Annotated in this window: 52 protein-coding genes, 2 tRNA genes, 1 rRNA gene and 1 pseudogene (1 of these 56 running past the window's edge); 14 read left to right on the top strand and 42 right to left on the bottom strand. The window is 35.5% G+C overall.

Going from position 1 to position 57671, the window contains the following annotated elements:
* A protein-coding gene (locus A3GU_RS0108445) for an undecaprenyl-diphosphate phosphatase (RefSeq protein WP_018367098.1) crosses the window boundary here: on the bottom strand, positions 1 to 225 show its 5' portion. Its footprint begins 615 nt before the window's first position; only the first 225 of its 840 coding nucleotides appear in the window; the start codon lies at positions 223 to 225; its stop codon lies beyond the left edge, outside the window.
* 97 nt (positions 226 to 322) lie between these two features.
* Positions 323 to 2155 (bottom strand): DUF2207 family protein, encoded by a 1833-nt coding sequence (locus A3GU_RS0108440; RefSeq protein ID WP_018367097.1) that lies wholly within the window; start codon positions 2153 to 2155, stop codon positions 323 to 325.
* A 188-nt stretch (positions 2156 to 2343) separates the two neighbouring features.
* Here A3GU_RS0108440 and A3GU_RS0108435 point away from each other — a divergent pair, with 188 nt between their 5' ends.
* The 3 genes from A3GU_RS0108435 (at position 2344) to A3GU_RS10270 (ending at position 4871) form a co-directional block, all read left to right on the top strand.
* Positions 2344 to 3915, top strand: coding sequence for an ABC transporter substrate-binding protein/permease (locus A3GU_RS0108435; RefSeq protein ID WP_018367096.1), 1572 nt, complete (start codon positions 2344 to 2346; stop codon positions 3913 to 3915).
* The gene (locus A3GU_RS0108430; RefSeq protein ID WP_018367095.1) at positions 3908 to 4648 is read left to right on the top strand and encodes an amino acid ABC transporter ATP-binding protein; all 741 of its coding nucleotides are present in this window, start codon (positions 3908 to 3910) and stop codon (positions 4646 to 4648) included. The genes A3GU_RS0108435 and A3GU_RS0108430 overlap by 8 nt, the downstream gene beginning before the upstream one ends.
* 106 nt (positions 4649 to 4754) lie before the next feature.
* Positions 4755 to 4871 (top strand): putative metal homeostasis protein, encoded by a 117-nt coding sequence (locus A3GU_RS10270; protein WP_018367094.1) that lies wholly within the window; start codon positions 4755 to 4757, stop codon positions 4869 to 4871.
* A 68-nt stretch (positions 4872 to 4939) separates the two neighbouring features.
* Here A3GU_RS10270 and A3GU_RS0108420 read toward each other — a convergent pair whose 3' ends face one another.
* The 6 genes from A3GU_RS0108420 to A3GU_RS0108395 all read right to left on the bottom strand — a co-directional run bounded on the left by A3GU_RS0108420 (position 4940) and on the right by A3GU_RS0108395 (position 10063).
* Entirely contained in the window at positions 4940 to 5827 is an 888-nt protein-coding gene (locus tag A3GU_RS0108420) for an SPFH domain-containing protein (RefSeq protein ID WP_018367093.1), read from the bottom strand.
* 240 nt (positions 5828 to 6067) lie between these two features.
* The gene (locus tag A3GU_RS0108415; protein ID WP_018367092.1) at positions 6068 to 7735 is read right to left on the bottom strand and encodes a DAK2 domain-containing protein; all 1668 of its coding nucleotides are present in this window, start codon (positions 7733 to 7735) and stop codon (positions 6068 to 6070) included.
* Entirely contained in the window at positions 7735 to 8100 is a 366-nt protein-coding gene (locus A3GU_RS0108410; RefSeq protein ID WP_018367091.1) for an Asp23/Gls24 family envelope stress response protein, read from the bottom strand. The genes A3GU_RS0108415 and A3GU_RS0108410 overlap by 1 nt, the downstream gene beginning before the upstream one ends.
* 263 nt (positions 8101 to 8363) lie before the next feature.
* Positions 8364 to 8552, bottom strand: coding sequence for a 50S ribosomal protein L28 (gene rpmB, locus A3GU_RS0108405; protein ID WP_018367090.1), 189 nt, complete (start codon positions 8550 to 8552; stop codon positions 8364 to 8366).
* Between the two features lie 154 nt (positions 8553 to 8706).
* Positions 8707 to 9003 (bottom strand): hypothetical protein, encoded by a 297-nt coding sequence (locus A3GU_RS0108400; RefSeq protein WP_018367089.1) that lies wholly within the window; start codon positions 9001 to 9003, stop codon positions 8707 to 8709.
* 13 nt (positions 9004 to 9016) lie between these two features.
* Entirely contained in the window at positions 9017 to 10063 is a 1047-nt protein-coding gene (locus A3GU_RS0108395; RefSeq protein WP_018367088.1) for a serine hydrolase domain-containing protein, read from the bottom strand.
* Between the two features lie 89 nt (positions 10064 to 10152).
* On the opposite strand from A3GU_RS0108395, the gene A3GU_RS0108390 reads away from it, so the two are divergent.
* Complete coding sequence (locus A3GU_RS0108390; RefSeq protein WP_018367087.1) at positions 10153 to 11037, top strand: LysR family transcriptional regulator; 885 nt, start codon at positions 10153 to 10155, stop codon at positions 11035 to 11037.
* Here A3GU_RS0108390 and buk read toward each other — a convergent pair.
* From buk to A3GU_RS0108320, 14 genes are all read right to left on the bottom strand, one after another.
* On the bottom strand, positions 11027 to 12103 hold the full coding sequence (gene buk, locus A3GU_RS0108385) for a butyrate kinase (protein ID WP_018367086.1): 1077 nt from the start codon (positions 12101 to 12103) through the stop codon (positions 11027 to 11029). The genes A3GU_RS0108390 and buk overlap by 11 nt on opposite strands.
* A gap of 12 nt (positions 12104 to 12115) precedes the next feature.
* Entirely contained in the window at positions 12116 to 13033 is a 918-nt protein-coding gene (locus A3GU_RS0108380) for a phosphate acyltransferase (RefSeq protein ID WP_018367085.1), read from the bottom strand.
* 74 nt (positions 13034 to 13107) lie between these two features.
* Positions 13108 to 14157, bottom strand: coding sequence for a PTS sugar transporter subunit IIC (locus A3GU_RS0108375; RefSeq protein WP_018367084.1), 1050 nt, complete (start codon positions 14155 to 14157; stop codon positions 13108 to 13110).
* 10 nt (positions 14158 to 14167) lie between these two features.
* The gene (gene lpdA, locus A3GU_RS0108370; RefSeq protein ID WP_018367083.1) at positions 14168 to 15580 is read right to left on the bottom strand and encodes a dihydrolipoyl dehydrogenase; all 1413 of its coding nucleotides are present in this window, start codon (positions 15578 to 15580) and stop codon (positions 14168 to 14170) included.
* Positions 15581 to 15585: 5 nt separating this feature from the next.
* A complete protein-coding gene (locus A3GU_RS0108365; protein ID WP_018367082.1) occupies positions 15586 to 16962 on the bottom strand; it encodes a dihydrolipoamide acetyltransferase family protein in 1377 nt (458 codons plus the stop codon).
* 12 nt (positions 16963 to 16974) lie between these two features.
* Complete coding sequence (locus A3GU_RS0108360) at positions 16975 to 17952, bottom strand: alpha-ketoacid dehydrogenase subunit beta (protein WP_018367081.1); 978 nt, start codon at positions 17950 to 17952, stop codon at positions 16975 to 16977.
* A gap of 1 nt (position 17953) precedes the next feature.
* Entirely contained in the window at positions 17954 to 19051 is a 1098-nt protein-coding gene (locus A3GU_RS0108355; RefSeq protein WP_018367080.1) for a thiamine pyrophosphate-dependent dehydrogenase E1 component subunit alpha, read from the bottom strand.
* Between the two features lie 191 nt (positions 19052 to 19242).
* Positions 19243 to 20478 (bottom strand): hypothetical protein, encoded by a 1236-nt coding sequence (locus A3GU_RS0108350; RefSeq protein ID WP_018367079.1) that lies wholly within the window; start codon positions 20476 to 20478, stop codon positions 19243 to 19245.
* Positions 20479 to 21080: 602 nt separating this feature from the next.
* Entirely contained in the window at positions 21081 to 21962 is an 882-nt protein-coding gene (locus tag A3GU_RS0108345) for a class II fructose-bisphosphate aldolase (RefSeq protein ID WP_018367078.1), read from the bottom strand.
* 203 nt (positions 21963 to 22165) lie between these two features.
* Entirely contained in the window at positions 22166 to 24901 is a 2736-nt protein-coding gene (locus A3GU_RS0108340) for a family 16 glycosylhydrolase (RefSeq protein WP_018367077.1), read from the bottom strand.
* A gap of 64 nt (positions 24902 to 24965) precedes the next feature.
* Positions 24966 to 27167: an alpha-galactosidase gene (locus A3GU_RS0108335; RefSeq protein WP_018367076.1), complete on the bottom strand. Its 2202-nt coding sequence runs from the start codon at positions 27165 to 27167 to the stop codon at positions 24966 to 24968.
* Between the two features lie 9 nt (positions 27168 to 27176).
* A complete protein-coding gene (locus tag A3GU_RS0108330; RefSeq protein WP_018367075.1) occupies positions 27177 to 28010 on the bottom strand; it encodes a carbohydrate ABC transporter permease in 834 nt (277 codons plus the stop codon).
* 13 nt (positions 28011 to 28023) lie between these two features.
* Positions 28024 to 28914: a carbohydrate ABC transporter permease gene (locus A3GU_RS0108325; protein ID WP_018367074.1), complete on the bottom strand. Its 891-nt coding sequence runs from the start codon at positions 28912 to 28914 to the stop codon at positions 28024 to 28026.
* A gap of 82 nt (positions 28915 to 28996) precedes the next feature.
* Positions 28997 to 30274, bottom strand: coding sequence for an ABC transporter substrate-binding protein (locus A3GU_RS0108320; RefSeq protein ID WP_018367073.1), 1278 nt, complete (start codon positions 30272 to 30274; stop codon positions 28997 to 28999).
* A 239-nt stretch (positions 30275 to 30513) separates the two neighbouring features.
* Between A3GU_RS0108320 and A3GU_RS0108315 the strand changes: the two genes are divergently transcribed.
* Positions 30514 to 31359: an AraC family transcriptional regulator gene (locus A3GU_RS0108315; protein ID WP_018367072.1), complete on the top strand. Its 846-nt coding sequence runs from the start codon at positions 30514 to 30516 to the stop codon at positions 31357 to 31359.
* Positions 31360 to 31519: 160 nt separating this feature from the next.
* Here A3GU_RS0108315 and A3GU_RS0108310 read toward each other — a convergent pair.
* From A3GU_RS0108310 to argF, 12 genes are all read right to left on the bottom strand, one after another.
* Positions 31520 to 31605: transfer RNA gene (locus tag A3GU_RS0108310), tRNA-Leu, on the bottom strand.
* A gap of 53 nt (positions 31606 to 31658) precedes the next feature.
* On the bottom strand, positions 31659 to 32585 hold the full coding sequence (locus A3GU_RS0108305) for an alpha/beta hydrolase (RefSeq protein ID WP_018367071.1): 927 nt from the start codon (positions 32583 to 32585) through the stop codon (positions 31659 to 31661).
* A 62-nt stretch (positions 32586 to 32647) separates the two neighbouring features.
* Complete coding sequence (lrgB, locus tag A3GU_RS0108300) at positions 32648 to 33355, bottom strand: antiholin-like protein LrgB (protein WP_018367070.1); 708 nt, start codon at positions 33353 to 33355, stop codon at positions 32648 to 32650.
* Between the two features lie 11 nt (positions 33356 to 33366).
* Positions 33367 to 33816, bottom strand: coding sequence for an antiholin-like murein hydrolase modulator LrgA (gene lrgA, locus A3GU_RS0108295; RefSeq protein WP_018367069.1), 450 nt, complete (start codon positions 33814 to 33816; stop codon positions 33367 to 33369).
* A 129-nt stretch (positions 33817 to 33945) separates the two neighbouring features.
* Complete coding sequence (locus A3GU_RS0108290; RefSeq protein WP_018367068.1) at positions 33946 to 34674, bottom strand: LytR/AlgR family response regulator transcription factor; 729 nt, start codon at positions 34672 to 34674, stop codon at positions 33946 to 33948.
* Complete coding sequence (locus A3GU_RS0108285) at positions 34655 to 36430, bottom strand: sensor histidine kinase (protein WP_018367067.1); 1776 nt, start codon at positions 36428 to 36430, stop codon at positions 34655 to 34657. The genes A3GU_RS0108290 and A3GU_RS0108285 overlap by 20 nt, the downstream gene beginning before the upstream one ends.
* An 80-nt stretch (positions 36431 to 36510) precedes the next feature.
* Positions 36511 to 38112: a CTP synthase gene (locus tag A3GU_RS0108280; RefSeq protein WP_018367066.1), complete on the bottom strand. Its 1602-nt coding sequence runs from the start codon at positions 38110 to 38112 to the stop codon at positions 36511 to 36513.
* Between the two features lie 272 nt (positions 38113 to 38384).
* Positions 38385 to 38951 carry a DNA-directed RNA polymerase subunit delta gene (gene rpoE, locus A3GU_RS0108275; protein ID WP_018367065.1) on the bottom strand — a complete coding sequence of 189 codons (567 nt, stop codon included), beginning with the start codon at positions 38949 to 38951 and terminating at the stop codon, positions 38385 to 38387.
* A 183-nt stretch (positions 38952 to 39134) separates the two neighbouring features.
* Complete coding sequence (locus tag A3GU_RS0108270) at positions 39135 to 40118, bottom strand: NAD(P)-dependent oxidoreductase (RefSeq protein WP_018367064.1); 984 nt, start codon at positions 40116 to 40118, stop codon at positions 39135 to 39137.
* A gap of 30 nt (positions 40119 to 40148) precedes the next feature.
* Positions 40149 to 41006: a dimethylarginine dimethylaminohydrolase family protein gene (locus A3GU_RS0108265; protein WP_018367063.1), complete on the bottom strand. Its 858-nt coding sequence runs from the start codon at positions 41004 to 41006 to the stop codon at positions 40149 to 40151.
* A gap of 12 nt (positions 41007 to 41018) precedes the next feature.
* On the bottom strand, positions 41019 to 42527 hold the full coding sequence (locus A3GU_RS0108260) for a YfcC family protein (protein ID WP_018367062.1): 1509 nt from the start codon (positions 42525 to 42527) through the stop codon (positions 41019 to 41021).
* Positions 42528 to 42604: 77 nt separating this feature from the next.
* On the bottom strand, positions 42605 to 43543 hold the full coding sequence (gene argF, locus A3GU_RS0108255; protein ID WP_018367061.1) for an ornithine carbamoyltransferase: 939 nt from the start codon (positions 43541 to 43543) through the stop codon (positions 42605 to 42607).
* 118 nt (positions 43544 to 43661) lie between these two features.
* On the opposite strand from argF, the gene A3GU_RS10365 reads away from it, so the two are divergent.
* The 4 genes from A3GU_RS10365 (at position 43662) to A3GU_RS0108230 (ending at position 48134) form a co-directional block, all read left to right on the top strand.
* On the top strand, positions 43662 to 45299 hold the full coding sequence (locus tag A3GU_RS10365; protein ID WP_018367060.1) for a helix-turn-helix domain-containing protein: 1638 nt from the start codon (positions 43662 to 43664) through the stop codon (positions 45297 to 45299).
* 163 nt (positions 45300 to 45462) lie between these two features.
* The gene (locus A3GU_RS0108240) at positions 45463 to 46248 is read left to right on the top strand and encodes a TrmB family transcriptional regulator (protein ID WP_018367059.1); all 786 of its coding nucleotides are present in this window, start codon (positions 45463 to 45465) and stop codon (positions 46246 to 46248) included.
* Positions 46249 to 46261: 13 nt separating this feature from the next.
* Complete coding sequence (locus tag A3GU_RS0108235; protein ID WP_018367058.1) at positions 46262 to 47119, top strand: sulfite exporter TauE/SafE family protein; 858 nt, start codon at positions 46262 to 46264, stop codon at positions 47117 to 47119.
* Positions 47120 to 47138: 19 nt separating this feature from the next.
* On the top strand, positions 47139 to 48134 hold the full coding sequence (locus tag A3GU_RS0108230; RefSeq protein WP_018367057.1) for an ornithine cyclodeaminase family protein: 996 nt from the start codon (positions 47139 to 47141) through the stop codon (positions 48132 to 48134).
* Between the two features lie 137 nt (positions 48135 to 48271).
* Here A3GU_RS0108230 and tig read toward each other — a convergent pair whose 3' ends face one another.
* Complete coding sequence (gene tig, locus A3GU_RS0108225) at positions 48272 to 49555, bottom strand: trigger factor (RefSeq protein WP_018367056.1); 1284 nt, start codon at positions 49553 to 49555, stop codon at positions 48272 to 48274.
* A gap of 104 nt (positions 49556 to 49659) precedes the next feature.
* A pseudogene (locus tag A3GU_RS10695) lies at positions 49660 to 50593 on the bottom strand (LysR family transcriptional regulator).
* Between the two features lie 323 nt (positions 50594 to 50916).
* Between A3GU_RS10695 and A3GU_RS0108215 the strand changes: the two are divergent.
* The 5 genes from A3GU_RS0108215 to A3GU_RS0108185 all read left to right on the top strand — a co-directional run bounded on the left by A3GU_RS0108215 (position 50917) and on the right by A3GU_RS0108185 (position 54496).
* Positions 50917 to 52134 carry an amidohydrolase gene (locus A3GU_RS0108215; protein ID WP_018367053.1) on the top strand — a complete coding sequence of 406 codons (1218 nt, stop codon included), beginning with the start codon at positions 50917 to 50919 and terminating at the stop codon, positions 52132 to 52134.
* 96 nt (positions 52135 to 52230) lie between these two features.
* Positions 52231 to 52566, top strand: coding sequence for a hypothetical protein (locus tag A3GU_RS0108210; protein ID WP_020548004.1), 336 nt, complete (start codon positions 52231 to 52233; stop codon positions 52564 to 52566).
* Between the two features lie 290 nt (positions 52567 to 52856).
* Positions 52857 to 53273 carry an MFS transporter gene (locus A3GU_RS0108195; protein ID WP_083906215.1) on the top strand — a complete coding sequence of 139 codons (417 nt, stop codon included), beginning with the start codon at positions 52857 to 52859 and terminating at the stop codon, positions 53271 to 53273.
* A gap of 2 nt (positions 53274 to 53275) precedes the next feature.
* Entirely contained in the window at positions 53276 to 53431 is a 156-nt protein-coding gene (locus tag A3GU_RS10265) for a hypothetical protein (RefSeq protein ID WP_018367051.1), read from the top strand.
* Positions 53432 to 53650: 219 nt separating this feature from the next.
* Complete coding sequence (locus tag A3GU_RS0108185) at positions 53651 to 54496, top strand: mechanosensitive ion channel family protein (protein ID WP_018367050.1); 846 nt, start codon at positions 53651 to 53653, stop codon at positions 54494 to 54496.
* Between the two features lie 16 nt (positions 54497 to 54512).
* Here the strand turns inward: A3GU_RS0108185 and A3GU_RS0108180 are convergent, their stop codons facing one another.
* From A3GU_RS0108180 to rrf, 6 genes are all read right to left on the bottom strand, one after another.
* The gene (locus A3GU_RS0108180) at positions 54513 to 55076 is read right to left on the bottom strand and encodes a TIGR01440 family protein (RefSeq protein WP_026216497.1); all 564 of its coding nucleotides are present in this window, start codon (positions 55074 to 55076) and stop codon (positions 54513 to 54515) included.
* Positions 55077 to 55101: 25 nt separating this feature from the next.
* Positions 55102 to 55566, bottom strand: coding sequence for an ECF transporter S component (locus tag A3GU_RS0108175; RefSeq protein ID WP_018367048.1), 465 nt, complete (start codon positions 55564 to 55566; stop codon positions 55102 to 55104).
* Positions 55559 to 56320 carry a bifunctional hydroxymethylpyrimidine kinase/phosphomethylpyrimidine kinase gene (locus A3GU_RS0108170; protein ID WP_018367047.1) on the bottom strand — a complete coding sequence of 254 codons (762 nt, stop codon included), beginning with the start codon at positions 56318 to 56320 and terminating at the stop codon, positions 55559 to 55561. The genes A3GU_RS0108175 and A3GU_RS0108170 overlap by 8 nt, the downstream gene beginning before the upstream one ends.
* Positions 56310 to 57059: a tRNA pseudouridine(38-40) synthase TruA gene (gene truA / locus A3GU_RS0108165; protein WP_018367046.1), complete on the bottom strand. Its 750-nt coding sequence runs from the start codon at positions 57057 to 57059 to the stop codon at positions 56310 to 56312. The genes A3GU_RS0108170 and truA overlap by 11 nt, the downstream gene beginning before the upstream one ends.
* 260 nt (positions 57060 to 57319) lie before the next feature.
* Positions 57320 to 57393: transfer RNA gene (locus A3GU_RS0108160), tRNA-Asn, on the bottom strand.
* Positions 57394 to 57403: 10 nt separating this feature from the next.
* Positions 57404 to 57519 (bottom strand): 5S ribosomal RNA (gene rrf / locus A3GU_RS0108155).
* Between the last annotated feature and the right edge of the window lie 152 nt (positions 57520 to 57671).

Here is a 57671-nt window from a genome sequence, read left to right as displayed (position 1 = left end):
ATTTGGCTGAAAAGGATTTAGTCGTTCAAAATAAATAATAATAACAGCAAAGATAGCACCTAGTTGAATAACAATATTAAACATATCCATAAAGGATTTTGTTTGATTTAATTTGATAAATTCTTGTACTAAAATTAAGTGACCAGTACTTGAGATGGGTAGCCATTCCGTTACACCTTCTATGATACCAAAGAAGATAGCCTTCAACATTTCAAAAAATAACATCTTTTCTCCTCATTAAGTGATAGATACATTGTATCAAATTATCCTGAGTTTTTCTTATATTAATTGTCTAAAAACCTAATAACATTTATGGGTAATTTTATTCTTTTACAACTGTATAACGACTTGCCCAAAAAGCTTTAACCTGAGAGTCCTTTAGTGCTTGTGTTTGCTGGTTGAGTAATTGACTAAATTCACTGTAAATAAGACCAAACTCTGATTTCTTTATATCTATCTGATTCTTAGATAGATAGTTTTTGGCTTCTGCTTCCATGCCAAAAAGGCTAGCATAAACTATGAGACGTCTCCAACGTCTATCTGCTGTAAGACTTGCTTTTTTAGATCCTTCTGATGTCTTCAACAGATAGCAAAAATCATGCCACTGGTCACAAGCTAGCTTGCCTTCTTCTGTTAATACTCCTAACAATTGGTATTCCATAACTTCCTTATTGTTCATAAAAATAAGAAGAAAAGTTATCAGTGCCAGAGATAAATTAATCATTGCCCTATCTGTTTTCCCTTTTGACATTAAAAATAAACCAAAGAAAATCAGACCTCCAATTGCTATGATTAGAAAAATCCGATTAAAAAGCCAATACTTCTTTTCTTGATTCGAAAGAGGACGAAAGAGTTTATTTTGGTTCTCTTTTTGATATTTTGTAAGTAATCGACTTATTTTTTTCAAGTGCTTTTCTAGTTTTTTAAGACAAATTAATCCTTCTGCATTAATTTGAATTTGTAAACTAATACCATGATCTGTTTCTTTAAGTTCTTCAATAAAATTATCATCAAAGATATAACTTGAAAAAACGTGTATCAGTAAGATTTTTTTCTGATTAGTGAAGATCATCTCTAACAAAGCTAACTCGAAATCAGCCAGATTATTAGTTTCATTTCGAATGAGATATACTTCTGCTTTTTCTCTTGAGAGCCTAATTTGCTTTCTCTCCAAGAGATCTAAGAGACTAGAATAGATTATACTGGTAAAATCAATTCCCTCTTTATTAGAATTGGTAGCCACAGGGTTTAGGTCTTCTAGCTGAATCCTATAGATAGAATGAGCTAAAGCTAGGGGTGAGAGCTCTTTGGGTAAACTTTCTAAACAATTTATCGATTTTAAACTATAGCTTTTAACTGATTTCTTAAATAAGAGCCAGGAATAAAAGGCTAACCCTATGGTACATATAATAATGCCATAGCTAAAATAATTAACAAATAGATAGGTCCATTTTTTTGTCACTCTTAGCTTTGCTTCTTCTTTCTTAAAAGCCGTGAGGGACTTCTTAGCTTCTGCTTTACCTGCTAGAATATGACTGTCCCAATAAGCACGAATGCGGTAAGTACCGTTAACATCTTTGGAAGTAAGTTTAAAAACTGTTCCCTTACTTATTTTATTAGACTCTTGGAAGAGCCCTCTATGAATCATCACATCCTTTAGATGACTTTCTTTTTCTGTACTAATTTCAAAATTAACCTTTTTTATTTCCTGATTCCAATAAGCAATAGGTGTCCAATCCAAAACAGCAATATCTTGATAATGACTCAGGATATTATGCACTTTCCAAGTGACAATTAGCTTGACCTTGTCATTTACCTGACCCTTGTTATAAATTTTTAAAATGTATTGATTATTAGCGTCTTTTATAGTTGATCTGATTGTTACTTTCTTACCATTTTTATAGGCTAATATTTTAGGGTTTTGCTCAATTATAAATCCTTTACTTTTAGATGTGTTCTTATTAAAGGTTAAGTATTGGCCATCAAAATCATTTTTGAAAATATAATTAATTTCTTGTCTGAAAAATCCTGTATTATCACTATTTATTTTTAAGTGACCTACATATAAAGGAACCTCACATTCTAAATTATTTGCTTTTATAGATTTACTACTTAGGCATAAAAATATAAATGCTGTTATCATTATTTTTTTCATGATATACCTCTATTTTCTGCTCATATTCTACCATAATTTAATTCTTAAATAAATATAATCCAGAGGTCAAGTTTATTTTTACTCATTTTTTTGTATAATTTTCCAATTTTTTAGTAATTAATAATTGAAATAGAGTAGCATTTACTGTAGAATAGAGACCAACAATATTTTAGAGTGAGGAATCTATTATGAAAAAGCTAATCATTAGCTGTTTCTTTGCCCTCTTATTGCTCTTTGGAGGAGTAAGCGGTGCTCAAGCAGACCAATATCTGCGTGTCGGAATGGAAGCTGCCTATGCACCATTTAACTGGACACAATCTGACAAGTCTAAAGGTGCTGTACCTATTGAGGGAACAAGACAGTATGCCAATGGCTATGATGTTCAAGTTGCTAAGAAAGTTGCTAAATCGCTAGGAAAAGAACTTCTAGTTGTTAAGACATCTTGGACTGGATTAATCCCAGCCCTAACCTCTGGCAAAATTGATATGATTGCAGCTGGCATGAGTCCAACTGACCAACGTCGAAAAGAAATTGCCTTCTCAGATCCCTATTACCTTAGCGAACCTGTCATAGTTGTTGACTCTCAAGGCAAATACGCTAACGCCAAATCCTTAGTCGACTTTTCTGGAGCGAAAATTACAGCCCAACAAGGTGTTTGGCATGTTAACTTAATAAGTCAGATTAAGGGAGTAAAGGCCCAAATACCTATGGGTGACTTCTCTCAAATGCGCCAAGCTCTTTCTTCAGGAGTCATTGATGGTTACATTTCTGAAAAACCAGAGGCTATGACTGCTGAAAATGCCAATCCTTCATTTAAAATGATAAAGCTAGTAAAAGGCTTTGACTTCTCTGAAGCTGATGCTGGAATTGCTGTTGGTATGAAAAAAAATGATTCTCGAATTGACCAAGTCAACCAAGTTTTAACTACTTTATCAGAAAATGATCGCACACAGTTAATGAAGAGAGCTGTTGACCAGCAACCCAAGGAAAAAAAGGATGCAAAGTCTGAAAAAGCTTCCTTTGTTGAACAAATGTGGCATATCTTGAAAGTAAACTGGAAACAATTTTTACGAGGAACAGGCTTGACCCTCTTGATTTCAACAATTGGTACCTTTGTTGGTCTCATTATCGGGCTTTTGATTGGTATCTATCGAACAGCCCCTAAATCCAAAAATAAGACCTTGGCTATTTTACAAAAATTATTCGGTTACTTCCTGAATATCTATATTGAAATTTTCCGTGGAACGCCTATGATTGTACAATCAATGGTTATCTATTACGGAACTGCCCAAGCCTTTGGTATTTCTGTAGATCGAACACTAGCAGCCATCCTTATTGTTTCTATTAATACAGGGGCATATATGACAGAGATTGTTCGTGGAGGTATCTTTGCTGTTGATAAGGGACAATTTGAAGCTGCAACAGCACTTGGTTTTTCACATGGACAAACCATGCGTAAGATTGTGCTGCCACAAGTTATTCGTAATATCCTACCTGCTACAGGAAATGAATTTGTGATTAATATCAAAGATACATCTGTCTTGAATGTCATTTCTGTTGTGGAACTTTATTTCTCTGGAAATACTGTTGCTACACAGAATTACCAATATTTCCAAACATTTTCAGTTATTGCTGTCATCTACTTCATTCTTACGTTTACTGTAACCCGTATTTTACGTTATGTAGAGCGTCGTTTAGATGATGACGCCTATACAAGTGCCTCTAATCAGGCAGCCCTAGAGGAGGTTACTAATGCCTAGCCCTATTATTGAAATTAAACATTTAAAAAAATCATATGGTAACAACCAGGTCTTAAAAGACATTTCGCTTTCTGTTAACAAAGGGGAAGTTATTTCAATTATTGGATCATCAGGATCTGGGAAGTCTACTCTACTAAGGTCTATTAACTTACTAGAAGAGCCTACAGCTGGTGAAATTCTTTTCCATGGAAAAAATGTTTTAGCTGAAAAATATAACCTTACTCACTATCGTGAGAAATTAGGAATGGTATTTCAATCCTTTAATCTCTTTGAGAATTTAAACGTCTTAGAAAATGCCATTATAGCACAAACTACTGTTTTAAAGCGAAGCCATTCTGAAGCAGAAAAAATTGCTAAAGAAAACTTAAATACTGTTGGTATGACTGAGCAGTACTGGAAGGCTAAGCCAAAACAGCTCTCTGGTGGTCAAAAACAAAGGGTGGCTATTGCTAGAGCTCTATCTGTAAATCCTGAAGCTATGCTTTTTGATGAGCCAACCTCAGCCCTTGACCCAGAAATGGTTGGTGAGGTTTTAAAAACTATGCAGGATTTAGCCAAGTCAGGACTTACTATGATTATTGTTACCCACGAAATGGATTTTGCACGTGATGTTTCTAACCGTGTAATCTTTATGGATAAGGGCGTCATAGCTGAACAAGGTCCTCCAGAACAACTATTTGAAAACCCTCAACAAGATCGTACTAAAGAATTTTTACAACGTTTCCTAAAATAAAAGAATCCTAGGTTCTTTTATTTTTTAGTTGAAAATACTTTACTGGTTAAGTATTTTGTGTTATACTAGCTTTGTTAACGTTAATAATTCTACATAGGAGGTTTGAATGGCCGAAAAAACAGATTTGGCGTCAGCTTATCGTAGACTGAAAAGTCCAAATATCAAAACAAAAAAACGTGCTCTAAAAATTATTCATGAGCATAAAAGAAATGGTAAAAAATAACCATTATCTTCCTATATAAGTCAGACAAAAAACCTAAGACAAATCCCTCCGTCTTAGGTTTTTTTGTTTTATTTTGTTTTTAAAGCAGATAATACTTGTGTTCTAATGTCATCAACACCACTTGGTGTATTAGGTAAAAAGAGGGTCTGGTTACCATTTAGGGCAAAGGTATTGAGGGTATCTAGATATTGGTTAGTAAGTAAAATCGACATAATCTGTTCTTCATTTAAACTAATATTTGCTTCTTTTAACTCTTGAATAGACTCTGCTAAACCATCAACAATCGCTTTACGTTGTTGGGCGATACCCACACCATGTAAGCGATCTTTTTCAGCTTCAGCTGATGCAGCTGTCACAATTTTAATCTTATCAGCTTCTGCAAGTTCCTGTGCTGCTACTCTTTTACGTTGAGCGGCGTTAATTTCATTCATTGATTGTTTAACTTCCGCATCAGGTTCAACTTTTGTAATCAGTGTCTTAACAATGATATAACCATAGGTTGACATCTCTTCAGCTACTTGATGTTGCACTTCCAAGGCAATTTCATCTTTTTTCTCAAAGAGCTCGTCCAGGGTTAACTTAGGAACTGATGATCTTAAGGCATCTTCAATATAAGATTTTATCTGAGATTCTGGTCTCATCAATTTGTAGTAAGCATCAGTAACATTTTGTTCATTAACCCGGTATTGAGTGGCAATATTTAAGGTTACAAAGACATTGTCCTTAGTTTTTGTTTCCACCACAATCTCTGTTTGTAGTAAGCGAAGTTGAACACGCGCAGCTATTTTATCAATACCAAATGGTAGACGGATATGAATACCGCTAGTTGCTGTCTTTTGATAGCGGCCAAATCGCTCTATAATAGCTACTGTTTGCTGTTTAACCACATATAAGCTACTAGCAATTACAGTTAAGATAAGGACAAGTCCAATGATAAAAATAAATAATGAAACCATATACTATTTCTCCTTTATAGTAAGAAAAACTTACTAGTCAAGCTTTACGTTTTAGAAAATTTCTTGACTTATTGTTATGATACAATTATAATCTTTTCCCCACTTTTGTCAATTCTTCTAAGGTAATTTTAAGTCAAAGCTATAGTAAAAATAATTGTAAGGATTTTAAGTAATTAACTCATTAAAAAAGATTGAGGAAAGTTTTTACCTTTCTTCAATCTAAAGCATTACTTTTATAATTTATTCAACACTCATGAGATAAGGGTAGACAGGTTGATCACCTTGGTGAACTTCAACTTCAATGTCTTCATATTTTTCTTCTAAATAGTCTACCATCTCTTGAGCAAGTTCTTGTTTTCCATCTTGGCCTACAAAAATACTTACAATTTCCTTATCTTCATCAATCATATGTTCAAAAGTAGCTTTTAAGGCTGCTTCAACATTTGAATCTGAAACTAGGATTTTGCCATCAACCATTCCTAGGTAGTCATTTTCATGAATTTCAAGTCCATCAATTGTGGTATCGCGAACAGCTAGAGTTAAACTACCGCTAGTAACATCTGATAAACTACCAGTCATAGCAGCTACATTATCTTCCAGACTCTTAGAAGAATCAAATGATAATAAGCTGGTGAAGCCTTGAGGAACTGTACGTGTTTCTACTACAGCTGCTGGAATATCAACAACCTCTGCTGCTGTTTGGGCAGCCATAAAAATATTTTTATTGTTTGGTAAAATAATAACATTTTTAGCATTAACAGCGTGAATAGCTTTAACAATATCTTCTGTTGATGGATTCATTGTTTGTCCACCAGAGATAATGTAGTCTACACCCTGGGTTTTAAAGATATCAGCTAGGCCTTCTCCAGCAACCACAGCAATTAAACCAAAGTCTTTAGCTTCAGCTCTAGGAGTAGTTTGGTGATTTGTTCTTTCAACCTGTGCATCATGCTGATTACGCATATTATCTACTTTAATCTTAATTAAAGAACCGTATTTAAGGCCTTCTTGCATGACTAAACCAGGATCTTCTGTATGAACATGCACTTTAACAATTTCATCATCATTAACTACAAGTAAGGAATCCCCTAAGTTACTTAGGTAACCCTGGAACTCTTCATAGTTGAATTCTTTTACATAGGTTGGACCTTGTCTTAGTGCTACCATGATTTCTGTACAGTAACCATAGGTAATATCTTCAGTAGCTACATGGCCTACAACCGCCTTGTGGTGCTCTGCATTAATCATTTCAGACATATTAGCAGGAGTTGCTTTAAAGTCCTCAGAAGCTACATAATCACCATTTAAAGCTGATAAGAAACCTTCATAAATAAAGACTAGACCTTGACCACCAGAGTCAACTACGCCAACTTCTTTTAGAACAGGTAATAAGTCTGGGGTCTTAGCTAAAGCTTTTTTAGCACCTTTCAAAGCTGCTTCCATAACTTCTATGGCATCATTACTTGATTCAGCTTTTTTCAAAGCTGCACTAGCAGCTCCACGAGAAACTGTTAGAATAGTCCCTTCAACGGGTTTCATTACTGCTTTATAGGCTACTTCAACACCAGATTGGAAGGCTTGAGCCAAATCTTTTCCATCAAGCTCAACTTTGTCCTTAATACTTTGACCAAAACCACGGAAAATCTGCGATGTAATGACACCAGAGTTACCACGTGCTCCCATCAAAAGACCTTTAGATAAAATTTGTCCAACTTCACCTACTGTTTTTGCTGGCTTGTCAGCAACTTCTTTGGCACCATTATCCATTGTCATTCCCATGTTTGTCCCTGTATCTCCATCTGGAACAGGAAAGACATTTAAAGAATTGACATATTCTGCTTGTTTACCAAGTCGAGTCGCTGCTGCTTGGACCATTTCTTGTAATAAGCTTGTTGTAATATTTGACACTAGTTTTCTCCCACAACCTTAATATTTTGTACGTAGACGTTAACCATATCTGCTGTAATTCCTAGCTGACTTTCTAAGTTAAATTTGACACGTTCTTGGATATTTTTAGAAACTTCACTGATTTTTACACCATAACTCATTACAGTATAAACGTCAACAGAAATACCCATATCTGTTGATCGAACAACTACGCCTTTAGAATAGTTCTCCTTGCGAAGTAGTGATTGAAAATTGTCCTTTAAAGCACTCTTACTAGCCATACCAACAACGCCAAATATTTCCGTTGCGGAACCACCGACAACAGTTGCAATCACGTCGTCAGATAGTTCGATTAGACCATCATTTGTATTCATTTTTACAGTCATATTTACTACCTCAAAAAGTTTTTATCAGTTTATTATACTATTTACACTATCTTTTGTCACGTATTCTTGCTAAACACTGGAAAATCCATATCTCAATAATTCTTAAATCTCCTAGTTTTATCTAGGGTTTACTAGTCTTTTCTTCTTTCAATAAATCATTATGTCGTTTTAATTATAAGGGATTAGACTTTGATAAAAAAGCACTTTTTGAAAAAATAGTAATCCTATAAAAGCAAGAAAAAAAGCCCTAGGGCTTTTTTTAATTATACGCGTTCTACTTTACCAGATTTAAGCGCACGAGCAGATGCCCAAACTTTTTTAGGTTTTCCATCAACTAAGATAGTAACTTTTTGAAGATTTGGTTTAACTGTACGTTTAGTTTGGTTCATTGCATGTGAACGGTTATTACCAGATACGGTTTTACGACCTGTAAAATAACATACTTTTGACATTTTTTGTCTTCCTCCTAGGTAGAATATGTTTACTGATGTGCTAGCACCACATACTAAAATATTCTATCATAATCCTAATTGTTGCGCAAGACTTTTTATATTTATTTTATTTTTCAATTCTTTGAATAGATTCATAACATTTTAGAAAAGTTACCTATAAGTTCTCTTTTAATGCCCTAAATAGGTCTTTTAGACTTCCATCATATAAAACTTCTTGAATACAGTCTTCGATGCTATTTCTAAATTCATAAGTATAGGCTACACCACTTGGATTAACAATTCCTACTTTATTTTGCTCACTCTGAGGATTCATCACAGTAAATGACATGACTCTTTGTACATCAATAGGAACAGTATATTTAAACATAATATCTCTTTGGTTTGTTTTGCCCACTAAGTAACCAGCTTCAAAGAATAGATCTTGCAAATCTTGGAATTCTTTTTCAGTCATGTCTTACTCCCATCTAGTTTCTCTGTTTATATTCTTTTTCCAATTCAAAAAGCAAAAGATAGATTAACTGAATACAGAGCTCTGATTTTCCAGCATTATCTGTAGTACCTGTTAAATAGATATCCAATTGGGGACAGTAAAAAGCAAAAGCTCCTGATATACCTGAGTGTCCAATGAAACTCAAGCGTTCAGACTCCTCAAATTGTCCCATTGCTATTTTCATGTGTCCTCCCCCATATTCAACTGGGGCGTAGTCACCTTGCAATGGTCTGTAGTCTTTCATCTCTTGCCAATGAACTGAATTAAAGAGTTTGCCTTCAATAAATGCCCTAATAAAAACCATTAAATCAGCAGCTGTTGATACACCACCTCCTGCTGCCTGGCCACTGGCAATAAGTTTGGGACGTTGAAGGTAGGATTTTCCTGTGTATAAGGGTGGAATCAAGGCAAACTCACTTCCTGGAACAAAGCTATGATTAAGTTTTAAAGGTTCCATGATGTATCTATCGACACAATCATCAAATGATTGCCTATATATTTTTTCAATAATTAATCCTAAGAGAATAAAGTTAATGTCTGCATAATAGGCTTGATCACTTCCTGGAACAAAGTGTGCATCAATTTTTTTAACCCATGCAAGCATTTCTTCAAGATCATAGGCAAAGTCTTCTTGTGCAATTCTTTTTCTAAGAGCAACTGGCTCTTCATAAAAGACATTGGGTAAGCCGCTTCTTTGAAAGAGTAAATCTTTTACTGTAATAAAGGCTGTTTGATCTTGACCAGAAATATGATGGAGTCCTAGGACCTTTTCTTTTTCGATGAAATCGGTTACAATATCATTATAACTTAGTTTCCTCTGATCAATTAGCTGAAAAATAAGCGTCGTTGTCCAAAGCTTGGTGACACTGGCAAGCAGAAAAGGGCTTTGGCTGTCTATCTCGCCATGCTGTAACTGAAGATTTTCTTCTTTGTCTCCACTTTGTATAGTAACAATAGCTCGTGGCAACTGATTTTTAGCAATAAAACTGGTAAATAGTTGAGATAATTTTTCCTTGTTCATCTCAGACTCCCTTCATTCCTGTATCCACTGACTATCTAGCTCTATGGATTTTATTTTTGGCTTTAAATAGCTCTAGAAAGACGTTTATTATGGATATTAGACAATTATCATATTTTTTAACCATAGCAAAAACCCAAAATTATTCCCATGCTTCAAAGAGCCTCTTTGTTTCTCAACCAGCACTTAAACAGTCCATCTCAAAAATGGAAGAGGAGCTAAACTGCCAGCTCTTTATCTATAGCAACCATAGACTTCATTTGACCCAAAGTGGTCAAACCTTGCTTGAAAGAGGGGAACCAATTGTCAAAGCCTTCAACCAACTTGTTTTTGATCTTCAAAATCAAAATGAAGAACTTAAACAAACCATTACAATAGGTGTAACTTTTCTGACTATGTTACAGTATATGGATCAAATTTCTCGATTTATTAGAAAATATCCTAAAGTTGAGTTACGAATTATTCAAGAGGGGTCTATGCAGCTACAACATCTTTTGGTGCAAGAAAAGATTGACATTGGCATTTTATCTTTTCCTCAAGTAGAGCACGATATTATTATTGATCCAGTTGCTATTAATCACTCTTCTTATTCGGCCTGCCTAGTGGTACCTAAAAATCATCCCTTAGCAGTAAAAGAAAGTGTGACCTTTAAAGACTTGAAAGGCTATAACATAGCAAGTCTCAGTGATCATTTTGCCTTGGGAGAATTTACCAAAAAACGTTGCCGAGAGCTAGGAATGTCCAATCAGGTTATTCTAACCCATAATGATTTTGAAATCTTACTGCACAGTTTGGAAAAGTTAGATGCTCTTACTATCTTGCCAAGGGAGCTTGAGGAAGTGAGTCCTGTTACTAATTTAACTTGGGTCCCCTTACATGATCTCAATAATTTATATAAACAAGGCTTAGCTTATCGAAAAAATATGGCACGTAATTCTCTTGTAGTTAATCAATTTATTGAGGCTATTAAGAATTAATGTCCATTGGAAAATCAAGTTCTTGATAACTTTCTTGACCTTTTATAACTCGCAAGCCTCCAAGGGCCAAGGCTTCTAGTTCAAATTCTCCTGGATAGGCTTTAAAAGGTCCAATAAAGCTGGTTCTTGCTGCGACTGCCTGACAAAGTTTTTCAGAGTAAGCCATACCACCTGTTAGACAGACCAAATCAACTGGTCCGTCAATGCTAACTGCTAAGGTAGCTATGGTTTTGGCAATCCCAAGGGCTAGAGCATCAAAAACCAGAGCTGCTTCTTGGTCTCCTTGGCTAATTCTTTTTTCAACATCTCGTAGATCAGCTGTCTGACAATGTGATTGTAGGCCAGCTTTTTTGCGTGCCAATTGATTAAAGTTATCGACTCCTATTTCTTTAATGACCTTAAGCATTGATTTTACAGGCATACCCCCTGATCTCTCAGCTGAAAACATAATCTCATCATCAGAGACAAAGTCTATTACTTGGCCATGTTCATGGGCACTAGCAGTAGATCCACCACCAACATGGACAATAACTAAGTTAATATCTTCATAGGCTTTTCCCAGATCCTGAGCAGCCTTTCGAGCAACAGCACGCATATTAAGATGATGACCTGTTGAGGTTCTTTCAATCCCTTTAATTCCTGTTAAGCGAGACACTGGTTTCATAGAATCAACTGTTACAGGGTCATAAATGTAGGCGGCTTGACCTTGACCAAATTTATCCATTAATGCCTTGGCTAATTTAGCTCCCAGATTTGAAGGGTGTTCAAGAATGGGGTGGTCTTGCAGATGTTTTATTAAGGCATCATTTACCAAAATAGCTCCCGGCTTAACAGGTCCAATTAGACCTCCGCGACCAACTGCAAGATCGATTTTTTCAACTTCATGTTTCTTTAGAAGATCTTGAATATCTTGAAGGCGTAGATCAAACTGGTCGAAAACTTTTGTAAATGGAGCTAATTGTTCTGGAGTGTAGGTAATTTCTTCCTTCCAAACCATTTTGTCATCTTGATATTGAGCTACTTTTGTTGATGTAGCTCCTGGATTAACAACGATAATAGTAGTCATTCTATCTCCTTTTTAGTTAGCTTTTTTTGTCATAATTATCTGAGAAAGAAGTATAGAAGCATACTTTTCTTCAAAGCTGGAACTTCTTGATGTGATAATTACAGGCACACTTGCTCCCATAATCAGCCCAGCCATTTCAGAACCCCCAAATAAGGTCAAGGATTTTGAAGCGACATTCCCAGTTACAATGTCAGGGGCAAAAAGAATATCTGCATCTCCTTGGATACGGCCTGAATATTCTTTTTCTCGGGCACTTTCAGGTGATAAAGACAGGTCTATAGACAAGGGACCTTCCACAACAAAATCATCTTGATCTTTATAGTCTGTCACCAAGTCTGCTTCCATTACTGATGAAGGGAGTTTTGGAATGAGGTTTTCTGCCGCAGATAGGAGGGAAACCTTAGGTTTTTCTATCTTTACTGCCTTCATAACCTCCACAGCATTTTCAATGACTACCTTTGCTGTGTCTTTATCTGGTTGCAATACTAAACCACCATCTGTAATAGCTATAAGTTTATCTAAGCTTGGCATTGTTAATAAAGCAACATGTGACAGGGTCTTAGCTTTAGGAATACCTGTTTCTTTATTGACAACTTCCTTTAAGACTTTGCCAGTGGAAATATGCCCTTTTAAAATGGCATCTCCTTTTTGCTGGCGTACTAATTCAACAGCCTTAAAAGCTGCTTCTTGATCATCTTTTATGTCTATAATGTGATAAGAGTTAGTATCAATAGTAAAATGTTTTAATTTTTCTTCTAATTTTGACCTATCATCAATTAAATAAGCAAAAAGTCCCTGCTCTGCAACTGCTTTTTCAACACAGGTCAGAACTTCCTCATCTGCTGCTTTAATAACAACTAGCTTCATTGCTTGTTTTAGGGATTTTATTTCTGGTTTAACTGCTAATAATTTATCGATTAATACTGACATTTTTTCTCCTAATTAAAAAGAGAGGTGTCATCTTATACCTATCGTAAAAGAAGTGAGCACCCCAAGACACTTACTTAAATATCTAATTTATAATCTTCAGGTGTGACTACATGAAGAATATTCATAAAGACATGTTTGAATAAAAAGCCAAAGGCTACTGGAGCAAGTACAAATATTAAGAGGGTTACTAAGATATTACCAATGCTCCATCCTCCACTAACAAGATTGAGGTGGTTAATAGGTCCTACCAGTCCACTAAAACCAAAGCCTGCACTCATTGGAGTTCCTTGAATATGAAAGATTTCAGCTAGGATTCCACAAAGAGCAGCTGATGATATTAAGGGTAGGAGGGTTTTAGGATTTTTTACCACGACTGGCATTGATATCTTTGGTGATCCTATAAAATGAGCCAGTGCAGTACCATGGGAGTTAACAGACCAGCCTAGAATTGCAAAGCCAAATCCTGTTGCACAAATACCTAGGTTAGCAGCTCCTGAACCTACACCTGAAAGGGAAATAGCCAGAGCAATTCCTACTGTGGTAATAGGAGAGACAATTAAGATACCAAATACCACTGCAAGTAAGATACACATAATGATAGGTTGTAAATACAATAACTGAGCAACTCCAACGCCAATAACCTTAGTAATCATTGAGACATAAGGTAAGGTAAAACGTCCAATTAATCCTGTTACTAACATCATTAAAGGTGGAATAACTAAAATGGTATAGGCCTTTAGACCATTCCCTACCCATAATATAATTAAAGCTCCAATGGCAGCTGTGAGCATCATATTAATGATGTCACCAGTTCCAGCCATTATAATGGCACCTCCCTTTGCAGAAATTGCTCCTGAGCCAAAGAGGGTAGCTAAACCAAGTGAGGCTGCCTGAATCGGATTAAATTTAAAATTCAAACCAACCATAAAGCCACAGACCAAGCCCATTACAGAGTTGGACATTCCTAACCCCCAGACTAAGGGAGCTAAAAAGGGCATGCTAGGGACTAAGGTTTTTACCAATTCAGAAAGCAGAGCTCCGGGGATTAGCACAACTACAGCTCCTGTGGCAATCCCATTTAAAACATTCATTGCAAATGCTTTTGCTGTCATTTTATTTTCCATATTTCAACCTCTATTGATGAATTCCTTGTCCTAGTAATATTTCACTTGCATCCATAATTGTCTCTGAAAGGCTTGGGTGATTGTGGATTGTCAAAGTGATATCCTCTGCTGTCATGACATTTTCAATGGCTAAAGTGATTTCTGCTATTAACTCACTAGCACCAGGGCCAACAAGTTGAGCTCCGATAAGACGATTATCTTTTTTATCTGCAACTAGACGCACGAAGCCTTCTGGACTATCCATAGAAAGGGCTCGTCCATTACTTGCAAACCTGAAGCTAGCAATCTTGCTATCAATACCTTTTTCTTTGGCAGCTTCTTTTGTTAAACCAACTGTTGCAATCTCAGGTTGAGTATAGGCAACTGTGGGAATAACTAAGTAATCAGCTGCTACTCCTTCAACTTGAGAAATAGCTTCCGCAGCAACCTTTGCTTCATAAGAGGCCTTATGAGCTAGAGCTGGACCTTTTGTAATATCACCAATAGCATAAATATGTTTTTGCTTGGTCTGCATTTTTTCGTTGACAGGAATCAAGCCTTTGTCATCTGTATCAATTCCAGAAAGTTCAATTGAGATATTGTCTGTGTTTGGACGACGGCCAACCAAAACTGCAATTTTATCAGCTACAATTTCTTCTTCCTTATCACCATTTTGATAGAAGAGATGAAGGCCATCTTCTGCTTTTTCATAATGAGAGGCTCTAGCATTTGTAAGGATTGTCATCTTTAGCTTATCAGCTTCAGCTAAAACTGGTTTAACCAAGTCCTTTTCAAAGCCACTTAGGACACGATCCATTCCTTCTAAAATGGTGACATGGCTACCTAAGTTGGCATAAGCCATGGCTAGTTCCATACCAATATAGCCACCTCCAATGATAGCTAATTCTTTGGGGACTTCTTTAAGGTTTAAAAGTCCTGTAGAATCAAGAATGTCTTCATTGAAGGCAAAAGCTTTTAATTCAATAGGGCGACTTCCAATAGCTAAAATAGCATTTTTAAAGCGGTAGCCTTCCCCCAAACCATCCTCAGGTGTTACATAAAGGGTATCTGATGATACAAAGTGGGCTTCTCCTTTGACAATGGTAACCTTATTTTTCTTAAGCAGGGCTTCAATGCCTGTGGTTAGTTTTGAGACAACTTCTTTTTCTTTCCAGGCTTGTGCTTGGGTGAAATCTAGCTGACTATCACCAAAAGTCAAGCCAAAGGCAGAACTTATTTTAGTCTTTGCATATTCATGTCCAATGTGGATCAGTGCTTTTGAAGGAATGCATCCTACATTTAAACACACACCTCCAATTGGACCTTTTTCAATAATTACGACTTTTTGTCCTAATTGAGCAGCTCGTATAGCAGCTACATAGCCACCAGGACCTGAACCTACTACAATAGTATCAACTTTATTTGTAAATCCACCAACAACCATCTATATCACCCCTCTGCTAATAATAAATCTGGATCACTGAGATAGGCCTTAAGAAGGTTGATTGCTTTTTGAACATAGACCCCATCAATGGCTCTGTGATCAAAGGCAAAGGAAATCTTCATCATATTTTTCAATACTGGGTTACCTTCTTGATCAGGTACAAATACTTTATCAATACGACCAACGTTTAGGATGGCAATTTCTGGTAAGTTAATAATTGGTGTTGACCATACTCCAGCTGTTGCTGCCGCTCCAACATTAGTTACTGAAATAGATCCTTTACCCATATCAGAAGCGGCTATTTTACCATCACGCGCTTTTTCTGCTATTTCTGAAATTTCTTTGGCGATATCAAATAGACTCTTACGTTCAGCATTTCGAATCATAGGAACCATCAAGCCTCTTGGTGTGTCTGTTGCAACCCCAATATTATAATATTGGTGATGGCTGATTTCATTTTTAGCCATATCAAGGGAAACATTTAATTCTGGGAAACGTTTCAAAACAGCTACAAGAGCCTTAACCAAATAGGGTGTGAAGGTTAACTTGATATCTCTTTCAGCAGCAATCACTTTCATCTTGTTCCGGTGATCAACCAAGGCATCTACTTCTGCCTGGTCAAAGACAGTAACTTGGGCCACTTCACTGCTACTTTTAGCCATGGCGTCTGCAATGGTTCGTCTAATTGCTGGAATTTTTTCAATGACTTCTGAGAATTCTTCTGAACTAGCAACTGCTGGTTTAGCTTTTTCTTGGTTTGAAGAAGCTTCAGCTTGTTCTGGTATGCTTTCTTTGCTTTGGGCTACTGTCGCATCCATTGGTTCTTCAATTGTTAGCTTAGTAGCTCCGCCATTTTTGAGGAAGGCATCAATGTCTTCTATTGTAATTTTGCCATGATTTCCACTTCCTTGGACCAAGTGCAGGTCAACTTCTTTTGAGCGTGCATAGCGCCGTACACGTGGTACTGCTAACTGGCGTACATCTACAGATTGATCATGGATTGCTTGACCAGAGCTTGCTATTGCCTGTGAGGGCTCTTCTTTATTTTCATCTTTAGGTTCATCCTTACTTTCTGCTTGTTTTTCTGAGTCAGCAAGAGATGATGCTTGAGGGCTATTGCCAGATTGGTAAGCCTGTAACTCTTCTTGTGTTTCCACAATATCAGCAATGGGTTCTCCAACAATTCCAGTGTCACCTGCTTCCACATAAATTTTAGCTAGATAACCTGTTATTGGACTAGGAAGTTCAACAACTGCCTTATCACTTTCAATTTCTAAAAGAGTTTCATCTTCAAGAACTTTTTCACCAACATTGGCTGCCCACGACATGATGACACTTTCATGGGTTCCTTCGCCGGAATCAGGTAAGATATATTGATACATTCTGTCTCCTCTCTAAAATTCTACAGCTTCTTTTGCTTTTGCAACAATATCATCAACACTTGGCATCCAGGCCTCTTCGGCCATTCCAAATGGGAAAATGGTATCTGGTGCTGTCACGCGCATAAGAGGGGCATCTAGGTCCATAAAATTACGCTCAGCAATTTCTGACATGATTTGTCCTGCTGTACCTGCTTGACGTTGAGCTTCTTGTAAAACAAGGGCTCTATGTGTTTTGGCTACAGAGGCTTCAATCGTTTCATAATCAACTGGTGAAATAGTGCGCAAATCAACAACTTCTGCACTGATTCCTTCTTTTTCTAAGATATCTGCTGCTTGCAAGGCCAATTGAACCATCAAACCATAACCTATCACAGTCACATCAGTACCTTCACGAACAATATTTGCCTTATCAAGAGGAACTGTATAGTAGCCTTCTGGAACCTCATCCTTAACCGTACGATAAAGGCGAAGATGTTCTAAGAAAAAGACAGGGTCTTCTGATTCAATGGCAGAAATCATCAAGCCTTTTGCATCGTAGGCAGATGAAGGAATAACTACCCTTAAACCAGGGATTTGGGCAAACATGCCTTCCAAACTGTCAGAATGCAGTTCCGGTGTGTGAACACCCCCACCATAAGGAGCACGAATAGTAATTTGAGCATTCCGAGTCCCACCTGAACGATAGCGTTGACGAGGAATTTGGACGATTAAAGCATCCATTGCTTCCACAATAAAACCTGAAAATTGAATTTCTGGAATTGGCAGAAAACCTTCTTGGGCTAAACCAACGGACATTTGGAGAATCCCTGATTCTGCTAGAGGAGTATCAAAAACGCGATTGTCACCAAACTCTTCTTGCATACCTGCTGTGATACGGAAAACTCCTCCATTTTTACCAACATCTTCACCAAATATCAAAGCATTGTTATGTTTTCTCATGGCTTCATTCAAGCCATCTGAAACAGCTTGAGCTAATGTAAGAACTGGCATATTAGTTTTCCTCCTTTTCATTGTAATAAACAGTCTGTTCCCTAATATTTTGAGGCTGATCTTTAAACATAAAGTTCAAGAATTCAGAAACCTTTTGTGGCTCTGCTTTTGCCATTTCTGCCAAAGCTTCCTTAGCCTGTGTTTTTACTTCTTCATAAATGGCATCTGCCTTTTCTTGATCCCATAAACCTTTTTCGCTTAAGTATTTACCAAGTCGAAGAAGGGGATCTTTTTTACGCCAGATATCTACTTCTTCATCATCACGATAACGTTTTGGATCATCTGACATGGTATGGGGACCAAAACGATAGGTCATATTTTCAATAAGTACTGGACCATTTTCAATTGCATATTCGCGAGCTTTTTTAACAGTGTAGTAGACAGCAACAGGATCCATACCATCAATACGGACAGCAGGAATTCCCGCAGCAACGGCTTTTTGTGCTAGGGTGCTAGCTTTTGTTTGACGAGCAGTTGGCACAGAGATACCGTAACCATTATTTTGGACAACTGCAATCAAATTAGCCTTAAAGACCCCCGCAAAATTCAAGGCCTCATAAAAATCACCCTGAGAAGTTGCTGAATCTCCACACAAGGACAAGGCTACCTGTTTCTCACCCTTCATGCGTTTAGCTATGCCATTCCCTAAAGCTTGGATGGTGGTTCCTCCCACAATAACGTTTGGAGAATACATACTTAAGTCATCACCATACTGATTAGCAATATAATGTCCTTTGTACCATAAAAACGCCTGTGATAATTTCATGCCAAATTTTACTCCAGCAAAAACATCCCGATAAGTTGGTGCAAAAACATCCTTTTTGTCAAGTGCTAGCACTGAACCATATTGACTGGCTTCTTGACCACCTCCGGGAGCATAGTTACTCAAGGCGCCTTGACGGTTAAGCAAGATAACTCGCTCATCAATTGCTCTTCCCCAAGTAATTACCTCCATTAATTCGACTAACTCCTCATCACTTAATTCGGAAATAGCAGCTTGGTCAACAACCTGACCTTCTTCATCTAGAATTTGATACATTGGGAAATTATCCCCATAAGTTGAAACAAGTTCAGTAAAATTTAATTCACTAATTTTCATCTGTCTATCCTTCCTTTCTAAAACATGATAGCGCTTTCTATGATAAGAGTAAACTTCTTCTTTCTTATAGTGCTATAAGTTACACTATGCTTTTTAAGAAGCCTTGCGATTTCTGATAAGCAATCGTAATAAGTCAATACAAAAACAACTTTTTCTAACGAAAAAGTTGTTTTTATCATATAATGATACCTTTAATTTTGCATAATTGCTGTAGATTCTAATTTCTCAATTTGATTTTTAGTCATAGTGTCGTACTTATCTTTTGAGATAACATTGGCATGAATTTTATCTGCTATAACAATGGAAGATATCACTTGATAAGTACTACCATCCTTAGCTTCAACTATACTACCTAATCCTTTATTCTTATCAAATTTATTTACAGCTACTAACTTATCCCCATCATAATAATAGATTGTCATATTAGTAGCTCGTGTATTATATAGATCATGTTGACTAGACAGCCATTTTTTATAATTACTCTGGCGAACTGCAACATATTTTTCATGAATTTCGTCCGTATTAGGTCTTTCAACCTCTTCTTTAATAGAATAATCATATTGAGCTTTAGCTTTCTGTCTTGGACTGATTACATGATTAAAGGTTTTCGAATCATTTTCTTCTGCCAAAAAAAGAATATCTTTTGTTGTTCTGGAAGTATTAAAAGCATCTCTAGTTACCTTAGTTTGCATTCTCTTAACAAGCACCCATGGATCATAACTATTATCTTGTTTCCCAGCCTCATTTAAAGTTGTATTGGCTAAAGCAAATAAGGTGTCTGAAGTTATGGTGTCGTTAATTGCAAAAGTTTTTACAAAACGACGATTACTTCCTTGGCTATTTGTAATTGCCTCAGAATTCCCTGAAGCATCTTGGTAATCAATCTCAGCTGAATAGATGACATTTACATAATTGGCAGGATCAGTAATCTCATATTTTTCTTGGTTGACACTAATAGTACCTGTTACAGTATATACTCTATCAGGTTCCGTAAGCTTATCCTGACTAAAATCCTGACCGATAGATATTTCCTGATCTCTAGAATAATCTTTTAAAGAAAAAGCCTTAGTGTGGTCCCTATTAGCTAATACTAAGCCATCTACATTAGTTACAATAAGTTTTTCATTTTCTCCATTACAAGTTTCATCTAATTTATTTTGGAGAGTATCCACTATCTCTGATTTCCTAAAAGTATCCTTATGCAGACTAAAGTGACTAAATGGAACTTCAAAAGTTTGATTTGTATCTATGATATTCGCTTTCACGTTAATAATTGCATATCGACCACTTGGCTCTTCAGAAAACATATTAATGGTTTCATTATTTTCTTCTGGGCCCATCACTATAGCCGATACTGTGTGCCCATTTAAGAAACAGAAACTTGCAAAAAAACAAAAAAGCAAGGAAAAATACCATTTTTTATTCATAAATATACCGCCTTAAAAATATTATTGCTCACGTGAATATTTATATTAACTTATGAATAATAAAAAGTCAATAAGTGTATTTAAAGAAATCCAAAAGAAATTAAATGAGATTAATATTAGGATGTGATATCTAAAAAGGAACAGAAACCTTATTAAATAGCTGTTTATATAAATTAGAATAAAAGAACTATTACTAAGTAGAGGTATTTTCTGATATTACCATTTTACCCCTTTAAAAGAATAAAAAAGCAAGCTATAAAAGCCTTCGCTGCGATTAGCAAGTTAATAAAATGTATTTTTATACTAATTAGTATGTTTTCATTAATATTATACATCCATTATTTTGTAAATAAATAATTTATTGGTTTGATCCTTAAAAGTAATACTTATTAGTAATAAATCCTTCGAACCAGATGAAATTATAAGTCCCAAATAAAGTAACGAAGACATTCATTTACTCATACTCGAAGATATTGAGCATTTGATGGGAAAATCCCCTTAATAATCACAGATTGTTTCGCAGAGACTTATAATTTATTTGAAAAGTTTAGAAAGCAAAAAAAGATCCGCCCAGGGCGAATCTAGTAAATAAATTTTGTTTATTATGCTTTATGCGCTGATCCGAAGACGTCGATACGTTCTTCAACAGCACCTTGAACAGCTTTGATACCTGGAGCTAAAAACTTACGTGGGTCAAATAATTTTTTACCATCGTATTCAGCTTCATTTGCATCATAGTTACGTGCAAATTCACGAGTTGCATTAGAGAAGGCAATTTGGCTTTCAGTGTTAACATTAACTTTAGCAACACCAAGTTTGATAGCTGCTTGAATTTGATCATCAGGAATACCTGATCCACCGTGCAACACGATTGGGAATCCTGGTACAGCTTCAGCTAATTTTTCTAAGTGAGCAAGGTCAAGCCCTTCCCAGTTTGCTGGGTATGGACCGTGGATGTTACCGATACCAGCTGCTAAGAAATCAATTCCAGTAGCAACCATTGCTTTCGCATCTTCGATTGGTGCAAGTTCACCTTTACCAACGATACCATCTTCTTCACCACCGATTGTACCAACTTCAGCTTCAACAGAAACACCCTTAGCATGAGCTAATTTAACAACTTCAGCTGTTTTTGCAAGGTTTTCTTCAACTGGTAAGTGTGATCCATCAAACATGATTGAAGTATAGCCAACTTCGATACATTCTAAAGCATCTTCATAATGACCGTGGTCAAGGTGAATAGCTACAGGAACTGTAATACCCATTGATTCTACAAGGTTAGAAATTAGTGATTGACATACTTTATAACCACCCATGTATTTTGCAGCACCCATTGATGTTTGGATTAGAACTGGAGCTTTCTTAGCTTCTGCTGCACGCAAAATTGCTTGTGTCCATTCTAAGTTGTTAGTGTTAAATCCACCAACTGCATATCCATTTTCACGAGCTGCTTGTACAAATTTTTCTGCTGAAACGATTGCCATTTGTTAGGCCTCCTCTAATTTTTCAGGGTTAATCCCTCTTTACATTGTTCATTTTAGCACAATTTAATAAATAATTCTAGTGCTTGGTCAGGATAAAGCGTTTTCTAAAAATGATTATTTTTATTGACCGTTGCCTTTAAAATTACTTATGACTACCCAGATTTTTCTTCTAGAGTTGACCAAAGTCTTACAAATCCTAATATTTAACGGGTAAAAGTTACCTTAGCTAACTGAACATCCCAATTGTCAATAGGTTTTATTTGGCCTTTGAGATTTTTGTAAGTTTTATCCTTAAGATTAGGAAAGACTACTTTAACATAACGGCTATCATGACTCAATTGATTAACATCAAAACTAGTTCTTGCATAAGCTGGACTTGCTTCAACAAAATTATCAAGAACTTTTACATTTTCTTTACGCCAGTTTTCCCCATCTACAGAACTATAAACTTCAAAATCAATTGCTTGTCCTACAAGGTGAGCACGAATCGATTGCCCTTTATAGGCTGCTGCTGCATTTGAGTAGCTCTTAGCGTCTTCTAAGGTTTTATAATAAGTCGTAAGATGGATACTTTGTGGCTGATCAATCTTATAAATCAATGCATTTTCTTGACTATTATCACTACTATAGAGTCTACTCTTTTCATAGCGAGGTTGGCCACCATAGTAAAAGTTATTCTTATCTTGGTAGGCTTCTTTACCATCTGAGACAAAAGTCAACTTGCCAACTTGCTTAATAGGATTTAGGTGGTAGCCATCATCTGCTGTATGATCTAGGTTATCAAAGGATACCTTTTTATGGTTCTCTTCCTGGTAAATTCTTATCCAGTCAACCAGATAGTCACTGTCTTGTTTCGTTACATTTTTACTATAATCAACAGGTCCTACCCAACCATCACCAACCTGGGTTTCTAAAATAGGAAACATTGGTCGATTATGCATAGCATCAAGTGTATCTTTACCACGATTAGTTTCAAAGACCTGCTTACCATCAATAAACCACGTAATCTTTTCAGGTGACCATTCTACTTCAAAAATGTGGAAGGCCTGACTCCAAGCCTCATAATTTTTATTAGCTTGACCATGCGAAGCCTTATTTTTATCTAAGATTCCATAATGGTTTGTTGTCCAAATGTCCCAAGGATTTTGACCAAGATACTCCATAATATCAATTTCATCATGACCTGTCTCATCTTGAGCAAGCATCCATATGGCTGGCCAGATTCCTTGAGAGTCATTAACCTTGGCCCGAACAAGAACGCGACCATTTTGGAAAGAATACTTGTCCTTTGCCTCAATACGACCAGATGACCATGTCACCTTCTTATCTAGCTTATCATTAGAATAAGCATCACGCCCGACAGCATCAACTAAGGCTTGACTACTTCCATAATTCTTACTATTAATAGCAAGGTAACTCTCATCTCCTTCTTTCTTAATAGAGACGGCTTTTTTGTTGTAAATAGCTGCATGGTTAACCATGCCATCAATGATATTCCATTTAGACTGATCAACTTGCTCTCCATTGAACTCATCTGACCAAACAAGAGTATTGTACTTGCTTGATCTGTCAGAATAAGTGGGACCTGCTTCATCATAACTGTCACCATAGCCAAGAATTTCAATTTCAGAGTAGGCAGTCGGAGCTCCATCAGCCCTTACTGCTGTAAATCGTACATATTGTGTTTCAATGCCTTCTTCAAGAGGAATGGTGATTATCTCATCTTGATTAACCTTAAGATTGTGCTTATTATAGAGAGTCTTTGAGGATTTTTTGGGATCTGCATCATCATCCACATCTACTCGGAATTGACTGTAGCTACCTGGTTTGACTTTCAAACGTATAGATTTCAAGGTGTAGGCATTTTTAAATTCATATTGGATAAAACTATCCTTTCCAAGACTCTTATTGATTGCATAATTGTCATCAAACTTCCCATCATTAATGTAGTTTAAATGGCTAGGAATTTGCCCATAAACATAAGGAGCTTTTAACTGGGCAAGATTAACTAATTTTTCAGGATCTTGGTCAGTTTTTCCCTTAGGAAGTCTTGCCATGACCTCTATCTCGTTGAATAAGAGTCCATTACTGTAGCCCTTCCAGTTACTATTCGTATTTTGAATATAGTGGCCTTGTCCCCAGATTCTTATATATTGAGCTTTTATAGCTTGTTCTAACTCTATGATTTGAGGCTTTCCCTTAGTATCACTTTTTTCTTCAATATCTGCTTCTGGAAAAATAAGTTTTGCAGCTTCTGGCTTAAACTCTTTGTCTGTTGAAAGTTCTATCTTAACTTTTTTAAAAGTTGATAAAGCATTCTTATAACTATTTCTATAAATATTAAGGCTATTTACCTCAACTTCCTTACCAAAATCATATTGAAGATAAACTGGTTTCCAGCTTGCATAACCATTATCTTCCCCTCCAGTCTCCTTTCCTGCTATGATTTTAGTGTTAGTTTTATCATCTATACCAGTTTCTTTTACACCATCTGTAGCCTTACTAGGATTTTGAATGGCTAAATCAGGGCCGGTTGAGGAATTTGATTCAATCAGACTATCACTGTTTGTGGTTGGTCTTTTTCCTTTGAGAATATTTTTAACTACTGTTTCTGCCTCCTCATCTCCATCAGTAACAGACTTAGCTTGGTCATTAGCTACTAAATTAGCCTTAAGCTCACTTGAAGGACTTGCCTCATGTGACACAGACTGACTATTTTGTCCTTGATTGGCTAAAGACTCTCCTAAGGGTTCCTTATTTTCTCTTTGACTGACTAAGCTTGTTGCTTCTATTTCTGTTGACGAGGGTTTTTGTCTTGCCTCTACCTCTTGAGCTCCAAACAGGCTCATCCCAATAAGGATTGAACACACACCAACACTTAATTTCCGAATGCAGTAACGTTTTTTGGGATCTGCTAAAAAGTTAAAAATGTTTTTCATTCTGATTCTCCTATAATTTATATTCGTAAAATAAGGCAAATAATAAAGACAAGTATTTCTTTTTTTATATTTTTTCTAGATGGTATAAAACTGATGTAAAATCCCTGTAAGCTCCTGCATAATCTTCTTCTTTTATGACGAGGCCAGCATTCATTAAAGCGCTGCCTAAATAAATGTGATTATTTAAGCGATAAGATGCTTCTGCTTCTAAACCTTTTAAGCGGAGCCGTTCATAAGAAGGACCATTGATTTTCAAAAGCCCTCTATAAAGCCCGACAAAGACTTGGCAAGCATCTTCTGAAATCACCTGCCAAGCTGTATCAGAGGTTTCAAAAGGACTTATGAGACGTGTAAAAGCTCCAAATTGAAAGACCCTGCGATAGTTTTTATAAAAGGCAATTTCTTTTTTAATAAGGTCCAATTCTCCCTTATCAAGCTTCCTTAAGTCTAGTTCATAACCAAAGCTACCAAAATAAGCTACCTGAGTTCTAGTAGATAAGGGAGTTACACGAGCAAGTTGTTGGTTAGGTACTTCTGAAACATGGTTACCCATGCTAATGAGAGGGTAAATCAAGCTTGTTCCATACTGAATCTTCAATCGTTCATAAGCATCTGTATCATCACTTGTCCAAGCTTGGGGAGCATAATAAAGCATTCCCGGATCAAACCGTGCTCCTCCACTAGAACAGGATTCAAAAAGAATATGGGGAAATTCACTTGTTAACTGCTCATATAAACGGTAAAGATTAAGAATATAGCGATGGAACAATTCTCCCTGCCTTTCTTTACCAGCATAGGAACTATAAACCTCTGTCATATAGCGATTCATATCCCACTTAATATAGTCAATGTCGTGATTGGTTAGGAGGGTGTGTAATTGCCGGTAAATATTTTGATAAACATCTTCACGAGATAAATCTAAGGTGTATTGATGACGTCCCTGAGTTTGAGAATGAGCAGGATGGTGAAAAATCCAATCTGGGTGCTCCCTATAGAGCTGACTATCCTTATTTACCATCTCTGGTTCAATCCATAAACCAAATAGCATGCCAAGCTCATGTACTTTTTGGCTGATACCTATCAAACCATGAGGTAGCTTATCATAATTAACTGTCCAGTCCCCAAGTCCAGCCCGATCGTGATTTCTTTGCCCAAACCAGCCATCATCCATTACAAACAGTTCTATGCCAAGGTCAGCAGCTTTTTCTGCTAAACTAAAAATAGTCGTTTCATTAAAATCAAAGGTTAAAGCTTCCCAGTTATTAAGAAGAATAGGTCGCTCCTTATCACGCCAAATTCCTCTAGCCAAGCGTTGCCTATAAAGTTGATGGTAAACCTGACTCATACCATTTAACCCTAAATGGCTATAAACCATAACCACTTCAGGAGTTTGAAAACTCTCTCCTTTTTTTAAATACCATTCAAACCCTAGAGGATGAATACCCATGCTAATTCTGGTCTGATCATAGGGAGTAACATCAAGCTGCGCTAAAAAATTCCCACTATAGATAAGGGAAAAGCCCAGAACCTCTCCTTCATCTTCAGTTGCCTGAGGGCGTTTTAGAGCAAGAAAAGGATTATGTTCTGCACTACTTGCCCCTTTTAAACTATAGATAGATTGGCAGCCCTGATGTAGTTTTGAGCACTCAATATGACGCTCACGCCCCCAAGCACCATCTAAATGTAGCCAGTCATAATCCTTATCAGGCAAATCAAGACAAAGACTAAGGGCTCTTTTTAAGCAAATTGGCTTTTCACCCCTTTGAGTGAATCTAGCATTTCTTGTAATAACAGCTCTATTTTCATAAATAGTATAAGTCAAGCAGAGCTCAGTTTCACTAACAGAATCCCTTAGATAAAGTTCCAAACTAGTAGCTTCTTGATCAGACTCCGCATAGGTATGGGGTAAACCAGACAATTTAGGCTTTCCTTTAAAGATAGCATAATCATAGAAAACAAAATGAGAGAGGCGACTGCCGTCATCACTCTTTATTTCAAAAGCAGGCAAAGCCATGTCTCCATTTCCATAAGCAGCATATTCCTGACGCGTATGCTCTAGTGAAAATTCATCATCATCTTCATAGACACAGGCTGTTAAGGGACGCTGTCTTTTTTCTAACAAGTAACTATAGGACATTTTTTCTGATAGTCTTTTGCCATAGTAAAGGTTCCCAACATGACCATTAGGTAAAAGACAGATGACATAGCTCAGTTCATCATTATAAAGATGAAACTCTTTTTCCTTTTTACAATATTTTATTGGCATAGCCTTCTCCTATAACTTCCCACCAGAAGTTGCAATTCCTTGAATAAACTGTTTCTGGAAGATAATATAAATAACAAGCATTGGCCAAATAGCAAGAACACTTGCTGCCATTAGCTGTGGATAATTAACAGCATAAGCTCCCTGTATTTTTGACAGAGCACTAGAAAGAGTTGCTGCATCCGGTTCAGAATTAATGATTAAAGGCCACAAAAGATCTTTAAAAGCAAATAAGGATGTAAAAATCCCTAGGGCAATCAAACCAGGTTTAGCTAAAGGAAGCATAATTTTAAAGAAGGTTTGCCCAATATTACATCCGTCTAGTTTAGCAGCTTCTTCTAGCTCATCTGGTAAACCAATAAAGAATTGACGAAGCAAAAAGGTTCCAAAAGCACTGACTAAACCTGGGAAAACAAGAGCAAAAATAGTATTGCGCATATTGAGTTGATTAACCATTAAATATTGAGGGATAACAAATAATTGTGGTGGCACCATCATCTGGAATAAAACTAAGCCAAATAAGACATTTCTACCTGGAAATTTTAATCGAGCAAAGGCGTAAGCTGCCATAGCACTAAATAAAACAGAGCTAATAATACGCCATAACATCATCATAATGGTATTAAAATAAAGAATAGGAAAATTATTTGTTCTGATAACCTCTGTATAATTGGAAATTTGCCATTGACTTGGGAAAAAGTGGAAAGGCTTCAACTGGGTTGACTCTGTTATGGTTTTAAAAGAAGTTAGTAGCATCCAAACAAAGGGAATAATCATTCCTAAAGCTACAAATATCAAAAATATATGGGCCCATAAATAGGGAAATTTCTTTTTAGTTTTTAACATCTCAATTGCCTTTCTAGTTGTAGTGTACCCATTTCTTTTGGACCTTCATTTGAATTAGGGTAATAATTAAAATAATAAACAAGAGTAACATCACAATAGTTGAACCATAACCTTGATCAGCATATTTAAAAGAATTATTATAAAAAAGGTAAACCAAAGAAACTGTTTTATTATAGGCTGGACTAGTGATAGACTCCATTAGATAAATAGCATCAAATACCTGCATAGCCTGAATAATACTGGTTACCACCACAAAAAATAAGGTGGGGGAAATTAAAGGTAGAGTAATAGAGAAAAACTGTTTGGTCGCACTAGCACCATCAATGGTAGCTGATTCATAAAAATCCTTAGGTATTTCCTGCAAACCAGCTAAAATAAGAATCATACTATAACCCACAGTACTCCAGATACCAATTACAGCAATTGAATAAAGAGCAATAGCAGGGTTTTCAATCCAGTTTATCCCTGGCAAACCTATCTTATGTAAAAGAAAATTTATCAAGCCAAAATCTGTATTGTAAAGCCACTTCCAAACCATAGTGACTGCTGCAGGAGCTGCAACCATAGGGAGGAAAAAAATAGTTCGATAGATATGTTTTCCTTTAATCCTTGAATTTAGCAGAGTTGCTAAAACAAGGGCCAAAACAAGGGTTAAGGGAACAACTAATAGGGTATATTTTAAGGTATTCCAAGTTGCTTGCCAGACTTGTTGGTCTTGGATTAGCCTTTTATAATTATCAAATCCTATAAAAATATCATTTTGACCAAAGTCCCCACTTTTAAAAAAGCTCATCTTTAATGTTTGAAAAATAGGAATAATATTTAAAACCATTAAACCAATAATTGTGGGAGCAACCAGGGCCCACCCCCACAAATACTCATTCCACTTTTTCTTATTTGTCATTTTTCTACCTCATTAACTAAAAAGGGAGATGAGATTGGAAATATTTTCCTTAAAATCCCATCTCCTGACTTTCAGTAATTTCTTATTTTTCTTGTTCTAGGGCCTTGTTCATTGTCTTAGTAATTTTTTTACTAGCTGTCTCCAAAGATTCCTTGCCTAGATAAGCAGGTTTTAATTCTTCATAGGCCTTATCTTCCCACTTACTTGTAGCATTGGAATAAGGGCGGATTTGAGCATAGTCAACCATATCAACAAAATGTTTTATCGCAAAGGTCTTGTTAGAATTTACCCAAACCTTATCTGAACCTTTGTAGGCAGAAATAGCTACACCTAATTCTGCTTGCATATCTTGACCTTCTTTTGATCCTAGATATTCAACCCATTTCCATGAGGCTTCTTTATGTTTTGTCTTAGCAGAGATTGCATTTCCTAGCCCATTAAAGATGGTAGACTGTTTGCCATCATTTGCCTTTGGTAGCACTGCTACATCAAAATTTTCTTTCATATAATCATTTAAAGCAAAAGCACTAAGGTTCCATGAACCAAAATAACCCATAGCTACTTGACCATTTTGCATGACTTCAGCACGTTTTTTATCTTCTGTTACTTCTGGAGATAATTTTTCTTTAACAAAACTTAAGTAGTATTTTAAGGCCTCTACAGTTTTAGGATTATCATAACCTGATTTTTTATCTTTTGTAATAATGGTGCCACCATTTTGATAAACAAAGTTATAATAACCTTCTTGATTATGAAGAGGTGCTAAAAAGCCATATTGACTGCCATCAGGCTTGGTTAATTTTTTAGCATTTTCTTTCAAAGTATCCCAGGTCCATGTCTCATCTGGATAAGAGATTCCTGCTTGATCAAACATTTTTTTATTGTACCAAAGGCCAATGGTATCGTAATCTTTTGGCACTGCATATTGACTGCCTTTAACATTATAGATTTTGCTTAGGCCTTTAGGATAATTGCTGAGCTTAACATCCTTACTTTTTTTAATATAATCATCTAGTGGTAAAAGCATTTTATTTGAGCCGTAGCGATAAATTTCATTTGAGTGCATCCAGAAAGTATCTGGTAAAGAGCCCCCAGTTGCGCCTGCTTCTAGCATTGTCCAATAAGCATCCCAAGAAACAACTTGGATATTAACCTTTATTTTGGGATTTTTTTCTTCAAACTTATCTGCTATTTTTCGAATTCCTGGTTCCTGAGCAGAATCCCAAATGGCATAGGAAATCTCTGTTTTGCCAGATTTACTCTCAGAAGCTTTACTGTCTTTTGTACTCGTATTAGCACAACCAGCTAATAAAGCAAGAGAACTTGCTACTAAGCCCACATAATAGCCAACTTTTTTCATAGATTTACCCCTATTTCTTTAATATAAGAGTCAGAAAAAATAAGCTTATCTAACTCATTGAAACAGATTCATTTTAACAAGTAAGCGCATACATTTGAATACCAATATTTGACTTTATTTATATGATTTTTGGCTTATATTAGCACCTCCCCATATAAAAAGTCACATTTTCATATAAAAATGCTATAATATATATGAGTAAGCGCTTTAATTAATATGCAAAACTTAGAAAGGATTTTATGAATCACAAAGAACTCTATTTATTCAATAATTTATCTTATGTTGATTTATATCCTATCCAATTTGGTAAGGAAGCCTGCACACCCCTTCATTCTTTTGGACCCTCCTTAAAAGAGCACTACCTCTTCCACTACATCGTTTCTGGGCAAGGTACTTTTTATAACACTGAAGAAGAACAGGCTTATCATCTAGAAGCAGGACAAGGATTCCTCATTCCGCCCCACTTAGTATGTAGCTATGAAGCAAATGAGCATAAGCCCTGGACTTATATTTGGATTGAATTTGATGGACTCAAGAGTGACTATTTCTTAAAAGAAGCTGGGCTAGATCGTGATAATTTAATTTTTTCCCAGAAAAAATTTGCTACTGACAGTTCCGTCTATATAGAAGCTATGAATGTTTTAAAGAGTCATAACCAGTCAAGTCCTAAAACCATTGCTCACCTTTATCTTTTTATGGATGCCTTGATTAGCCAATCTCTTAATCATAAAGTGATTTCTCATAGTGAAACAAAAGATTTCTATATTCGCGAGGCCATTAATTTTATTGAACGTAATTTTCAGTCTCATATTACAGTAGAAGAAATTGCCAAGTCTTGCAACCTTAATAGGCACTACTTCTGCCGTCTCTTTAGAGAACAAACCAACAGTTCTCCCCAACAATTTTTAATTCAATACCGTCTGAGTAAGGCCTGTGATCTGTTAAAAAATAGTAGTCTTCATCTCAATGATATTGCTGAGCAGGCAGGCTATTCCAACCAATTTAATTTCTCCGCTGCTTTTAAACGGCAATATGGTATTTCACCTAGCCAGTGGCGTAAAAATAGAAAAAAGATAAGCTCTTAAACTAAAAATCTAGCTCCATAATTATTTAAGAAGCTAGGTTTTTAGTGTTATTTTTACCAAGCAGTAGCTTAATAAAAGCCTAAAAAGATACAAAAAAAGGGCAAAGCCCTCTTTTTGAATCTAGCAAAGAAAAAATGGACCTAAGTCCATTTATAATCTATGCGGAGAGAGGGACTTGAACCCTCACGACCTAAAGCGGTCACAGGATCCTTAGTCCTGCGCGTCTGCCAATTCCGCCATCCCCGCAACTCATCAGCAACATTAATAATTATAGCAATTTCCTTTTTTTCTGTCAATAGCTACTTAGCATATTTTTCTAAAAATGATGCTATTTTTTCTTTATATGTTACTGGGTCTGTTGCAAGAGACTCTGCATGCTTAGCCCCTTTTACGATGAATAATTCTTTTTCTCCAGCAGTAGCCTTATAATTGTGATAAACCATTTCTGTAGGCACAAAATCATCTTTATCCCCATGGATAAATAAGACTGGTAACTTATTTTTTTCAAGTTGTTTAACTGAACTTGCTTCCCCATAACTATAACCAGCTCTTAGCTTTGAAATCGCAGAAACTTCGTATAAGAGAGGAAAGGCTGGAAGATGGTACATCTCTTTAGCTTTATATTTTAATTCATCCCAGACACTATTATAACCACAATCTTCAATAATTGTCTTAACCTGTTCTGGTAGTTTTTCACCACTTGCCATCATAACCGTTGCAGCCCCCATTGATAAACCAAATAAGGAAATTTCTGATTGGGCATTATTTTTTACCAACCACTTGCTCCAAGCAATAAGGTTCAATCGGTCATTCCATCCATAGCCAATAAGATTGCCTTGACTTTCTCCATGGGCTTCATTATCTGGCATGAGGACATTGTATCCTAAATCATAAAAAATCATAGCATAGGATTTCATATTTTCTTTAGAATTGGCAAAGCCGTGGACTACAATAGCTGTTTTATTGGTTTTTGTCTTTGCTGGTAAATACCAGGCAACTTGTTTATAACCACGATTAGTAATGTGATGTTTTTCCACCTTTAAGTGATCAAATGCTTGGTCAGACGCATATAAAGGATCCTCTTTTGAACGTGGGCCATTCTTGATAAAGCTTTTTTCTTCTCTGACCTGAGCTACATGGAAAAAATAAAAGCTAGCGCCAACACTGGCAATAAAAGAAACAACTAACAAGATAAGAAGGTACTTTGATATTCGAACTATTTTCATAAGATAAGTTTACCCTAAAAACCTAAAAAAAGAAAGCCCCTATACTTTCTTTTTTTAGGTTTTTAAAATAGAATACTAGCCATAATAGGCACCACTACTGTTACAATAACACCTACAATAACCAATGCAATAGAGGCCATAGAGGCTTCAACTTCACCCATATCCTTAGCTGCAGAAACACCTAGTGAATGACCTGAAGTTCCTAAGGCTAAGCCTCGTGCAATAGGATTCTTAATCTTAAATAGCTTAACTAAAGGTTTAGCAAGGGCATAAATAATTACAGCGTTTAAAATACAAGCCAAAGAGGTTAACTCAGCAGAACCTCCCAAGGCTACTGAAGTTGGCATAGCAATAGCTGTTGTTGCTACTTGAGGCATCATAGAAGCCGTAACAATTTTACCCAAACCTAGGACTGTTGAGATAAGGAAAATTCCATAAACAGCAAGAACACTACCAAGTGTAATACCACCAATTATTTGAAGCCAGTATTTTTTCAAAACATCACGTCTTTTATAAAGGGGAATAGCAAAGCAGATGGTTGCAGGTTCTAAAAAGAAACTGATAACTTGACCTCCCTTATTGTATTCATTAAAGGAAATCCCTGTTAATTTTAAACATAAAATACCAAGTACCATTGCCATAAATAAGGGAGCAAAGAGGAAGAATCCCCTTGTTTTTTTAAATAAAATTTGTCCAATAAAGAAAGTCCCAATAGATAAGAGTACCCCAAAGATAGGTGACACTTTTAAAATAGATAATAATGTTGCCATAGGTTCCTCCTTTATTTAGCAAATGAATGCTGTGTTGAAATGCCTTTGTTTGCTGCTAATTTTTTTTGCTCAGAAGCTTCTTTTTTAGCAAGAGTAATCTTTTTAGGATTGAAGCTGAGTAGAGCCTGTGTCATATAACCTGTTCCTACCAATAATAAAATCGTTGAAACAAATATTAATAAGATATTAAGAACAAAATGTGCCTTTAATAAATCTAGGGAATTAATAACTGAGATTCCAGCAGGTACAAAGAAGAGACCAATATTATCAACCAAAGCATCTCCAACCTTCTCAACCTGCTCCAATTTAATAATATGAAGGCAAAGAGCTAAGAATAAGAGAACCAAGCCAATAACAGAAGCTGGCATAGTAAAAGGTAAAACAGCTTCAATAACTTTTGATATCAGAACAATAATCCCAATAACCACACTTTGATATATAGTGGAATACATTTTTTTCATCTCAATAACTCCTTTTGCATTGCTTTTGATGGTTTTATTATAAATAAAAAAGAGCCTAAAAAGCTCTTTTTGGTCTAAAACGTTTTCATATAAGTATGAGATGCTTAAAATGCAACTTAAAATACTATTTTATAAGCCTACTTCATCTTTAAATTCTTTAATATAAGATCTAGACACAGGTACCTTACCCCCATTTGACATAGTGACCTGATAGGTTTGATTAAACCAGGGTTGAATTTCCTTAATTTCTTTATGGTTAATAATATAAGAACGATGGACTTTAATAAAAAGCTGTGAATTTAAGTATTTTTCAATTGCTGCTAAGCTTGTCTGACTAGTATAATTACCTGCCTTAGTGTAGACGGTAGTCTCCTTACCCTGTACCTCACAATAAATAATATCTGCAAAGTCTAAGAGATAAATCCGTTCATTTGTCTCAATAGTGAGGCGATTACTATTTTTTTCCTTAGACTGTAAGCTTTTCTCTTTTGATTTAGCATCTAAGACCCTTTTAGCTTTTTGAATTGATTTTTCAATACGCTCTTGTTCAAAAGGCTTTAAAACATAGTCTATGGCATTTACCTCAAAAGCATCTAAGGCATAATTATCATAGGCAGTGGCAAAAATAATTAAGGGAGAATGAGGAATTCTTGCCAATCTTTTGGCTAAGTCTAGCCCGCTTTCTTCTGTTAAATGAATATCTAGAAAAAGAAGGTCCGGCTGATCTGCAAGTATAATTTGAAAGGCATCTTCTATCGAGTCACCTTCATAAATAGCTGTTACTTCATTGGTTTCTTGTAATAAATAGCGAAGCTCCATCCTTGCTAATGGTTCGTCATCAATAATTGCTACTTTCATCCGTTTTCTCCTCAATTAGCTGAAGGGGAATAAAAATCTCAAAAGAAGTCCCCTTATTATCAGAATCAATACTTAGTTTGGCATTATCTCCATAGAGACTGATTAATCTACGATTAAGATTTTCCAGAGCTGATCCTGTACCTCGTTTTGAAGGTACCGTCTCCTTACCTAACTTATCTTTGAGAGATGGGGCAATGCCAAAACCATTATCTCGAACACTAATATGTAGCCGCTTAGAAGGCAGTGCTTCTACCTGAACAGTCACTCGATTGCCTTTTTTACGTCCCAAAAAGGCATGTTTAAGAGCATTTTCAACTAAAATTTGAATAACAAATGGTGGGATAGCTACTTTTTTAAGCTCTGTAGGAACTGTAATAGAAAGGTCATATCGATCTGGAAATCGAGCTTGTTCAATGGTTAAATAAGCCTGTAAATGCCTTAGTTCTTCTTCAACAGAAATGACATTTTGTCTAGTACTATTTATGTTAGCACGGAAATAATGACCTAATTGCAATAAGAGCTCCCGGGCCTTTTCCTTATCAATTCTTATAAGGGATGAAATCGTGTTAATAGCATTAAACAAAAAGTGCGGGTTAACCTGGGCCTGTAAGGACTTAATTTCAGCATCCTTTAAAAGCCCACGTTCTAAATCAATTTGTCCTAATTCAAGTTGAGATGAAAAAATATCACCTAAACCTTTTGCCAGCTGAACTTCTACATGAGTCAGACTATCAGGGTTGGTAAAATAAAGCTTAAAGGTTCCAACAACTTCTTTTTTCACAAACAAGGGAACAACAATCGCGGCAGCTAAAGGACAATTTGGATTTGTACAACCAATATCCGTTTTTTTATTGGCAACATGGATGTCCCCGCTATTGATAACTTCCTTAGATAAATCAGTAATAATTTCCTTTGTGGGAATATGATGATCACTAGCTGCTCCAACATGAGCTAATATAGAATGCTTATTAGTGACACTTACTGCCGAAACCCGCATGAATTTCTTTATTTCATTAGCAGCTTTTTCAGCTGATTCCTGGGTTAAACCCTGACGAAAATAAGGCAAGGTTTTATGAGCTAATTCCAAAACATCATGGGTCTGAATAGCCTTCATACTTTCTTCTTGACGTAGGGTACCTAAAATAATGGATAAAAAGATACCTGTTCCTAAAGCATTGACAAAGGCCATGGGAATAGCAATCGTAAAAATCAAATCAAGGGCCTGCCCCTTATTTGGATGGAAGATAAAGATACAAAGCATCTGGATGACCTCCATCAAGGCACCACAAAGACTTCCTTGCCAAACAGCAGGATAACGATTTTTTTCTAGACTAATTTTCCCTAGAAAGCCAGACAAAAGGCCAATTAAAACAGACGAAATAAAATAGGTATGTGGTGCTATTCCCCCTTGCAGCCAGCGTACTGATCCTGAAATCAAGGCTACAAAGAAGCCGACAAAAGGCCCACCAATTAAACCTGACATCCCAATCGTAAGTGTTCGTGTATTGGCAATTGAAGTATGCCCAGAAAGATTAACCAAACCACCATGGTCAAGATGTGATGAGGGAGATACCAAAATACCAGTAAAATTACTAATAATAGCAAAAATACTAAAGGTTAGAATCAGCACCCATCGCACGCGTAAGGACTTACGGTGGTACATCATCTTTTTATAAAAAGGGCTAATCATTAGAAGATTAGCCAATAAGATAATCAAGCCCACTCTTTCAAGAAGCGGCAAAAATAAAGAAAACATATCAAAACCTCTTATATAAGAGCATATGGCATTAAAAGAGAGCTGCTAAGAGCACTAATTGCCCTTAGCAGAACTTGTTTTTAGACATTCTTAACTGCTGCAGTGACAAAAGCTGTGTACAACTCTTCTGCATGGTTTGGTCTGCTTTGTAATTCTGGATGGTATTGTGCAGCTACAAAGAATTTTTTATCTGGTAATTCAACAATTTCCATTAGACGATTATCTGGTGAAACTCCTGAAAAGACAAATCCAGCCTGCTCAAACTGCTGACGGAAAGCCGTATTAAATTCATAACGATGTCTATGGCGACGTTGTACGACTTCTTGATTATTATAAGCAGCAGCAGCTCTTGACCCTACCTTAAGTTTACATGGGTAAAGTCCTAAACGTAGTGTTCCTCCCATATCTTCAATGTCAATTTGATCACGCATAATATCGATAATAGGATACTTGGTTTCAGAATCAAGTTCAGCTGAGTTTGCCCCTTCAAGATTTAGGACATGGCGAGCAAATTCAACACAGGTTAACTGCATACCTAGGCAAATCCCCAACATAGGAATATCTTGCTCACGCGCATAACGAATGGCTTGAATTTTACCTTCTGTACCACGTTGACCAAAGCCACCAGGAACAATAATCCCATCACTATCAGCTAGTAATTGTGCAACATTTTCTTCTGTCACATCATTAGCATTCACCCACTTAAGGTCAATGGCTGTATCATTTACATAACCTGAGTGTTTCAAAGCTTCTACAACTGACAAATAAGCATCTGGCAATTCAACATACTTACCAACCAAGGCAATTTTTGTTGTTTTTTGAAGGTTCATCACCTTGTCAACCATCTGAGACCATTCTGTCATATCAGCTTTAGGAACATCTAATTTAAGGTGGTCACAAACAATTTGGTCCATTCCTTGGGCTTGTAAGTTAAGTGGGATTTGATAGAGATGTTCAACATCACGAGACTCAATAACAGCTTCTGGTTGGACATCACAAAATTGTGCTAATTTATTCTTAATGCCCTGTTCAACATCTTCTTCTGTACGAATCACCAACATATTAGGTTGAATTCCTAAACCACGTAGCTCTTTAACAGAATGTTGGGTAGGCTTTGTTTTCATTTCCCCAGCTGCTTTAAGGTAAGGTAACAAGGTTGTGTGAATATACATAACATTATCAGATCCGACATCAGCCTTCATTTGGCGAAGAGCTTCTAAAAATGGCAAGCTTTCAATATCACCAACTGTACCACCAACTTCTGTAATGATAACATCAGAATCAGTTGTGGTAGCAGCACGTTTGATTTTTTCTTTCAAGGCATCTGTAATATGTGGAATAACCTGAACTGTAGCTCCTAGATATTCCCCTTTACGCTCTTTACGAAGGACTTCACTATAAATTTTACCTGTTGTAACATTTGAATATTTATTAAGATTAATATCAATAAAACGTTCATAATGACCTAGGTCTAAGTCCGTTTCTGCTCCATCATCCGTAACATAGACTTCTCCGTGTTGGTAAGGGCTCATAGTCCCTGGATCGATATTAATATAAGGGTCAAATTTTTGAATAGTAACTTTAAGACCACGATTTTTTAGCAGACGACCAAGACTTGCTGCTACAATACCTTTACCAATTGAAGAAACAACTCCTCCAGTTACAAAAATATATTTTGTCATTAAAAAACTCCTTTTTCTCAGAACCTATTGTCTGCTATTTTATAAAATGGGATTACAGCTTGTATGCGATAAGAAGCTTTACTTCCCAACCACTTTTAGCAAAGCACACAGTTACTATTGCTTGAAAAAATAAAAATAGCTCCCTACTTAATAGGGAGCCCTGATTGACCTCATAAAGAGGTGCCCGAGTAATAATATAAACTATATCATGATTTTTGTCAAATAGATTGTGAGATTTTTTAAAAATCTTTATCTAAAAAGTAAGCGAAAATTTATTCTTCATCTTCCTCATCGTCTTCATCTTCTTCGTTGATTTCTACTTCTTCAATATCATCTTCAGGAATGATTTCATTTAATTCTGAATCATAAGATTCAACTTCAGATTTTTCATCATCTGGATCTTCTTCATCATATTCTACTTCAGTAGTTTCTTCTTCAAAACTAACATCTTCTGGATCATCATCATTATAGTCAATAGCATCTTCATCACCATCCATAAAGGCATTAACACGTTTTCTCTTACGTTTTGGTGAACCATCTTCTTCCTCTTCAAGTGTGATAATTTCTTCATCGATCTCATCAATAGCATACCATGAGCGAAGACCCCATTTATTATCACCTAAGGGAATAAAACTTCCGTCAGTATTTAAATCAGTATAAAAAAATGGCAAAGCATGACGGATTTCCGCATCAGTTTTTCCTAAAAATGACTGAATATCATTAACTAAGTCGCTAAAATACATTTCATTATCGCGTCCTCGCTCTTCCAAAATAGCACGAGCAACTTCAATCATGGAAAGTTCGCTTTTTTCTTGTCCCGCAAATATGTCTAATTTCAAGGCAATTCTCCTTATTTTATCATTCCTATCTATTTTACGCTAATTTTACCTATTCGTCAAAACTTTTATTATTTCCACCTAAAGAGCCAGACTTTTAGCAAGGTTTATAAACTTACTCATAAAAAAGGAGGCTGCCCATTTTGACAGCCTTACAATATCTTTTTAGTCTTTTAAAAGGGAGATTTAATAATCACTAACCAACTTGAATACCTTTTCTTTTTTTCCAGTTAAATAGTGAACAATATTTTCTGTTGAAATTCTTTGGAGATCTTTTAAGGAAGATTTAGAATAAAAAGCTGCATGAGGAGTAATAAAAACATTTTCGCGTCCCACTAGAGGATGATTCTCCAAATCTGGCGTTTCATCTTTTAAGACATCTAGAGCAGCTCCTTTTAACAGCTTCTTATCAAGCGCAGCAATTAAATCAGCTTCAACAACACAAGGTCCTCGTCCCATATTAATGAAATAGGGTTTTTTTACCATTTGATTAAAGGCCTTGGCATCAAAGAAAGAATAATTGGTTTCATTAAGATTCATATTATTGGTAATAATATCAGCTCTTGCAAAAAGTTCTTCTTTTGTTACTAGTTCAAGCTCTAAATTATCTGGTTTTGTAATAAAAGGATCGCAGGCAATAACTGTCATTCCTAACCCCAGAGCTTTCCTAGCAACTGTTTTACCAATCTTACCCAGACCACAAATCCCCAAGGTCATATCAGATAGCCTACAGTTGGGAACTGGATAATTATAACGCCAGTTCTTATTAAAATCAATATCATGGCTATAGTATTTAATATTTTTAACTAGAGCCATCATCATGGTAATGGTAAATTCGGCTACATCTTTTGTGCAATACTCCCCAACTGGACAAACCCCAATATGACGCTGATTAGCTGCTTCTAAGTCAACATTATCATAACCTGTAGCATTCATTGAAATGACTTTTAGGTGAGGAGCATGATCCATGGCATCACTATCAATGCGGGTAAAGGCTGTTAATATAGCATCTGCATCCTTAATTACCTCAAAAAATTCTTGCCGTTTAGTGTCATCATACTCATATACAAGGATTTCTGTTTCTTCACCTAGACCTTTTCTGAGTATTTCCTTTTCATAGTCATGACTTGGCATCATTGAATCAGGATAATCTGAAATTATTATTTTCATTAGTATCACAACCTAACTTGATTTTTAGACTTAAACACTACGTTCTACTGGATAAGTCATACAATGAGGCCCACCTCCAGCTTTTAGAATTTGTTCTAAAGGTAATTTAATGACTTCTACACCAGCTTTTTCCATAGCTTCATTTACAGTTTTATTATTTTTAATACCTAGCACCTTATTATTCCCAAGTGCCTGTACATTACAGCCATGTTTTTCAATAAGTTCTTCTGGCACATCAATGATGGTAAAATCGCGTCTTTCCAGCATTCTAATGAACCAGAATGGTAAGACACTTTTAGCTGCTAGACAGACCTTTGGTGCTACAATATTGAAACACATATCTAAATGAAGATGTTCTGGAGCAATTGGAACACCTACAACAGTATAACCAAATTTTTGTAATTGTTCCCTTAAATTAGCTACCCCTGCTTTATCAGTCCTATCAACTAAACCAAAAGCAATGGTATGTTCATCAATCATCCAAAAATCGCCACCTTCAAAACAGCCTGCATTACAACGGGCAACTATTGGAACCCCTAACTCCTTTAATTTAGCCTCATAAGCCTGTGTTTCTACCTGACGTGCTGGGTGACGGAATTTACCAATAATAGCTCCTTCTTTAATCATTGCTCCGAAATCACGCGCAAAGGTTTGAACCTCCATTTCCTTTTGTGGTTCCATTTCAACCACCTCAACACCATTATCTTTATAAGCATCAATGAGAGTTTGCCACTCTTTAACCATTAAATCATTTTGCTCTGTTTCACCTTTTTCCATCCAAGCCTTGGTAATTTCATTAATAGCATTGAATTTATAATATTTTGGTGAACAAACAATTACTTTTTTTAATTCATTAGTTGCATTACTAACATAGACTTTTTCATTCATTTTTTTCTCCTTTTAAGATACAAGAAATACTGAAACAAGTAATAAAAGAGCTAAGAGGGCAAAATAAGCAAAGGCATATTTCCAAATAGCTTTAATCCAAGAACCATAACCTACATGGACTGCTTGAGTACACGTCATCACAATAATTGAAGTCGGAGCCAGAATTTTAACAAATCCAAGAGCAAAATTGTAGATAATAACCATATTAGCTTCTGACACTCCTGCAAAAAGTCCTAAAGGCGCCATAATAGAAATGGTAGCTGCTGCTAAGCCAGTTGAACTAGGAATAAAAGTAGCTAGGAGGAGATAAACTAAAAAGCAAACCAAGACAAATACTAGTGGAGGTAAAGAACCTAGAGTCTTTTCTGTCGCATTCAAAACAGTTGCTGTGATACTTCCATTAGTCATCAACACTTGGATACCTCTAGCTAGAGGGACAATAAAAGCTGTCGACACTAAGGCTGCTGCACCTTTAATTAAAATCTGAATAATCTTATCAATGTCATATCCCATAATAAAACCAGATAAGATTGTCATGATAATCAAAAGCCCATTAATCTCATTGAAATACCAACTCCCAAAGGGAACTAAACTACTTCCTAAAACTGTACTAACAATGGCATTGTGATTAGCCCAATTAGTAATATCATTGAAGAAGGTCCAATGACTATTTAAAGAAGTCCAAGGAATTAATGACAGAATCATAATAATAAAGGTGAGAACAAAAATAGTGAAAACCTTTGTTTGCTTTTTATCCAGTTTTTCTTCATTGCCTTCTATTGCTGCAAACTCAGCTATATCTTCTTTTCTTCTATAAAATTGAAGGGACTTTTCGGGATGCTCCTTAACCTTTTTAGCATATAAACAAATCATAGCTGAACAAGCTGACATGAGCACTAAAAAGACAAAGCTTCTGAAAATAATGCCTGCTCCTGGACTAATACCTGCAATTCCAGAAGCAATTCCTGTGGAAAAAGGATTTACTACTGAGGCTGCACAGCCTGCTTGGGTCCCAAAAATAACAATCATTAAAGCCACAATCGTATCTAACCCCAAGGATAAAATAATTGGTAAAAACATCAAAAGATATACAAACCCTTCTTCATATGCCCCTTGAACAGTACCAAATATCCCCATCATAAAGGTCAAGACAGTAATTAAAGCATAATAATTACTTTGGTACTTCTTGGCTACATTTTTAAGAGCTATATTGATAGCTCCAGTAGCATCCATCATTTCTAAAAAACTACCAAAGAGCATAACGTTTAAAGATATGGTTATTGCTCCTGATACTTCTTTATTCCCTACCATACCAATTATAGGAGCCATGATAACATCCCAAAGTCCTTGGCGATTGGCCTTGATTTGTTGGTAGGAATTTGCTATAGCATGGCCAGACTGGTCATAGGAATATTTACCACCAGGGATAATCCAAGTCAGAAAGGCTACCACAAGTAAGACGAAAAAAATAATAACATAGGTATTTGGAGTCTTAAATGCCTTCTTTTCTTTTACTTCCATAGGAATTAACCTCATTTATTTATAGTTTAGTGAACAAGCAAGCTTAAAACTGATTTGAAATGCTGAGTGAAATCTTCTTAGTTTGCTACTGCTGCAAGGATGGCTTTGATAGAGTGCATACGGTTTTCACCCTCATCAAAAATAACAGATTGATCACATTCCATGACTTCATCAGTGACTTCTTCACCACGATGGGCAGGTAAGCAGTGCATAAAGATGGCATCTGGCTTAGCTTTTTTCATAGCATCCATCGTAATTTGGTAAGGTTTAAAGGCTTCTTTAAGAAAGGCAATTTCTTCATCACTTTGCCCCATACTGTATTGAGACATACCATACACAATATCAGCATCCTTCAAAGCCGCATCAAAATCTTGTGTTAATTCAATTGTTGCACCAGTTACCTCAGCACGACGTTTTGTCTCTGCTAGAATATCAGGATCTGGCTCAATTCCTTCTGGACAAGCAATAGAAAGGTTTATTCCCAAAGTAGCACAGAAAATCATGGTTGTATAAGCCACATTGTATAAGTTTCCTGAATAGCAAATTTTCAAGCCTTGATAGCTTCCTTTTTTCTCTTTAATGGTCATCAAGTCTGCAATTCCTTGGGTAGGATGTTCTAGGGCAGTAAGGCCATTTATAACAGGATTTTGCATCCATTTAGAACATTCTTCTACAATCTCGTGACCAAAGGTACGAATAAAGAGGCCATCAAAATACCGATCTAAAATACGAGCAGTATCCTTAAGAGGTTCTCCTCTTGTCATCTGCATTTCATCTGGACGAAGATAAACAACCTTGACGCCTAAGTCGGCTGCTGCTCTTTCAAAAGCATTTCTAGTTCTAGTCGAATTTTTTTCAAATAAAGCAGCCCATACTTGTCCTTTTAAATAGTCATGAGGTTCTTTAGCAGTCCATTTTTTCTTAAACTCAAGACTAAGGTCTGTAATAAACTCAATTTCCTCACGGGTCATATCTTTGAAAGCCAAATAGTCTTTACCTTTAAAACGATTTCTCATAATAAGAATCTCCTTTATTTTTGTTAGTCTCATTATAAAGCGTTTTCAATAATAAGTTAATTGTGCTATCCTATAAAAGTGAAGCATTCTAATAGTATCTTTATACAAAGGAGACATCATGGATTCATCTATTAATTTAAAACTCTTACTCAAAACTTGTCTGTTTAAAGATGCAGAGCTATTTACCACTGAAAAAGGCCTGGACAATCCTATTAGCTCTATTAATATCATGGACCTTCTAGAAATTGAACAATGGCTAACAGGCAATGAACTCCTTATTATTGGTAATTTTATGAAAAAATATTTTACGCGTGAATTTATTGATAAATTAAGGGCTCAAAAAATTAGTGCTATCCTATCCAAAAAAAAGTTTCGTCATTATATCAGTGAAGACACTATAGACCTTCTACGTTACTATAATATTCCACTTATTTTAATTGATGATCACTATGCTTGGAGAGATGTCATTATCGCCTTTCAAGAAGCTGAAATTTCTCAAAAAACCCTTTCTCTTATTGAAGCTGAAAATTTTTTAAAACAGATTATTCAGTATTTTTCACATAATCATAGTTTGAATAGACTTTGTCAAATTGTTTATGAAACCACTAATTTATCAATTGCTCTGACCAATAATAAGCTGGAATTACTAGACCACAGTGAAGATTGGTCCTGGAAAGAATATTTAGATCGTTTCAGCCTTCAAAATATTGGGCGCTTTAGTCCTATTGGCTGCGACCTTAACCAGACAAGCATTTATGGATTTTGCTATCGTAGTATCTTTTTAAATAAGTTAGATATTCATCTCTTTTTCATTCCTATTTATCAAAACCAATCTTTAAGCCACTATATCATCTTGAAAACAAATTCAACAGTGGAAGAAATTGAAGCTACTATCTTATCCAAAATTGAAAATATCAAATCTATCTTTCTTTTAAAACAGGTTTTAGAGCAGGAATTTAAAAAAAATAATAATTATTTTAGGAATATTATCTTTGATGATTTGCTAAAGATCACTGAACCCAATGAAGACCTTCTAAGAAAGTATAGTCTCAGCCTAGGCCAAGAAATTCATTCTGACTTACAAGTCCTATTAATTTCAGATATTTTACAAAGTAAGGATATCTTAGCCTTTGAAAATGTCTTTTTACAATTGACTAATCATTTATTAGCTTCTCAGATCAACTTGCAACATGTTCATTTCTTTTCTAGAAACCAAGAGATTTTGCTGGTTTTAGGAAAAGACTCCACACTCTTAAAGCAATTAGACCTAGTAAAAGACATAGTGATTGACTTTACAGGTCATAAACATTTTTATATAGGTATTAGTAGCATCAAACCTTACTGGAAGTTGAGTATTGCCTTAGATGAAGCTAGACAGGCTATAGGCTTTGCTAAATCCAACTTAAAATCCCAACAGATACAATACTATCAAGATATTGGTATCTTAAAATTGCTAACTAATGACCAAGGTGCCATTAATCAGTTATTTGTCAATGAACTTTTTGACCAATTTCTCAGTCCCCTTCTTAAATATGATGATAAAAATCACACCCAGCTTTATCCTACCTTGGTTACCTTCTTTGATAATCATTTTTCCTATACTGAAAGTAGTCAAATCCTTTTTATCCATGTCAATACCCTACGAGCCCGCCTCTCAAAAATTGAAAGCTTACTTTCTATTAGTTTAAAAAATACAGACCAAGTAATGAGTGTCCATCTAGCCATTAGGCTCTATCAAAGCCAACTACAGGCCTAAGGGCTACTTTTCAGAAAGCTAGTTAATAGCTTGAAATAAGAAGAAAAAATAGCAATTATAAAAGTTGTTATTTTTTTCACAATTTTATTGACAAAAGGCTTTTACAATATTATAGTAGTACCTGTAGGTAGCTACTACTATAAATAATACAATTGGAGGCTTTATGCTGGTTCAAAAAATGAAGCAATTTGGCTTTTCTGAATCTGAAACCAATATCTATCTCAGTTTAGTCGAAAATGGTCCTATGACAGGTTATGAAGTCAGTAAACAGTCTGGTGTTCCTCGTTCAAAGGTCTATAATCACTTAGAGAAATTGGTCAAAAAGGGAGTCATACTTGTCAATAAAAGTGAACCTAAATTATACTCCGCCTTATCATCAGAAGAATTTATTAGCATGCTTAAATATTCAACTCTGAATGATATCCAATTCCTTGATAATGAATTATCAACTATCAATGAGAAAAAAGATGACTCCTTGTTGTGGAGAATAGACAATAAAGAAGCTGTTTATCTTAAAATGGCATATATCATAGAACATGCCAAGGAGAGTTTGTATATTCAAATTTGGGAAGAAGATTTAACCCCTTTAATATGCCAACTCCTCCAAGCTGCTGAACAGCGACTTGAAAAATTTGTCTGTATTTTTTTTAGCAACAGTGGACACTACACCTTACCTTTCAAGCGTTTTTACTCCCATGGATTTGAAATTCACAAGGTCGAAGATATGGGTGGAAGATGGGTTAATCTTGTTTGTGACAATGATATTGTCTTGTTTGGTTCTATTGATAGTAAACATGATGTTATCTGGAGTCACAATGAAACAATGCGTCTTTTAGCCAAAGAATACATCAAACATGATGCCTATACTTTAAAGATTATCCAAGAACATCAAGAAACCCTAAGCCAAAGCTATGGTAAAGATTTTGAAGGTATACGTCATATTTATTAATGGAGATAGCCTGATGTCATTTAAAAATATTTTATTATTTTTAGTTATTCTTATTAACGCCTATTTTACTTTTATTTTCATAAAAGATCTTATAACCCATAAAAGAGAAATTCTAGCTGAAGAAGCAAGCACAGTTGCCCTACCCTTTTCAAGTGCCCTTATTTTTTTCTTGTCTACTATAGGTATTTCCGACTTTGCCATTAGTACAAGTTTATACCCAAAATTAAATTGGGTAAGTGTTAAAAAGTTACCTGGTACCCTAAATACCCAGTGTACTATCCCTTTAGCAGTTATGGCCCTTGCTTACATTACTAAAATTGAAGTTAGCTTTGTAACACTTCTAGTATGTATTATCAGCCAAGTCATTGGTTCTTACTATGGAGCTAGAATTGCTGTTAAACTTCCAGCTAATAAATTACGCTTATCTATTGGTATTGGGATGATTCTGGCTGCACTTATTATTTTTGGTGGAAAATTTGGTATTTTACCTGGTGGAGGTAACGCCACTGCCCTTTCCTTCCCTAAATTAATCATTGCAGCTATTGCTCTAGCTATTTTCGGAGCCTTAAATAACATCGGTATTGGCTCATATGCCTTGACTATGATTACTGTTTATCTTTTGGGGCTCAATCCTGCTGTGGCCTTTCCAATTATGATGGGAGCTGCAACCTTCTCTGTCCCTGTTGGTAGTGTCCAATTTATCAAATTTGGAGAATATAGCCGAAAAATTACTCTATTTACCTCTACCTTTGGAGTTCTTGGAGTTCTATGTGCTGTTTTCCTTGTCACTAGCTTAAATACAGCCCTTTTACAATGGTTTGTAGCCTTTATTCTTTTATACAGTGCCTATGGTATGTTAAAAAGAAACTAATTAGAAGGAGAAATGTAATATGCTTATTTTAACAAAATCAGATATTGAACAATCTTATACAATGAAAGAGGCCATTAAGGCCGCTAAAGAAGCCTTAAAACTCTACTCCAATGGCCAAGCTGATGTCCCTCTTAGAACAAATCTTAATGTTAAAGATTTTAAGGGCCAAAGTCTCTACATGCCAGCCCTCACAAGTGGTGATCCCCCCTCTTTAGGCGTAAAAATTGTATCTGTTTATCCAGATAATATCACTAAAGGACTAGCCTCTGTCCCTGCCACAATGGTTAGCCTAGATCCAGAAACAGGTATTGTTTCAGCTATCTTAGATGGTACTTATTTGACCCAACTGCGTACCGCAGCATTGCAGGGCGCCGCAACCGAAGAATTTGCTAGAGCAGATGCTAAAATCGCTGGTCTTATTGGTACTGGCGGCCAAGCTTATCAGCAAGCTATAGCTATGATGACTGTACGTCCTCTTGAAGAATTAAGAGTCTTTGACATTGACTTTGACCGTGCAAAAGCATTTACTCAAACTCTTAATGACGATATTTCAGGTACCTTCTCAACAAAAGTTCTTGCCGTAGAAACTGCTAAAGAAGCAGTCAAAGATGCAGATATTCTTACAAGTGTGACCACCTCTAAAGTTCCAACTTTTGACGCTAGTGATCTTAAAGCAGGTGCCCACATTAACGGTGTTGGAGCCTATACTCCAGAAATGTTGGAACTTCCAACAGAACTCTTAGTTAATGCAGACTTAGTGATATTTGATACTACTGATGGTGTTCTTTCTGAAGCAGGAGATATTCAAGCACCAATCAAAAAAGGCTTACTAAAAGAAGATGATTACACTGGTGAATTTGGAGACTATCTCTTAGGCAAGATTAAAGGTAGACAAGACTCTAAAGAAATTACTGTTTTTAAAACAGTAGGTTCAGCTGTTTTGGATACTTTGACAGCCCAATTAATTGTTGAAAAAGCTACTAGCCTAGGCATAGGAACCCAAATCGACCTATAAAAGCCAAAAAAAGATTTTCAGTGAAAATCTTTTTTATGATAGCTATAAATATTTGCAAGTAAGATGACAAATAAAAAGATTGAAGAAAATTGTCCAAAATGGCTTTTTCTTCAATCTTTTTTATATTTTTAATTCTTTTATTTTACTTTAGCTGATTCTGTGATAACTTCTACTGCTTTTTTCATTGCAATATCATGTTTTAACATATCTGCTGAAAGTAGTGAACGAACTTGTTCCACAGGCATGTTGTATTCTGTAGCAAGGTCCTGAATTTCTTTTTCAATTTCTTCTTCAGAAGCATCAAAACCTTCTGACTTAGCAATTGCTTCAATAACAAGATTTGTTTTAACACGTTTATCAGCTTCTGCTGCATATTGTTCATGAAGGTCTTCTTCTGAAGTTCCAGTCAATTGGAAATACATCTCTGGTGAAATTCCTTGACGTTGCATATTACCCATGAATTCATTCATTGAACGGTGAACTTCATCATGAACCATTTCTTCTGGTAATTCAATAATTTCAGCATTAGCTACTGCTAACTCGATTGCTGCGCCTTCAACTGCCTCATCATAGGCAATTTCTTTAGCTGCTTCAAGCTCTTTACGGTATTTAGCTTTTAAGTCCTCAAGTGATTCAACTTCTTCATCAATATCTTTTGCTAGTTCATCATCAAGTTCTGGAACTTCTTTTGATTTTACTTCATGAATAGTTGTTTCAAACTTAGCGTCTTTACCGGCAAGGTCCTCTGCTTGGTAGTTTTCTGGGAAAGTAACATTAACATCTACTTTATCACCAGCTTTAGTACCAACCAATTGCTCCTCAAAGCCAGGAATAAATTGACCTGATCCTAATTCAAGTGAGAAGTTATCACCTTTACCACCATCAAATTCAACGCCATCTACTGAACCTAAAAAGTCAATAACTACAGTGTCACCTTCAACTGCTGCTTCTTCTTTAACAACAAGTTCAGCTAAGTTTTGGCGTTCACGTTCAATTTTTGCCTCAACTTCTTCATCACTTACTTCTTTTGATAAGTCAACTTCTACACTTAAATCCTTATAATCACCAAGTTTTACTTCTGGTTTTGTAACAACTTCAGCAGTAATTTCCCAGTCTTTACCTTTTTCCATAGAAAGAACATCAATTTTTGGTTGTGCAACTACATCGAGTTCGAGCTCAGAAACTGCTGCTTCGTAAGCTGCTGGTAAAACAATATTTAAGGCATCTTCATAAAGTGCTTCCTCACCAAATTTTTGGTTAAATACTGGACGAGGCATGTGGCCTTTACGGAAACCTGGTGCATTTAAATCTTTTTTAATTTTGTTAAAAGCTTGATCAAGGGCTGGTTTAATTTTTTCTTGACCAATTGTAAATGTAATCACGCCACGGTTAGTAGCTTTGTTTTCAAATGATGTAGACATTAAGTCATTTCTCCTTAAAATAATTTAGATACAGTTCATTCTAACATATTTTAAAGCCTTTTTAAAGTTTTTTATCAGGAAAGCTCCCTATAGAGCTGAAATTCTCATTGTTTATTAGCCTCTGAAAGAAAAATATCTAAACTTAAAATCGTTTGATATAAAAGAAGAGCTATACCTGATAAATCATCTCGCTTTGAGTAAATTAAAATATATTCTAATTGTAATTTTTTCTTATCTAATCGATATATATTACAGTCGTTATGAAGATATGTTTTCACTAACATTTCTGGAATAAAGCTTGCTCCTAAACCTGTCAATGCTAAGTTAATAGCTGTTGGAATAGTACTAGTTGTTATGATTTGATTTAAAGTCATATGGTGTTCTTTATAGAAAGTTGCTACTGTTTTACCAACGTCATATTCCAAGGGAATTAATATCAGAGATTCATTTTCTAAAAGAGAAATATCATAAGGAAAGTCGTGTACAAATCCTACATTTTTTTCACTAAATAAATGACTCTCTCTAGGAACTAGTAAATAGAGTTCTTCTTTATAGATTGTCGTTGAAGAGACGTTTTCATGACAGAGAGGAGCCATACCAATTGTCAACTCTAATTCCCCCAACTCAATAAGTTGTTCTGAGATATTTTGATTATTTTCTAATAAACATATAGAGATATCAGGATATAAAGACTTAAACTTAGAAAGAATCGGAGCAAGTAAACTGGCAGATAAACCTGGGTTAATACCTAAGCTTATTTCTCCTTTTTTATGTATTCTAATTAACTGTAATTCTTTTTTTCATTTGCCTTTCTAAACTATCCATCTGCTTCAGGTAGTAAAGATATCGTTTTCCAGCATAGGTTAATTGTGTTTTATGAGACTGCGTTTTGTATAAGTCTATCTCCAGTTCCATTTCAAGTTGTTTAATAAGTTTACTAAGATAAGGTTGAGCAATGAATAATGCTTTAGCTGCTTTTGTAATACTGGCATAAGTTTCAATCATTTCTAAATATTTAATTTTTTTAGGTGTTTCCATTATATAATATCCCTTTTTAGCTATACATATTGGTAAAAAAAGTTATGTATCACTTCTTAATAATACCTAAACTGTTAGAAAAAATAAAGAAATTAGTCGCTAAAATACCATAAACTAGTTATCAATAAAGCATTAAAAAGGTATTTGTTTCTCTTTTCTATTAAGCATATAATAGAAATAGATGATAGGTAGAAAATCCTTGGCAAGGTATCTTTTAAAGCTCTCTTACCAAAAATCTATCTCATAAAAAGAGTTCATTTTTATCACGTTTTCCGTAAAAAGATTGTGATAAGTCTAAAAAATAGTTAGAGGAGAATTAATTTATGTCTGTTCAAACAGTACTAACATCAATCGAATCAATTAAAGGTTGGCAAGAAGAAACCTATAAGCACCTCCATAGTCACCCAGAATTATCAATGCAAGAAAAGGAAACAGCTCAGTTTATCTATGATACTTTACAATCATATGGATATGAGGCCCAAAAAATTGGTGGTGGGGTTGTAGGTGTTTTAGCTAATGGACAAGGTCCATGTATCCTATTTAGGGCTGATATGGATGCCTTACCTGTTAAGGAAGAGACAGGCTTAGACTATGCTTCCAAAGTGATGATGAAAGATTTAGATGGAAATCTCCTTCCAGTCATGCATGCTTGTGGACATGATATTCATATAGTAGCTGGTTTAGGGGCTGCTTGGGCCTTAGCCAAGAACAAATCAGAGTGGCAAGGAACTTACATTGCTTTTTTCCAACCAGGAGAAGAAATTGCTGCTGGTGCTAAAGCAATGCTTGATGATGGTTTACTTGAGAAAATCCCTCATCCAGAAATCGCCCTAGCTCAACATGTCTTGACTGACCCTTATGCAGGACAAGTTGGAGCACTTGGTGGGCCTTTTTTATCAAGTGCAGCTTCCTTAAAAATTACTATTCATGGTAAAGGAGCTCATGGGTCTATGCCTCATTTAAGTATTGACCCTATTGTAATTGGTTCTGCTATAGTTAGTAAATTACAGACTATTGTTGCTAGGGAAGTTGATCCCTTCAAATTTGCAGTAGTTTCTGTAGGTTCTTTTCAAGCAGGTCTAAAAGCCAATATTATCCCCGATACCGCAAGCTTATTGTTAAATATTAGAACTTATGATGAGAATGTTCAAGAACAGCTTATTACTTCTATTAAACGTATTGTCAAAGCTGAATGTTTAGCAGGGGGGTGCACACAAGAACCTGACATTGAAATCTATGATACTTATCCCTTAACTGATAACGACCCAGAAGTCACTAAAAAAGTAACTGCTTCTTTCAAGCATTTTTTAGGTGAAGAACGCGTCTTAAAAGATTACCGTCAGATGACCGCTTCAGAAGACTTCTCATATATCCCACGTGCTCTAGGAATTCCTTATTTATATTGGGGATTTGGTGGTTTTACCAAAGATCAAGACATATATGCTAATCATAATCCCAAATTCGCTCCTGCTATTCAACCAACTCTAAAAATAGGTACCCAAGCAGCTATTGTTGCTATATTAACTTATCTTGGAAAATAATGACCAATCATATAAACATATTATCTAGCTAAGGTTTCGCTCCCTTAGCTAAATAAATTACTAGTATTAGAGCGTTTAAAACGATAGGAGTAAAATATGACACACAAAAAATCTAAGTTATTTTATGGTTGGTATATAGTAGCTGGAATGGCTATAATTCTTGCAGTATTAGGACCAGCTTCTGTAGCAGTTGCTAACATTTATCAGGTTGCGGTCATTAAAACTTTTAATATTTTCCCATCCTCTTTTGCCTTGAATAATTCTATTATATTAGGAATGGGAATCTTCTTACCACCTATTATTTCTAATTATTTAACAGATCGTTTGTTTAAAAAATTCTATATCACATCAGTGGTTATATATGCTGCAGCTTACGCTTCATATGGTCTGGTTAATACAATTTTGCCAACTTCAATTTTAATTACAAACTAGTTTGAAGAAAAAAAGGGATTAGCTATGAGTTTAGCTTTTTCAGAACTAGGTATTGGAGGGGTAGTTTTTTCTAACTTATTAACACATATAATTGCTACATTAGGATGACGTCAAAGCTACTTTATCTATGCTCTCATTATGATTATTGTTGTTATCCCAATTATGTTATTTATCATTAAATTACATCCCGAAGAAGTTGGTTTAATAAAAGATAGTAATACAAAAGTTACTGTTTCATCCACTACTACTCCTAAGAATAAAAAAGCTACCTTAAAAATGCCCTTTGCTCAATTAAAAAACAAGGTTTCTTCTATGCCTTATTGATTGGTGCTGTCTTCATTGGTCTTTCAAATAATGGTGATTTAGGGCAGTTTCCTCCTTTTTTACAAGAATTACATGGACCAGTAGCCGCAGCAACTATTATTTCTATCTATTCGGCAGTAGGGATATTTGGAAAAATCATTATTGGAACTATTTCTGATAAGTTAGGAACATTAAACGGAAACTTTTTTGCTTCAGTAATTTGTATCTTAGCTTACATTTTAGCAATGTTTGCAAATCATTATCCTTCAGCTCTTCTTATGGGTATTCTGTTTGGATTAGGAAATGGAATAGGAACTATTGGAGAACCTCTTATTACAGCAAGTCTTGTCTCCCCAGAAAATTATCAAAAGTTTATCCCTATATACAATCCGCTATTCAATTAGGAATGACATTTGGCTCCTTACTTGCTGCAGGCTTAGCCACTGTTGCTAGCTATACAGTAGCTTGGTTTGTTCTAGCTCTTATTTCAGGAATGATTTTTATTGCTTGGGGATATGCTGAAATAAAAGTTAAAAAATTAATAATATCTACTAGTAAGTAGGTAATAGTTAAAAGACTAAATTAGAATTTTTTTAAGTTAAGCCTATTCATGGATATCGTCTTGTGGTATCTTTGAAAGGCTCTTTTTTATAGTCACTATATCTTAATTAGCCTTACTTAACTAACTTTATATTACGATACTTGCAACTAGTTCCATCTATCAGATGATTTGATTTTAGACCAATTTTTGGTAAACTATCAAGAGAAGAAAGGAAATTGTATGAATTTTATCATTAACTATTTTAACCATTTGCATTTTGAAGAACTAATGTTTAGTGTTTTTTCAAAGATTGCCTCTTTGATTTTACTACTTATTTTCTTTATTATTTTTAAGCAAATAATTACCCATATTTTCGAAAAGGCAATTACAAAGTCCTTTTCTTATTCTAGGCAGACTGATTCAAGAAAGAAGACTCTCTCTAAACTCATTAATAATATCCTTAATTATGTTCTCTACTTTCTCTTAATTTATTGGATTCTTAACCTTCTAGGCATTCCAGTGTCAAGCTTATTAGCAGGAGCCGGCATTGCTGGAGTAGCTATTGGACTTGGTGCCCAGGGTTTCTTATCAGATGTTGTAAATGGTTTTTTCATTCTTTTTGAAAATCAATTTGAAGTAGGTGATACTGTCGCTATTTCTGAGATTGAAGGAATCATATCTAGTGTCGGTATTCGCACCACACAGATTCGTGGTTTTGATGGTACTCTACATTTTATTCCAAATCGTAGTATTATCATTGTTAGTAATAAATCCAGAGGAAATATGCGTGCTTTAATAGAAATTCCTCTTTATTCAACAAGTAATCTTGAACAAATCACTAAAATTATTGAAGAGGTTAACCAGAAAGAAGCTCCTAAATATTCACAAATTATTGATAAACCCACTATTCTTGGCCCGCAAGTGACACCAAATGGACAATTTTCATTTAAAATTGCCATATTTACTAAGAGTGGGGAACAATATACTATTTATCATACTTTCTATCAAAAGTATCAAGAAGCTCTCTTAAAAGAAGGTATCAATTTACCAACAATCAATACTTTGCTACATAGTAATTTAAAATAAAAGCCCTCGGGCTTTTTTAATTTTTACGAATATCATCCTTGTGATAATGGGCTCGAGCTCCACCAATTAACTTTGGCCGGCTAGCAAGGGCCGTTACATGTGCTCCACCAAGTTCTCTTCGAATTGGAACAATGGGTACCTGAACCCTCTTAACATGCATAGCAATAGCTGTATCTCCAATATCCAACCCTGCATGAGCAAGCACTTCTTCAACCTCCACAGGACTTTTCATAAATTTAAAGGCAGCTAACTGTCCACTTCCACCAGCATGTAAGCTTGGTAAAACATTGACAATTTCATAGCCTTTTTCCTCTGCAACTGCCTCTTCTACAACCAAAGCTCTATTTAAATGTTCACAACCTTGAACAGCTAAATAAATCCCCTTTGGGTTTAATTTTTCCAGAATAGTTTTTACAATGATTTCTCCAATTTCAAGACTAGAGTCTTTACCAATAAGTCCTCCTCTAACTTCGCTAGATGAGAGGCCTAACACGAAAACCTGTCCTCTTTTTAAATGACTTTTTTCTAAGACATCTTCTATAATGAGACTTGTTTCCTTTTCTATTTGATTCAGATCAATCATAATCTTCTCCTTCTTTCTAAGCTTATTTTAAAGCTTTAGAGACACTTACAAAAATCAGATATCCTATAACCATACCCAAAAAATTTTGAGCAAGATTACCCATTATACCTGCTAGGGCTGCTCCAATTCCATACATAGGGATGCTTGCTAAAAAATATACTCCAACCATACAAAGTGAAGCTAAAGACAAGCCAAGCCAACGTTTTTTCCCTTTAAAAGCTGCAAAATACCCCTGTGAACCATGAGCAATTAAACTAAAGAACATCCAATTTGGATAGCCTGAAAGTATATCAATTAAGAAGCCTGAAAGAGCTCCAACAATCATCCCTTCTTTTTTTCCTAGATAAAATGCTGTAAAATAAATTCCCGCATCTAGTAAGGTTAAAAAACCTGTTGGAGTCCCAATACTGATGAATTTCCCTAAGATAATAGTCAAGGCTGTCAGCAAAGACAGCAAGGTAAGTAATTTAATGCTTTTATTAGTCATAAGCTTGTTTTACTCCATATTCATCTGAATTTTGAATAGCCTGATAAACGAATTCTTTTGATTGACTGACTGCCTCAATGATAGGAGTCCTCAAACTAAGATAACTTGCTATGCTTGATGCAAAGGTACAACCTGCTCCAATATTATTAGAGTCTAGAACAGGGGATTTTAAGGTTTTAAAATTTCGGCCATCATAAAAAAGATCAATAGCAAACTCTTTATCAAATCGATTACCACCTTTGATAACAATATTTTTTGCTCCTAGTTGGTAAAGGCTATAAGCTACCTCTTTCATATCATCTAAAGTTTGGATTTTCTTTTGGGATAATAGCTCAGCTTCTACTAAATTTGGAGTAATAAGGGTTACATATGGGAAAAATTTTAGCAATTCTTCTCTCAAGGCAGAAACTTCAGTATCATGCTTTTCCTTACAAACCAAAACAGGATCTAAAATAATTGGGATATGGCTATATTTTTTAATAAAATTTAATGCTTGATCTGCAATTTCTACATTAGGTAATAAGCCTAACTTAATAGCTGAAAAAGAGACATTTCTAAGGCTATCTAGTTGCTTTTTAAAAATATTTTCATTAGTAGGGAAAATTTCAAATCCTGAATCCGACATAGCTGTCAAGCATGTCACGGCTAAAAAACTATGTAGGTGATGGCGTTGAAATGTTGCCAAATCGGCATATAAACCACCTCCACTAAAAATATCATTTCCAGAAATAGCTAATAAATAGTTAGTCTTCATAGATAATCTCCTTAAGATAAAGTCCATTTCCCGCAAGAGTTGGACCTGCTAATTGTCGATTCTTTTCTTTAAGTATTAATTTTACTTGCTCAACAGGCATTCTTCCATTTCCAATTTTGAGTAAGGTCCCAACCATATTTCTTACTTGTTTATATAAAAAACCATTTCCAGTAAAGGTAAAGATAATAAAATTCCTATCTGTATCAAAAGTTATATCAGCTCTCAATAAGGTCCGAACTTTATTTTCAATAGTAGTTCCACTAGCTGTAAATCCTGTAAAGTCATGTGTTCCAATTAAATATTTAATAGCTTCTTCCATAGGCTCTAGCTTTAAAGGAAATGGATAGTGTGTTGCGTAGTGTCTCATCATTGGATTTTTTGGACGACCAACATCGACTAAAAATTCATACGTTTTTAGGTGTTTACAATAACGAGCATGAAATTGATCAGAAACCTCCTCAAGGCTTACAAAATCAATATCATCAGGACTTTGTGTATCTAATGCAAAACGTAATTTTTCAACATCACGTTTTTTTTTTAAGTCAAAATGAATGACTTGCCCATAGGCATGAACACCCGCATCTGTCCTACCAGCCCCTTGGATTGTAACAACTTGTCCATTGGATAATTTACTTAATGTTTTTTCAATTTCTTCTTGGATAGTTCTAGCATTGGTTTGTCGTTGGAAACCTGAAAATTGACTACCATCATAAGAAATTATTGCTTTATATCTTGTCATACTATCATTTTATCATTTTTTTAGAAAGAAGAAATAATTTATCTATATTCTGTCCCCATACAAAAAGAGAATATTATTTTATCAGTTAAAACTTTATATATCAAGTCAAGTCTGCACTTTCCTTAATATTTTTCTATAGTATAAGCCATTCATTAAAAAAAGAACATGACATTAATGTCCTGTTCACCCTATTTTTTCTACTTTTTTTATTTTTTCCACTTGTCACCACAAAAAAAAGATAGGATCCCCTATCTTAACTACTCCGCCAGTAGGACTCGAACCTACGACATCATGATTAACAGTCATGCGCTACTACCAACTGAGCTATGGCGGATTAAACCTAAGCTAAGCGACTTCCCTATCTCACAGGGGGCAACCCCCAACTACTTCAGGCGTGCTAGGGCTTAACTGCTGTGTTCGGCATGGGTACAGGTGTATCTCCTAGGCTATCGTCACTTAACTTTTCAATGGCTTACGGCATTGTAATCCACTCAAAATTGAATATCTCTATCTTATCAAGAAAGCTACCTTATTGTCAATAAACTTACCATACTTTTTTTGGATAAGTCCTCGAGCTATTAGTATTAGTCCGCTTCATTTATCGCTAAACTT

It is taken from the genome of Streptococcus didelphis DSM 15616, from assembly GCF_000380005.1.
Classification (GTDB): domain Bacteria; phylum Bacillota; class Bacilli; order Lactobacillales; family Streptococcaceae; genus Streptococcus; species Streptococcus didelphis.
The sequence above is the reverse complement of the archived record's forward strand: the minus strand, read 5'-3'. Positions and strand labels throughout refer to the sequence as shown.

What these genes read in the sequence shown, in the direction of transcription:
- A3GU_RS0108360 (WP_018367081.1), bottom strand. Translation starts at nt 17,952, where the DNA reads ATGCCAGTTCTTACATTAGCTCAAGCTGTTTCAGATGGCTTGAATGAA.
- A3GU_RS0108290 (WP_018367068.1), bottom strand. Translation starts at nt 34,674, where the DNA reads ATGAAAGTAGCAATTATTGATGACGAACCATTAGCAAGGATGGAGCTT.
- A3GU_RS0108320 (WP_018367073.1), bottom strand. Translation starts at nt 30,274, where the DNA reads ATGAAAAAAGTTGGCTATTATGTGGGCTTAGTAGCAAGTTCTCTTGCT.
- A3GU_RS0108350 (WP_018367079.1), bottom strand. Translation starts at nt 20,478, where the DNA reads ATGAATAAAAAATGGTATTTTTCCTTGCTTTTTTGTTTTTTTGCAAGT.
- A3GU_RS0108390 (WP_018367087.1), top strand. Translation starts at nt 10,153, where the DNA reads ATGGATATTAGACAATTATCATATTTTTTAACCATAGCAAAAACCCAA.
- A3GU_RS0108395 (WP_018367088.1), bottom strand. Translation starts at nt 10,063, where the DNA reads ATGAACAAGGAAAAATTATCTCAACTATTTACCAGTTTTATTGCTAAA.
- A3GU_RS10270 (WP_018367094.1), top strand. Translation starts at nt 4,755, where the DNA reads ATGGCCGAAAAAACAGATTTGGCGTCAGCTTATCGTAGACTGAAAAGT.
- A3GU_RS0108345 (WP_018367078.1), bottom strand. Translation starts at nt 21,962, where the DNA reads ATGGCAATCGTTTCAGCAGAAAAATTTGTACAAGCAGCTCGTGAAAAT.
- A3GU_RS0108265 (WP_018367063.1), bottom strand. Translation starts at nt 41,006, where the DNA reads ATGAATGAAAAAGTCTATGTTAGTAATGCAACTAATGAATTAAAAAAA.
- A3GU_RS0108410 (WP_018367091.1), bottom strand. Translation starts at nt 8,100, where the DNA reads ATGACTGTAAAAATGAATACAAATGATGGTCTAATCGAACTATCTGAC.
- A3GU_RS0108315 (WP_018367072.1), top strand. Translation starts at nt 30,514, where the DNA reads ATGAATCACAAAGAACTCTATTTATTCAATAATTTATCTTATGTTGAT.
- A3GU_RS0108400 (WP_018367089.1), bottom strand. Translation starts at nt 9,003, where the DNA reads ATGACTGAAAAAGAATTCCAAGATTTGCAAGATCTATTCTTTGAAGCT.
- A3GU_RS0108325 (WP_018367074.1), bottom strand. Translation starts at nt 28,914, where the DNA reads ATGACAAATAAGAAAAAGTGGAATGAGTATTTGTGGGGGTGGGCCCTG.
- A3GU_RS10365 (WP_018367060.1), top strand. Translation starts at nt 43,662, where the DNA reads ATGGATTCATCTATTAATTTAAAACTCTTACTCAAAACTTGTCTGTTT.
- A3GU_RS0108305 (WP_018367071.1), bottom strand. Translation starts at nt 32,585, where the DNA reads ATGAAAATAGTTCGAATATCAAAGTACCTTCTTATCTTGTTAGTTGTT.
- A3GU_RS0108260 (WP_018367062.1), bottom strand. Translation starts at nt 42,527, where the DNA reads ATGGAAGTAAAAGAAAAGAAGGCATTTAAGACTCCAAATACCTATGTT.
- A3GU_RS0108380 (WP_018367085.1), bottom strand. Translation starts at nt 13,033, where the DNA reads ATGTCAGTATTAATCGATAAATTATTAGCAGTTAAACCAGAAATAAAA.
- A3GU_RS0108285 (WP_018367067.1), bottom strand. Translation starts at nt 36,430, where the DNA reads ATGTTTTCTTTATTTTTGCCGCTTCTTGAAAGAGTGGGCTTGATTATC.
- A3GU_RS0108330 (WP_018367075.1), bottom strand. Translation starts at nt 28,010, where the DNA reads ATGTTAAAAACTAAAAAGAAATTTCCCTATTTATGGGCCCATATATTT.
- A3GU_RS10265 (WP_018367051.1), top strand. Translation starts at nt 53,276, where the DNA reads ATGACATTTGGCTCCTTACTTGCTGCAGGCTTAGCCACTGTTGCTAGC.
- A3GU_RS0108355 (WP_018367080.1), bottom strand. Translation starts at nt 19,051, where the DNA reads ATGAAAATTAGTGAATTAAATTTTACTGAACTTGTTTCAACTTATGGG.
- lrgB (WP_018367070.1), bottom strand. Translation starts at nt 33,355, where the DNA reads ATGGCAACATTATTATCTATTTTAAAAGTGTCACCTATCTTTGGGGTA.
- A3GU_RS0108175 (WP_018367048.1), bottom strand. Translation starts at nt 55,566, where the DNA reads ATGACTAATAAAAGCATTAAATTACTTACCTTGCTGTCTTTGCTGACA.
- buk (WP_018367086.1), bottom strand. Translation starts at nt 12,103, where the DNA reads ATGACTACTATTATCGTTGTTAATCCAGGAGCTACATCAACAAAAGTA.
- A3GU_RS0108340 (WP_018367077.1), bottom strand. Translation starts at nt 24,901, where the DNA reads ATGAAAAACATTTTTAACTTTTTAGCAGATCCCAAAAAACGTTACTGC.
- A3GU_RS0108210 (WP_020548004.1), top strand. Translation starts at nt 52,231, where the DNA reads ATGACACACAAAAAATCTAAGTTATTTTATGGTTGGTATATAGTAGCT.
- lrgA (WP_018367069.1), bottom strand. Translation starts at nt 33,816, where the DNA reads ATGAAAAAAATGTATTCCACTATATATCAAAGTGTGGTTATTGGGATT.
- A3GU_RS0108235 (WP_018367058.1), top strand. Translation starts at nt 46,262, where the DNA reads ATGTCATTTAAAAATATTTTATTATTTTTAGTTATTCTTATTAACGCC.
- A3GU_RS0108420 (WP_018367093.1), bottom strand. Translation starts at nt 5,827, where the DNA reads ATGGTTTCATTATTTATTTTTATCATTGGACTTGTCCTTATCTTAACT.
- A3GU_RS0108185 (WP_018367050.1), top strand. Translation starts at nt 53,651, where the DNA reads ATGAATTTTATCATTAACTATTTTAACCATTTGCATTTTGAAGAACTA.
- A3GU_RS0108280 (WP_018367066.1), bottom strand. Translation starts at nt 38,112, where the DNA reads ATGACAAAATATATTTTTGTAACTGGAGGAGTTGTTTCTTCAATTGGT.
- A3GU_RS0108365 (WP_018367082.1), bottom strand. Translation starts at nt 16,962, where the DNA reads ATGTATCAATATATCTTACCTGATTCCGGCGAAGGAACCCATGAAAGT.
- argF (WP_018367061.1), bottom strand. Translation starts at nt 43,543, where the DNA reads ATGAGAAATCGTTTTAAAGGTAAAGACTATTTGGCTTTCAAAGATATG.
- truA (WP_018367046.1), bottom strand. Translation starts at nt 57,059, where the DNA reads ATGACAAGATATAAAGCAATAATTTCTTATGATGGTAGTCAATTTTCA.
- rpmB (WP_018367090.1), bottom strand. Translation starts at nt 8,552, where the DNA reads ATGTCAAAAGTATGTTATTTTACAGGTCGTAAAACCGTATCTGGTAAT.
- A3GU_RS0108230 (WP_018367057.1), top strand. Translation starts at nt 47,139, where the DNA reads ATGCTTATTTTAACAAAATCAGATATTGAACAATCTTATACAATGAAA.
- A3GU_RS0108375 (WP_018367084.1), bottom strand. Translation starts at nt 14,157, where the DNA reads ATGGAAAATAAAATGACAGCAAAAGCATTTGCAATGAATGTTTTAAAT.
- A3GU_RS0108440 (WP_018367097.1), bottom strand. Translation starts at nt 2,155, where the DNA reads ATGAAAAAAATAATGATAACAGCATTTATATTTTTATGCCTAAGTAGT.
- A3GU_RS0108215 (WP_018367053.1), top strand. Translation starts at nt 50,917, where the DNA reads ATGTCTGTTCAAACAGTACTAACATCAATCGAATCAATTAAAGGTTGG.
- A3GU_RS0108170 (WP_018367047.1), bottom strand. Translation starts at nt 56,320, where the DNA reads ATGAAGACTAACTATTTATTAGCTATTTCTGGAAATGATATTTTTAGT.
- A3GU_RS0108270 (WP_018367064.1), bottom strand. Translation starts at nt 40,118, where the DNA reads ATGAAAATAATAATTTCAGATTATCCTGATTCAATGATGCCAAGTCAT.
- A3GU_RS0108240 (WP_018367059.1), top strand. Translation starts at nt 45,463, where the DNA reads ATGCTGGTTCAAAAAATGAAGCAATTTGGCTTTTCTGAATCTGAAACC.
- lpdA (WP_018367083.1), bottom strand. Translation starts at nt 15,580, where the DNA reads ATGGTTGTTGGTGGATTTACAAATAAAGTTGATACTATTGTAGTAGGT.
- A3GU_RS0108430 (WP_018367095.1), top strand. Translation starts at nt 3,908, where the DNA reads ATGCCTAGCCCTATTATTGAAATTAAACATTTAAAAAAATCATATGGT.
- A3GU_RS0108335 (WP_018367076.1), bottom strand. Translation starts at nt 27,167, where the DNA reads ATGCCAATAAAATATTGTAAAAAGGAAAAAGAGTTTCATCTTTATAAT.
- tig (WP_018367056.1), bottom strand. Translation starts at nt 49,555, where the DNA reads ATGTCTACATCATTTGAAAACAAAGCTACTAACCGTGGCGTGATTACA.
- A3GU_RS0108435 (WP_018367096.1), top strand. Translation starts at nt 2,344, where the DNA reads ATGAAAAAGCTAATCATTAGCTGTTTCTTTGCCCTCTTATTGCTCTTT.